Raw genomic sequence first — 56,139 nt, forward strand, 5'->3', positions numbered from 1 at the left:
ACACCACCGTTCGCCGTCGCGGCTGCGCGCCGGCTCGGAGTCACGGACTCGCGTCTGAGGCGGAAAGACCTGTCTCGCCCCTTCCATGGGGTGCGCTCGGTCGATCTCGGCATCCGGCTCGCGACACAGGAGGCGATCGTGCGGCGCGCGATCGAGTACGCACAGCGGATGCGGGGCGACGAGTTCTTCAGTCACGCAACCGCGGCGGTGCTGTGGGGATTGCCGCTGCCGAGGTCCCGATTGCTCGCGAGTGACCGTCTCGACGAGGATGCCCTGCGGCCGCTCGATGTCGCTGTGGCGCTGCCGGCCCGTGCGGGGCGTGCGCGCGGGATCCGTGGGCGTTCGACCGCGCCGCACCTCGCGGAGGTGCGCGTCCACCCGGCCACCGGCGTGCGCGTGTCGACGCCCGCGTCGGTGTGGGCTGAACTGGCCTGTGAACTCACGCTGGAGGACCTCGTCGCCGTCGGCGATGCGGTGGTGCGCGAGCCGATGTGGGAGACGGATGCGGCAGCCCTCGCATCCGTTGCCGACCTGGACCGTGCGGTCCAGGCGGGGCGCCGGCGGGGCATCGAGACGCTGCGCACGGCGAGGCTGTTGGTTCGCACGCGATCGAGATCACGTCCGGAGACCCACTTCAGGCTGGCGTTCCGGGATGCGGGGCTGCCGGAGCCCGAGTGCAATTGGCCCGTCCTCGAGGGGGAACGGGCGCTGGCCTTGCTCGATCTTGCGTACCCCGAGCGGCGGGTCTGCTTCGAGTACGAGGGCGAGCATCATCTGCGCGACGAGGAACAGTGGGCCCGCGACATCCGGCGACACGAGATGCTCGTCGAGCGCGGCTGGCGCATCGTGCGGGTGACGAAGGACGACCTCTACCGTCGCCGCCGAGAGCTCTTCGCGCGCATCCGTCTCGCCATCGCCGCCCGCGCGTGATGCCGGAGACGTGTGGGCCCGCCCCGTTGCGCGGGCGAGGGCACTGCTCGATTGCCGCAACACGCCGCGCGGAACCCGGGAGCCGCGCGCTTTGCGGCAACCGAACGGCGCCGGCCCGCCACCCGCGTAGTCGCGGCGGCTCACTTGCCACAACATGCCGTGTCGACGCCAGCACGCGCGTATTTCGAGGCAAACGAGCGCAGGGCCGCCGGTCGCGCACGGCACAGATCGTCGCGTCAGCCGGTCGCGTCCGCGCGGACGAGGAGGTCACCGACCTCGCAATCGAGCGCCTCGCAGATCGCGGACAGCGTCGAGTAACGGATGGCGCGCGCGCGGTCGTTCTTGAGGATCGAGAGGTTCACGATCGAGACGCCGACCAGTTCGGAGAGCCGCGTCAGGGTCATCCCCCGCTCCGCGAGCAGCTCGTCAAGGCGGCAGTGGATGCCGCTCGGCCCGTCGTCGTCCGACTCGGCCGGGCTCACACGAGCCCCTCAGTGTCGCGCTGCATCCGATCGCCGACCATGAACACGGTCGTGCCCAGTGCGCCGAGGAAGGCGATTCCGAAGAGCTGCGTGAGGTTGGCTGACAGGATCACGTTGTCGAAGTCGCCTGCGGAGATCACCGCGAACGCTCCGTTCGCGCCCATGTTGCCGAAGAACGGTGCGAGCGCCACTCCTACAAACCCGGCCGTCGCCGCAGTGCCGATGAGAGTTGTATTGCGGCGGCCGAAGACCCGGCCGCGCAGGATGCTCCACATCACCAGCAGGAGAGTCGTCACGACCGTTGCCGCAGCGGCAACGACCACCACCTGTTCCAGGACCAACGCCACCACGGATGCGATCGGGAGCCGGTCGGCAAGGAGGAATGCGGAATCGAGCTCGACTGTCACGCTTGCGCCATCCGGTCCGATGGGAGCCTGAGCGGGGGTCCCGGCGAACTCCGCGAACACCCGCGTGGCGGAGCCTGTGAAGAGCCCGATGATGTTCGAGACTGCGCTGATCGCGCTGGCCACGACGAAAACGGCACCGGCGACGAAGAACACTGACATCGCGATGGTGTCCCCTCGCGAGAGGACGCGATAGGGGGTGGCTGTGGATGCCATTCGACCCTCCATGCATATCGATAAACGTTGTTATTGATAAACGATATGGCGGCGGCGAGAGCTCGTCAACTGCGATGCCGGCGCACGTGCGCGGGATTCGATTGCCCCAATCCGTTCTCGGCGGCCCGAGGCCGCGGCGTGTTGCGGCAACCGAGCGCGGGCGACGCGGGCGGTGCGGCAGCACAGCGGGCGGGAACGCGGGTAGCGCGCGAGCCGGGATCGGGCGCGGGTCGGAGCGCAAAGCGGGGCGCGGGATGCCGCGGAAGCGGATGCGGTATGCCGCCAGCGAACAGCGGCATACCGCATCCGTCCGGTCGTTACTCTCGATGTACGAAGCCAGCAGTGGGGCGCATCCCCGACCCGCGCACCGGCCGAAGGAGTAAGCAGATGTTCGAGAGATTCACCGACCGTGCCCGTCGCGTGGTTGTGCTCGCCCAAGAAGAGGCGAAGATGCTCAACCACAACTACATCGGCACCGAGCACATCCTCCTGGGTCTGATCCACGAGGGTGAGGGCGTCGCTGCCAAGGCGCTCGAGTCGCTCGGCATCTCGCTGGATGCCGTGCGCGAGCAGGTGCAAGACATCATCGGCCAGGGACAGCAGCAGCCGACGGGGCACATCCCGTTCACGCCGCGCGCCAAGAAGGTGCTCGAGCTGTCGCTGCGCGAGGCGCTGCAGCTGGGCCACAACTACATCGGCACCGAGCACATCCTGCTCGGCCTCATCCGCGAGGGTGAGGGCGTTGCAGCCCAGGTGCTGGTCAAGCTCGGCGCCGACCTCAACAAGGTGCGCCAGCAAGTCATCCAGCTGCTGTCGGGCTACCAGGGCAAGGAGCCCGCGGGTGTCGCATCGGGCGCTGGGGAGCAGTCGCAGGGCACGGCGCAGGGCGGCTCCCAGGTGCTCGACCAGTTCGGGCGCAACCTGACCCAGGCGGCCCGCGACAACAAGCTCGACCCTGTCATCGGGCGCGAGAAGGAGATCGAGCGGGTCATGCAGATCCTCTCGCGTCGCTCCAAGAACAACCCCGTGCTGATCGGCGAGCCCGGCGTCGGCAAGACCGCCGTCGTCGAGGGGCTCGCGCAGGCGATCGTGAAGGGCGATGTTCCCGAGACGCTCAAGGACAAGCAGCTCTACTCGCTCGACCTCGGCTCCCTCATCGCCGGGTCCCGCTACCGCGGTGACTTCGAAGAGCGCCTCAAGAAGGTCACGAAAGAGATCCGCACGCGCGGCGACATCATCGTGTTCATCGACGAGATCCACACCCTCGTCGGCGCCGGTGCGGCCGAGGGCGCGATCGACGCGGCATCCATCCTCAAGCCGCTCCTCGCCCGCGGAGAGCTGCAGACGATCGGTGCGACCACCCTCGACGAGTACCGCAAGCACTTCGAGAAGGATGCCGCGCTCGAGCGCCGCTTCCAGCCGATCCAGGTTGCGGAGCCGTCGCTGCCCCACGCGATCAACATCCTCAAGGGTCTGCGCGACCGGTACGAGGCGCACCACAAGGTGCAGATCACGGATGGCGCGATCGTCGCCGCCGCGAACCTCGCCGACCGCTACATCAGCGACCGCTTCCTGCCCGACAAGGCGATCGACCTGATCGACGAGGCCGGCGCCCGCCTGCGCCTGTCGATCCTGTCGTCGCCCCCCGAGCTGCGGGAGTTCGACGAGAAGATCGCGAAGGTGCGCGAGCAGAAGGAAGCCGCCTCCGAGGAGCAGGACTTCGAGAAGGCCGCGTCGCTGCGCGACGAGGAGAAGAGCCTGCTGGCCGAGCGGCTGCGCCTCGAGAAGCAGTGGCGTTCGGGCGAGGTGTCTTCTCCCGCCGTCGTCGACGAGGGTCTGATCGCCGAGGTCCTCGCCCAGGCGACCGGCATCCCGGTCTTCAAGCTCACGGAAGAGGAGTCGAGCCGCCTCGTCTTCATGGAGAAGGCGCTGCACCAGCGCGTCATCGGTCAGGAAGAGGCGATCGCCGCGCTTTCGAAGACGATCCGTCGTCAGCGCGCGGGCCTGAAGGACCCCAAGCGCCCCTCGGGGTCGTTCATCTTCGCCGGCCCCACGGGTGTCGGAAAGACGGAGCTTGCCAAGGCGCTCGCGGAGTTCCTCTTCGACGACGAGGGCGCGCTGATCTCGCTCGACATGAGCGAGTTCGGCGAGAAGCACACCGTCTCGCGGCTGTTCGGTGCCCCTCCCGGATTCGTCGGCTTCGAAGAGGGCGGCCAGCTCACCGAGAAGGTGCGCCGCAAGCCGTTCTCGGTCGTGCTGTTCGATGAGATCGAGAAGGCCCACCCCGACATCTTCAACTCGCTCCTGCAGATCCTCGAAGAGGGTCGTCTGACCGACGGTCAGGGGCGCGTGGTCGACTTCAAGAACACGGTCATCATCATGACGACGAACCTCGGTTCGCAGGCGATCGCCGGCGGCCCCGTCGGGTTCCAGGTCGAAGGTGACACCGCGACGTCGTACGACCGGATGAAGGGCAAGGTCAACGAAGAGCTCAAGCGGCACTTCAAGCCCGAGTTCCTCAACCGCGTCGACGACATCATCGTGTTCCCCCAGCTGGACAAGGACGAGCTGCGTCAGATCGTGGACCTGTTCACGAAGCGCCTCGGCGAGCGCCTGCTCGACCGCGACATGACGATCGAGCTGTCACTGGCCGCGAAGGACCGACTCATCGAGGTCGGCTTCGACCCGGCCCTCGGCGCCCGGCCGCTGCGTCGCGCGATGCAGCACGAGATCGAGGACCAGCTGTCCGAGAAGATCCTGCACGGTCAACTCAACCCCGGCGACCACGTCAAGGTGGATGCTCAGAACGGCGAGTTCCTGTTCGAGCACGGGCCGCGCGGCGAGAAGGTCGCGGTGGGTGTGATCTCCGGTGGCGACATCACCGTCACGCCGGATCTGGCGATCACGTCGGACTGATCCGCGTCGGTGTGAGAGGGGACGGATGCTTCGGCATCCGTCCCCTCCTCGTTTCTGGCTCAGGCCGCCTCGCCGGCACCGGACAGCGCAGCAACCGCGACGTCGAGCACGATCGACTGCCGCACCTCGACCGCGTGGTCGTAGCGGCTTCCGGCAAGCGCCACGTAGACGCCTCCGACGATGTCGACGTAACCCACGACGCGGTCTCCCCTGCGGACCTCGTAGGTGGTCGGCCCGAGGAGCGCGACGGACTCCGTCGGTGGCGGTGCGGGAGGCGCGGCGGCGCGGTTCGATGACCGAGTTGTAGCGCGCGAAGGGGTTGACGTCGTGGGGACCATAGTGGCGCCTCCCGTGAGAGGGGATCTGCTCCTGAAGGGTCCACCCCCGCCGTCGTTTGCGGTGGGGGCTTGACATCGCCGCGCGATCGGTGATGCTACGACGATCATCCGCCGCGGCGGCGACTGAGGGAAGGGGCCGTGCCTGGAAGAGTCCTCGGAGTGTTCGCGCTCTAGGCTGGGTGGATGACCGAATTCACCGTCCGCCCTGCCCGCACGGCGGACGTGCGGGGCATCCAGGCCCTCCTCGAGCCGTGGGTGCAGCGGCGGGTGCTCCTCGGCAAGGATCTGGTGGTCCTGTTCGAGTCGGTGCAGCAGTTCACGGTCGCAGAGGACGCGGATGGTCAGCTGATCGGATGCGGCGCTCTCCACGTGATGTGGGACGACCTCGGTGAGATCCGTACGCTTATCGTCGCCGATGACTGGTTGCACCGAGGCGTCGGGCGCGCGATCGTCGACCGGCTCGAAGAGAACGCCCGGGACCTGGGGCTGCGCCGGCTGTTCTGCCTGACGTTCGAGGTCGACTTCTTCTCGGCGCGCGGGTTCGAGGTCATCGGCGAGCAAGTCGTCGATCCGGATGTCTATTCCCAGCTCATCCGGTCACCAGACGAGGGTGTCGCGGAGTTCCTCGACCTCGCCCACGTCAAGCCCAACACGTTGGGCAACACCCGGATGCTCAAGACGTTCGACTGAGGCCCTTGCGCGCTCACCGAGTGCGTGAAAACCTCCCGTCATGGCGCGTTCATCCGAGACTGATCCCACCCGCGCAACGCGGCGCCGACTGCTGACCGCACTCGTTGCGGTGATCGTGGTCTCGTTCGCCCTCGCCGCCGCCGCCGGGATCACCGTGCTCATCATCGGACCCGAAGGCGATCTGATGAGCCGGGTGCTGGTGACGACACTGATCGTCGGCGGCTTCAGCGTCGGCGCACTGTCGTGCCTGGCGTTGTGGGGTCGCGCGGCGCACACATTCGGAGTGATCGGTGCCGCAGTCAACGCCGCGTCGGCCGTCGTCGCGCTCCTGGCCGTGTGGGTCGAGCAGGGATCCGACGATTTCTGGCGAGTTCTCAATCGCCTCCTGGTGAGCGGGCTGATCGTCTCTGCCGCGTGGGCACTGGCATCCCTGCTGCTCCTGCTTTCGCGGCGACGGCGGTCGGTGATACGCGTCGGTCTGATCGCGACCCTCGTGGCCTTGGGCATCACGGTGGCGCTCGCGGTGGCCGGTGTGTGGTGGGATGACCTCGCCGATGCCGAGATCTATCCGCGGGTCCTCGGGACGTTGGGCATCCTCAGCGCCCTCGGCGTGGTGGTCGTTCCCGTGCTGGCGCTGCTTCTTCGCGATGGGCCCGCGGCGCGCGGACCGGAGGACTTCCCCGCCGACGTCGCGGAGCGGCTCATCGAGACAGCCCGGGCCAGGGGGATCACCGTCGCGGAGCTCGTCGCTCCCGTCCTCGGCGAGCAGGCCCGCCCGTCGGAGATCACCGGGCGCGCCGATCACGGCTCACCGGACGCCCCGCCTACCCTGGAGGCATGAGCACCCCGCCCCCGCGCCGCCGCCCGTCACCGGGTGTCTATCGGCGCCGCCGCCTGGTCGCGCTCCTGGTGCTCATCGCCGTCATCGCTGCGATCGTCTGGTTGTTCGTCGCGCAGCCCTGGGCGAGTGCTGCGCAGACGGATGCTGAGCCGACGCCGACTCGTTCGGGATCTGTGGGAGCGAGTCCGAGCCCGAGCGCGTCGACGCCCGTGCCCACGGACTCTCCGGCGCCTGAGGCGGCCGCGACGGAGCCGGGGCCGCTGGAGACTGCGCCTCCCACCTGCACTCGGGGCGAGGTGACGGTGGACGCCCTCACCGACCAAGACGAGTACGGATCGGGTCAGAACCCGCAGCTGTCGATTCGACTCACCAACAGGTCCGACTCGGCGTGCACCATCAACGTGGGAACGGCAACTCAGTCGTTCACGATCACGAGCGGCAACGACACCTGGTGGCGCTCGACGGACTGCCAGACGGAGCCGAGCGACATGATCGTCACGCTCGAGGCGGGCCAGACCGTGGAGAGCGCGACCCCACTGACCTGGGACCGGACGCGCTCATCAGTGAGCACGTGCGACTCGGAATCGCGCCCTGTCGCGGGCGCGGGCGGCGCGTCGTATCACCTCGCCGTCGAGATCGGCGGCATCGCCTCGAACCAGACCAAGCAGTTCTTCCTCTACTGATCCGCGTCTGAGCGGCAGGAGGGCTCAGTCGCCGTCTCGCATCGCGCGTGCAATGATCTCGCCGACCAGGACAGCGGATGCTGCGGGCCCCCGCGACGGTACGGTGGGAAGGATCGAGGTGTCGGCGACGCGAAGGCCCGCGACGCCATGCACGCGACCGACCCCATCGACGACGGGACCGATCGGCGCAGTGCCGCACATGTGGATCGCGGTGCCGAGGTGAGCCCGCATCCAGGCATCCAATGCCGTGTCATCGTCGAGGTCCGACGCTCCGATCTCCGTCGCGCGTCCCCCCATGTGTTCGACGAGGGCGACAGCTTCACGGATGCCCACTCGCAGGCGCGACCGGTCCGATTCCTCCTCCAGGTAGCGATACTCGATCCGTGGCGCCGCCGTGGCATCGGCATCGCGAAGACTCAGGGTGCCGCGGCCCGCCGGGGACTGCAGGCCGACGATCAGCGGCAGATCGTCGCGGTGAGCCAGCTGAGCGGCCGCCCGGCGGCCCGAGATCCCCGCGACGGCGCGGATGCTCCGCAGCGGGTGACGGAGCCCGGCGGCGAGTCCGTCGCGCAGGCGCAGCGACCCGGTGAGGAGATAGCCGAGCGGCTTCACCGATAAGAGGAGTTCCAGGTCCCCGTCTGGATACCCGCCGGAGTCCATGTTCAGGGCCTCGGGAAAGGCGAAGCCTTCGTCCGCGTCGAACAGCGGCCGTTCGGGCTGCCACGACAGCGAGATGTCGGGATGATCCGAGAAGGCCGCGCCGACGGGGAGCGCCGAGCGCACGCGGATGCCGAGCCGCTCGAGGTCTTCGGGGATCCCGATCCCGGAGGCCAAGAGGATGCGTGCGGAGCCGATCGCTCCCGCCGCCAGCACGATCTCGTCCGCGCGGATCACGCCACGGGAGCTCTCCACACCTACTGCCCGTTCGCCCTCGAACACGACGCGTCCCACCGTCGTGTCCGAGTGCAGCTGGAGCCGGGCTGGCCGCCGTGGCCCCGGAAGATAGGCCGACCCCATGTTCACGCGCTCGCCGTCGATGATGTTCGAGGGCACCGGTCCGAACCCGGGCGCCTGTTCGCCGTTCTTGTCCGGCTCCTCGGGGTGGCCGCGATCGGAAGCCGCGGCCCGGAATGCGCGCGCGAGGTGGCCCGGCGCCGGGCGGCGCACCGGGACCGGGCCCGAGACCCCGTGGAGCTCGGAGGCGGGGAAGTCCCGGTCGGATTCGATCGCTCGCCACACCGGTAGGGCGCTCGCATAGCTCCAACGCGGGCCGCCGACCTCCGCCCAGCGCGCGTGATCGGTGCGGCGCGCGCGGATGAAGTAGCCGCCGTTGATCGTGCTCGAACCCCCGAGGACCCGCCCCCGCACGACGGTATACGCCAGTTCGGGGGTCAGGTGTCCAAGGAAGGACCAGTTCGCCGGATGCCCCGGCATCGCGCCCCGGATGCTCGAGGCATCGCGAAGCGCGGCGGGAACATCCGTCGTCCCCGCTTCGATGAGGACGACGTCGCGGTCGGGGTCCTCGGCCAGCCGCGCGGCGAGTGCGCAGCCCGACGTGCCTGCTCCGACGATGACGGTCGTCACGGCGGACTGCCCCAGGTGTCGCCCATCTTCCGGAACGCTTCGTCGATGAGTGCGAGCAGGTCCGCGCCCTCGTGGCTCAGCCACTGCTCGTAGGAGGCGAGCGAAAGGCCAAGGCACGCCCAGGCAACCGCCTGGGGCTCGAGAGCATCGGGCGACTCGCGAAGCCGCTTGGCGACGAACTCCGCGATGACTTGGCGCCATTCCGTGTACCGGAGCGTGGAGTGTGCCATCAGTGTGGGCACATTCAGCAGCAGCCACATCCGCTCACGGTGGACGGGGATCTCATCGGCGGGGAATCGGTTGAACTCGATCACCGCTGAGCGCAGTGCGTCCCGAAGCGGCAGCTCGTCGGGAAGACCCGCCAGATGATCGCGCATGGATTGGAGCAGGTGGTCGAAGTCCCCCCACGGCAGGTCATTCTTGGAGCGGAAGTACCGGAAGAATGTCCGCCTGCCGATGCCGGCGGCTTCGACGATGTCGTCGACTGTCGTTTCCTCGAACCCGCGCTCGAGGAAGAGTGAGAGCGCGATGTGGCTGAGTTCGCCGTGCGTCGTGGCCGGCGCGCGACCGATACGAGGCCGCTCACTTGCCTGTGTGTTGCTCATCGACTCTTCCATTCGGCACTGAGTGTCATTAGTATCGGCCACGACGAAGGTTTCGCCAAGGACGTGACGAAACCGCCAGGAGGAGCATCCCATGGAGCCCACGAAGGTCGCATCCGAAGTCACCGCCCCTGAGCCGGAGATCATCGAGTCGGACTCGCTTGTCGAAGAGGTCTCGATCGACGGCATGTGTGGGGTGTACTGATCAGGACCCGCGCGACGAGATCATGAAGCGCGACTCGCCCTGGCGGCTCAGCCCCCAGGTGTCCGTGCGTCCCGAACCCTTCGGGGCGCTGCTCTATCACTTCGGCACGCGCAAGCTCTCGTTCCTGAAGGACCGGACGCTGCTGGCGATCGTCGAGAGCCTCGATCGAGTCGACAGTCTCGATGAGGCCTGCGAGGCCGCCGGCGTCGATCCCCGTGACCGCGAGCGGTACTTCGGTGCGCTCGAGACTCTCGCCGGCTCGGCGATGATCGAACAGAGGACGACATGACGCTCGTTTCCGATGCCCCTCCGGCCGCCCCGCTTCGACTGGTCGATCACTTCGAGCGAGGACTGGACGCACCGATCTGCCTGACCTGGGAGCTCACCTACGCCTGCAATCTCTCGTGCGTGCACTGCCTGTCAAGCTCGGGCCGCCGGGACCCGCGCGAACTCACGACCGAGGAGTGCCGCGCCGTCATCGACGAACTCGAACGGATGCAGGTCTTCTACGTCAACATCGGCGGCGGTGAGCCCACGGTCCGCAGCGACTTCTGGGAACTCGTCGACTACGCGACGGCGCACCACGTCGGGGTGAAGTTCTCGACGAACGGCGTCAAGATCACCCCCGAGATCGCGGCGCGGCTCGCTGCCAACGACTACGTCGACGTGCAGATCTCGCTCGACGGCGCGACGGCGGAGGTCAATGACGCCATCCGTGGCCCGCGCTCCTACGAGACGGCGATGCGCGCGATGCAGAACCTCGCGGATGCCGGGATGCGGGGGTTCAAGCTCTCGGTGGTGTGCACGCGAACGAACATCGGGCAGCTCGACGAGTTCAAGGCCATCGCCGACCGGTACGGCGCCCAGCTGCGGCTCACGCGCCTTCGGCCGTCCGGTCGTGGGGCGGACGTCTGGGACGAGCTGCACCCGACGCGGGAGCAGCAACGGGAACTGTACGACTGGCTCGTGCGCCACGGAGACCAGGTCCTCACCGGCGACTCGTTCTTCCACCTCTCGGCATACGGGTCCTCGCTTCCGGGCCTGAACCTTTGTGGCGCGGGACGAGTGGTCTGTCTCATCGATCCGATCGGGGATGTCTATGCCTGTCCCTTCGCCATCCATGACGAGTTCCTCGCGGGCAATGTGCGGGAGGCGGGGTTCGCGGCGGTATGGCGGCAGTCCGAACTGTTCACCCGCCTTCGGGAACCGCAATCCGGCGGCGCCTGCTCGTCGTGCCAGTTCTTCGACTCCTGCAAGGGCGGGTGCATGGCAGCGAAGTTCTTCACCGGACTTCCGCTGGACGGCCCCGACCCCGAGTGCGTCCGCGGCTTCGGCGAGGAAGCTCTCAAGAACAAGAGCGGCGCTCTTCCCCAGCCGTCTCAGGACCACTCCCACCGCACCTCGCCGCCGCGCCCGCGGCCCGTCCGCGTGACGATCCGGCGGCGCGACCAGATCGATGCGCCGCCCGTGAGCGTCTGCGCTGAGAGCCCCCTCGCGGGGTTCGTTCCGACGTCGACCGACGCCCACGAGGGCGCCGATTCTCCGGGAGGCATCCGCTCCCACATCGCCTGAGACCACTGTCCTCGACGACCGCGCCGCGGTCGCGGTGGTTTCGTGCGCCCTACGAAAGGTACATCGATGGCTGGAAGAGTCGAAGGCAAAGTCGCGCTCATCACCGGAGCAGCACGCGGTCAGGGTCGAAGCCACGCGCTGCGGCTGGCGGAGGAGGGGGCCGACATCATCGCGGTGGACCTCTGCGGACCCGTGCCGAACCTGCAGTACCCGCCGGCGACCGAGGAGGACCTGGCCGAGACCGTGCGCCAGGTCGAAGCGCTCGACCGCCGGATCGTCGCCACCAAGGCCGATGTCCGCGACCGCGACGCCTTCAAGGCCGCGATCGACGAAGGCGTCGCCGCGCTCGGCAAGCTCGACATCGTGGTGGCCAACGCGGGCATCTGCATCATCGCCGCCTGGGACGAGGTGACGCCCGAGATTTGGAACGACGTCGTCTCGATCAACCTCACGGGCGTCTTCAACACCGTGCAACTGGCAGCCCCGCACGTCATCGCGGCAGGCGGCGGGTCGATCATCCTGACAAGTTCCGCAGCCGGCCTCAAGGGGCTCCCGTTCCTCATGCCCTACGTGGCCTCGAAGTTCGGTGTCACCGGCATGGGCAAGGCGTTCGCCGCAGAACTCGCGCAGCACAACATCCGCGTGAACACGCTCCACCCCACGGGCGTGGACACCGCGATGGGTGAGATGGGCGGCGCCTTCCCGCCTCTCCTCGAGAAGAACCCGGCCGTCGGCGGGATGCTGGCCAACATGCTGCCGATCCAGGTCACCGAGCCGCGTGACCAGTCCAACGCCGTCCTGTTCCTCGCCAGCGACGAGGCACGCTACGTCACCGCCCTGTCGATGACCGTCGACGCGGGCACCACCGAATACTGAGAAGAAAGGAACCCGCCATGGGAATGCTCGAGGGCAAAGTCGCTCTCATCACCGGTGGATCGCGCGGTCAAGGCCGCGCCCACGCCGTCACCTGCGCCCGCGAGGGAGCAGACGTCATCATCATCGACACGCTCGACCAGATCGAGAGTGTCGTGTATCCGATGGCCCAGCAGGCCGACATCGACGAGACCGTCCGGCAGGTCGAGGCACTCGATCGGCGCATCGTCGCCGTCGTCGGCGACGTCCGCACGCAGGCCGACCTCGACCGCGCCGTCTCGGAAGGGATCGCCGCGCTCGGCAAGATCGACATCCTCATCGCGAATGCCGGCATCTTCTCCCTCGCTCCCGCGCATGAGCTGACCGAGGAGGCGTGGGACGACATGATCGCCGTGAACCTCACCGGCGTCTGGAAGTCCGCGAAGGCCGTTCTGCCGCACATGATGGAACAGGGCGGCGGGTCGATCGTCATGACCTCGTCGATCAACGGGCTCGAACCCGGCGCGAACTACGTGCACTACTGTGCGGCGAAGTTCGGCGTCGTGGGCATCATGAAGACCCTTGCCCTGGAGTACGCGTCGCACGGCATCAGAGTCAACTCCGTGCATCCGGGTGCCATCCTCACGCCCATGACGAGCTGGCAGGGCGCGTGGGACATGATGAGCGGAAAGCCCGCCGGAGAGGGCACCGAGGCCGACATGCTCGAGGCGGGCTACCACTTCCACGCGCTCAAGGGCAACGGCTTCCTCGACCCGCAGCGCATCGCGGATGCGGCGCTCTGGCTCAACTCCGACCTCGCCTCGTCGGTCACCGGCATCACGGTTCCCGTCGATGCAGGCCACCTTCTCATCCCCGGCGTCAACGCCAACCCCGTCAAGTAACCGAACACCGCCGAACAATCGAACACCGTCACAACAGAAAACCGTCACAACCGAACACCGTCACAACCGAATACCGACGAACAATCGAACACCACACGATCAGTCGAAGGAGCAAACATGGGAGTCCTCGAAGGCAAAGTCGCCTTCATCACCGGAGCCGCGCGCGGGCAGGGACGCTCGCACGCCGTCCGTCTGGCCCAAGAAGGCGCAGACATCATCGCGGTCGACATCGCCGCGCAGATCGACTCGGTCCCCTATCCGCTGGCCACGCCGGAGGAGCTTGCCGAGACCGTCTCGCAGGTCGAGGCGCTCGACCGACGCATCCACGCCGTGCAGGCCGACGTGCGCGACCGCGCAGCGCTGCAGGCGGCGTTCGACGACGGAGTCGCCCTCCTCGGCGGCGTCGACATCGTGCTCGCCAACGCCGGCATCGCGCCGATGTCGATGCATCCGTCCGCGCAGGAGTGGTACGACGTCATCGATGTGAACCTGACCGGTGTCTACAACACGGTCGAGGTCGCCAAGGACGGGCTCATCGCCCGCGGCGGCGGGGCGATCGTGCTGACCAGCTCCACGGCCGGCATCGCCGGCATCGGCGGGGACTCGCCCGGCGGGCTCGGCTACACCGCCGCCAAGCACGGCGTCGTGGGACTCATGCGCTCATATGCGAACCAGCTGGCTCAGTACAGCATCCGGGTCAACACGATCCACCCGACCGGTGTGAACACCCCGATGGTGGTCAACGACGCGATGCAGGAGTTCTTGCAGAGCGACCCGCAGCTGAGCAACGCGATGGCCAACGCGCTTCCGGTTCCGATGATCGAAGCGGTCGACCTGTCCAACGCGATCCTGTTCCTCGTCTCGGATGCCGGGCGCTACGTCACGGGGGTCACCTTGCCCGTGGACGCCGGGTTCCTCAACAAGCGCTGACGAAGGGAGCAGATCATGGGAAGAGTAGAGGGCAAGGTCGCCTTCATCACCGGAGCAGCCCGCGGACAGGGCCGCTCTCACGCCGTGCGTCTCGCGCAGGAGGGCGCCGACATCATCGCCATCGACGTGTGCGAGCCGATCAACGCGGTTCCGTACGACCCGGCCACCGAGGAGGACCTGGCCGAGACGGTGCGCCAGGTCGAGGCGCTCGACCGCCGCATCGTCGCGACGAAGGCCGACGTGCGCGACATGGAGCAGGTCCAGAAGGCCGTCGACGACGGCGTCGCGCAGTTGGGACGGCTGGACATCGTCTCGGCGAACGCGGGGATCTCGGGCCGCCCGAACCGGTCGGAGGACATCCCCGACGACGAGTGGACGGACATGCTCGACATCAACCTCTCCGGGGTGTGGCGGTCGATCCGCGCCTCGATCCCCCACCTGCGGGCGGGGGGACGAGGCGGCTCGGTCATCATCACGAGCTCGGATGCCGGTCTGTTCGCGTACGAGAACATCTCGCACTACGTCTCGGCCAAGCACGGCGTCATCGGACTCATGCGCACGCTCGCGCTCGAGCTCGCGCGCGACATGATCCGTGTCAACGCGATCTGCCCCACCACGGTCGACACCGACATGGTGCAGAACGATGCGATCTACCGGCTGTTCCGTCCGGACCTCGAGAACCCGGGAAAGCAGGACTTCGCCGATGCGGCGGTGCAGATGAACGCTTTGCCGATCCCCTGGGTGGAAGCGGTGGACATCTCCAACGCGCTGCTGTTCCTCGCATCCGACGAGGCGCGCTACATCACCGGTGTGGCGCTTCCCGTCGACGCCGGCGCCGCGGTGAAGTGACGCGTGACGGAGCGGGAAGGACGTGATGACATGACGATGCACGCGCTGTCCACGCCGGAGGACGCGAAAGCCCTCCGCGAGAACCGTGCGCGCATCGCCGGGCGTCTGGTCGGCCGCGAGCGGGAGCTGGAACTCACGCTCGCGGCCGTCGCGGCAGGTCGCGACATCGTGCTGGAAGGACCTCCCGGCACGAGCAAGACCACGATCCTGCGCGCGATCACCGAGGAATGGGGCATCCCGCTGCTGTTCGTCGAGGGCAACGCCGACCTGACACCGGCGAAGCTCGTGGGTCACCACAATCCCGCGCGGGTCCTGCGCGAGGACTACTCGCCCGAGAACTTCGTGCCCGGCCCGCTCCTGGAGGCCATGCAGCAGGGCGGCTTCCTCTACATCGAGGAGTTCAACCGCGCGCCCGAGGACACCCTCAACACGTTGCTGACGGCGATGGCCGACCGCTCCATCACGGTGCCGCGGGTCGGCAGGATCGAGGCGCAGCCGACGTTCCGGGTGATCGCGTCGATGAACCCGTACGACAACGTCGGTACGACACGGCTGTCCACGAGCGTGCACGACCGCCTCAACCGCCTCGCCGTCGACTATCAGTCGACGGCGGACGAGGAGCGCATCGTAGCGCTGCGCTCCGGGGCCTCGGGGGCTCTGGGCGAGCGGATGATCGGCGACGCCGTCGCCGTCACTCGCGCCACCCGCTCGCACCCCGACGTCTGCCAGGGATCGAGCGTGCGCGGGGCTATCGACACTGTCCTCGTCGCCGGTCGCCTCGCGGAGCTGCGCGGGGTCGACGCTCCCGACGCAGAGGGCTATCCCGAACTTTTCTATGACGCCATGATCGTGGCGCTGTCGGGACGCATCCACCTGGACGAGGCCGCAGAGACGACGGCGGAGGCCGTCCTGCGCGAGATCTGGGAGGACCGCTTCGTCCTGGAGCCGCACAAGGCGGCGCCGGGATGAAGGGATGTCGCCGCCGACACGCCGCTCGAGAGCGGGCGGCGTCGCACGTCCACCGTGAAAGGCGCCCCGCTGCGGCGGGTGCCGAAGCAGCTCGACGAGAAGCCGACGGTGTTCGACGCGACGGGATCCGGTGCGGGAATGCTCCTTCGTTCCTCTGGCGGTGCGCGGCGCTCTCCGGGCTCGGCGCGCGGCGCGACGGCGCCGGGTCAGACCGACGAGACTGCCGAGCTGGTCTCGGCTGCGCCCGAGGCGACGGCGGTCGATCCGGCGGTGCGCACCGTCGCTCGGCAGATCGCCTCCCGGCTGTCCCTGCGCCCGGCGCGTCAGGATGCGACCAGGCGACGCGGCGTCGGCGATCTCGTGAGCCTGCCCTACCGGGGCGGCTCGGACGAAATCGACCTGGATCGCACGATCGAGGTGCTCGCGGAGCATCCGGTTCCCGAGGACGACGACATCGTCGTACGGGAGCGGGTGCGCACGACCCGGTCGGTCGTGCTGCTGGTCGATGTCTCGGGGTCGATGCGGGGCGAACGCATCACGACGGCGGCGGCGACGGTGGGGGCGGTCTCGTCGGAGCTCGTCACCGACGCCCTCGCGGTCATCGCGTTCTGGTCGGATGCGGCGATCCTGCTGCGACTGGGAGACACCGTCACACCGATGGAGCTGCTCGACGAGATCCTGCGCATTCGGGCGCAGGGGCTCACGAACGTGGCCTTCCCCCTGGAGCTCGCGCAGCAGCAGCTCGCCCGGGTACCGGCGCGGGACGCGCGCGTGCTGCTGCTCTCGGACTGCGTGCACAACGCGGGCCCCGACCCGCGGCCGCTGGCCGCGCGCCTGCCGCGTCTGGACGTGCTCCTGGACGCGACAGGGGAGAAGGACATCGACCTGGGCCGCGAACTCGCGGCGAAAGGGCGCGGCCTGTGCCGCGTGATCCACGGATACCGGGACGTCGCGCCGGCCGTGGGTGAGATCTTCGCGGGTCGATGACCCGCGAGAGGAAGAGGAGAACAGATGAGTTGGTGGCCCTGGCGGCAGAACCCGTGGTTCGAGACGGTGTTGGAGGCGCAACGTCGCGCGAAGAAGCGCCTTCCCCCCTCCGTCTACGCGGCCCTCGTCGCGGGTTCCGAACGCGGTACGACACCAAGAGACAACACCGACGCGTTCGCTGAGCTGGAGTTCGCCCCCCACGTGGCGGGTCATCAGGCGCAGCGAGACCTGTCGACGACCGTCCTCGGCATCCCGATCTCGCTCCCGGTGCTCATCTCGCCGACGGGTGTGCAGGCGGTCGATCCGGAGGGCGAGGTGGCGGTCGCCCGTGCTGCGGCGGCCCGCGGCACGATCATGGGGCTGAGCTCGTTCGCGAGCAAGCCCGTCGAGCAGGTGGTCGAGGCCAACCCGAACACGTTCTATCAGCTGTACTGGACGGGCTCGAAGGAGCAGATGGTCCAGCGCATGGATCGCGCGCGCGCTGCCGGCGCGAAGGCCCTCATTGCGACCCTGGACTGGTCGTTCTCGGTCGGGCGGGACTGGGGTAGCCCGTCGATTCCCGAAAAGCTGGATCTGAAGGCGATGATCGCGATGGCCCCCGAGGCCGTGCGCCGGCCCGGCTGGACGCTCGACTTCCTGCGCAGCGGCCTTCCCGACCTCACCGCCCCCAACCTGCAGCCGCCGGATGGGCCCGCCCCCACGTTCTTCGGGGCCTACTACGAGTGGATGCAGACTCCGCCGCCCTCGTGGGAAGACGTGGAGTGGCTGCGCAAAGAGTGGGGTGGACCTTTCCTCCTCAAAGGGATCACACGGGTCGATGACGCCAAGCGGGCCGTCGACATCGGCGCCGACGCGATCTCGGTCTCCAACCACGGGGGGAACAACCTCGACACGACACCGGCGACGATCCGCTGCCTGGGGCCGATCGCGGACGCGGTCGGGAGCGAGCTGGAGGTCCTGCTCGATGGCGGTATCCGTCGCGGCGGCGATGTCGCGAAGGCCCTCGCCCTCGGCGCGCGCGCGGTGATGATCGGCCGGGCCTATCTGTGGGGGCTGGCGGCGAACGGACAGACCGGCGTGGAGAACGTCCTCGACCTGCTGCGCATGGGGCTGGACTCGGCGGTGCTCGGTCTCGGGCACTCGTCGATCGCCGAGCTCTCGCCGGCCGACCTGTGGATCCCGCCGGGCTTTTCGCGGGTGCTCGGCGAGGCATCCGCCGAACCCGCTCCCGTACCGCGCCGGCGTGCGAAGGCCTCCGACAAGGACGGGGCCCCGGCGGCGACGGCATGATGGCAAGATGGACTCCCCTCGTTCCGGCAGCACGGAGCGCACGATAGGCGGCGCTCCCCGGCTGACATCGCGCACCTGGCAGGAGGCCGGCGGAATCCTGGTCGTTCCGCTCGGCTCGACCGAGCAGCACGGGCCGCACTTGCCGCTGGACGTCGACACCCGTGTCGCGCTCGCCGTCGCCGACGAGCTGGTGCGGCGGTGGCGAGCTTCCGGCCGCGACGCGAGCGTTGGGCCGGCGATTGCTGTGGGCGCGAGCGGTGAGCACCAGGGGTTTGCGGGGACCGTCTCGATCGGCACGGATGCCCTGCGTACCGTGATCGTCGAGATCGGGCGATCGGCGAGCGTGTGGGCGGAGCGCCTCGTGTTCGTCAACGGACACGGCGGCAACGTGGATGCCGTGAGCAGCGCGGTCGGCATCCTGCGCGGGGAGGGGCGCGCAGCAATGTGGGTTCCGTGCGAGATCCCTGGCTCGGACGCCCACGCCGGCCGGACGGAGACCTCCTTGATGCTGCATCTGGATGCCGGGGCGGTGCGTGTAGAACGGGCCGAGCGCGGTGAGGTCCGTCCGCTGGCAGCGATCCTGCCGGCGCTGCGGGAGTCCGGCGTCGCGGCGGTGTCACCCAATGGGGTGCTCGGCGATCCCGCGGGCGCGAACGCGGGGGAGGGTGCGGCGCTGTTGGAGTCGATGTGCGACCTCGCCTGGCAACGGGCGACCGCGGAGGCACGATGACGCTTCCCGACGGGTTCGCGGTGCGGATCGGACGCCACACCCGCGTCGTGGACGACGGGGCGGCACTCATCGGTGGGGCACCGGCGAGAGTGGCTCAGCTGACGCCCGCGGCGCGACCTCTCGTCGCTGACGGTGTCGTCGTGGCCTCGGACCCCGCATCCCGATCGCTCGCCGACTACCTCCTCGACAACGGTCTGGCCGATCCGATCGTGGATCGGCTGGCGCCGGCTGATCTCTCGCAGCTCTCGGTCGTGATCCCGACGAAGGACCGGGTTCGGCTGCTCGCGCGACTGCTGCAGAGCCTGCCGGTCGGCATCGCCGAGGTCATCGTCGTCGATGACGGCTCCGACGACCCGGCCTCCGTCGCCGCGGCGACGGAGGCCGCCGGTGCACGACTGATCGTCCACGCGGCGAACCTCGGTCCCGCGGCGGCGCGCAACACGGGAGCCCGTGCGGTCGGGACGGAGTTCGTGGCGTTCGTCGACACCGACGTGGTGCTCGACCCCGAGTGTCTCCCGCTCCTGCTTCGGCACTTCGCCGACCCGCGCCTGGCTCTGGCCGCCCCGCGCATCGTGGGGATGAGCGCATCGGAGCCGACGTGGATCACCCGCTACGAGGACGCGCGCTCATCCCTCGACCTGGGCGCCGACACCGCGCCGGTCAAGCCGCACACGCGGGTCTCATGGGTGCCCACGACGTGCGTCGTCGTTCGCGTGTCGATGCTGGGCGACGGCTTCGACCCCGACCTGCGTGCCGGGGAGGATGTCGACCTCGTGTGGCGACTCACCGAGGCGGGCCACCGTGTCCGCTTCGAGCCTGCGGCAGTCGCCTATCACGAGCACCGTGCGAGGCTGAGTCGATGGCTGGCGCGGAAGTTCTTCTACGGAACGGGGGCCCAGCCGCTGGCCGCGCGGCATCCCCGGAACGTCGCTCCCGTCGTGTTCGCGCCGTGGAGCGCCGTCGTGCTCGTGGCGGCAGTCGCGCAGCGGCGCTGGTCTCTGCCCGTGATGGCGGTGACCCTCGGGGTCGTGGTCGTGAGGATCGCGGGCCGCATCGAGCACCTGCGGCATCCGTGGCGGGAATCCGCACGCCTTGTCGGCAACGGTCTGCTCTCGGCCGTCGCGCAGGGCATCGCTCTGTTCGTGCGGCACTGGTGGCCCGCGGCGGTGGCCGGCTCGCTCGTGTCTCGACGCATCCGTCGTGCCACGATGCTGGCGGCCGTCGCGGACACGGCATGGGAGTACGCGCGGCTGCTCCCCCGTCTGGACCCCTTCCGATTCGGGCTCGCGCGGAGGCTTGATGATCTGGCGTACGGTGCCGGGGTGTGGTGGTCGTCGCTACGGGCGCGCTCCATCCGTGCACTCTTGCCGGCGATCGTGCGAACCGGTCGGGGGCGGCCGACCGCGAAGCGGGAGTGAGGTAGTCGGCAACTACCCTGGAGAGATGGCTGGGAAGAAGGGTGCAAAGCCGCTGGAGTTCCGCAACACGGCGCTCAGCGATGCGCTGCAGACACAGGACATGGCGGCGGTCGCGTTCGCGCTGCGGCACGGTCCGACCGTCGTACCGCTTATGAAGCCGGGCCAGCGGGACAATCCTCTGGATGTCGGCGAGGTGTGGACCTTCCGCGACCCGAATACGGGGCAGGTCGCCCTGCTGCTGTTCAGCGATGCGGCGAACAAGCCCGCCACGCTCCCGCCGGCCGTCGCGCTCATGCCGCCGGCAAGCCTTCGAGCATTTCTCGAGGCGCATGGGGAGGAGATCACGACGGTCTTCTTCGACCTGGCTGGCCCGCATCCTATGCAAGCGAGCCCCGCGGATGTCCTCGCAGCACTTGACGTGCGGGTTGAGGACTGAGGCGGCCTTCCGCTAGAACCTCGGTACGTCGTCGGGGGACGATGCCGTCCCGGGTCGCCGGCCCGCCCGCACGGCGTGCAGGCTGAGGTCGCCGAGAGCCCCCCGGAGGTTCTTGGAGGCGGCATCCACGACCGTGCGGTAGCCGAGCCGCTCGGCCTCTGCGCGACGCTGGGCCGCCTGCATGACGGGCCTGATCTCTCCGGCCAGGCTCAACTCGCCGATTGCCGCCGTACCGCGGGCGAGGGCCGTCTCGCTCACCGCGTTCGCGACCGCCACCGCGATCGCAAGATCGGCGGCGGGTTCGACCAGACGCACGCCGCCGACGGTCGACACGTAGACGTCATGATCGCTGACGACCACACCGCCGCGGCGTTCGAGCACAGCCAGCACCATCGCGACCCGCGATGCGTCGACGCCGTTGACGATGCGGCGCGGGTTGGGTGCGGAGGTCTTGATCGTGAGCGCCTGAACCTCCACGGGCAGGGCTCGGCGTCCCTCCATGGCGATCGTCACGCACGTGCCGGGGACCGGTTCGCCGTGGCCGAGGAACAGCGCACTGGGATCGGCGACCTCCTGGATGCCGTCACCGGTCATGTCGAAGCATCCGACCTCATCGGTGGGACCGAACCTGTTCTTCAGCGCGCGCACGAATCGCAGCGAGCTTTGACGGTCGCCCTCGAAGTGGCAGACGACGTCGACGAGGTGCTCGAGGATGCGGGGACCGGCGATTGAGCCGTCCTTCGTGACGTGGCCGACGATGATGACCGGCAGGCCGCGCTCTTTCGCGACGCGGATGAGTGTCGACGCGACTTCGCGTACTTGCGACGGGTGGCCGGCAGCTCCCTCATGCGTCGCGGAGGAGACGGTCTGCACCGAGTCGACGATCAGGAGGCTCGGCTGCACCTCGTCGACGTTGCCCATGATCGTCGCGAGGTCGGTTTCGCTCGCCAGGTACAGCTCGTCGTGGAGTGCTCCCGTGCGTGACGCGCGAAGGCGCACCTGCGCGACCGACTCTTCGGCGCTCGCATACAGGACGCGATGACCAGATGCCGCCGAATGCGCCGCAACGTCCAGCAGGAGCGTCGACTTGCCGACACCGGGCTCGCCGGACAGGAGGATCGCGGCGCCGGGAACGAGCCCGCCGCCCAGGACCCGGTCGAACTCTCCGATCCCCGTCGTGCGGCGGGGCGCATCGGATGCGGAGACCCGTGTGATCGGCTGCGCGGCCCGGTCGGCGCTGGGCGGCACCGGAGTGAGCGAACGCACGATTCCCGTCTGCTCCGCGGCTTCGACGACGGTTCCCCACTGCTGGCACTCCCCGCAGCGGCCGACCCACTTGACGGTCGTCCAGCCGCACTCGGTGCACCGGTACGGCGCGGTGGTTGCGGGACGACGAGCCATGCGATCAGGCTAGTCCTGGCACCCGACACCGCGGCATCCGACACCGCGGCACCCGACACCGCGGCATCCGACACCGCGGCATCCGACACCGGGCGCTACCGCCCGGGCGCGGGCGCGCGGACGCGTCGGGGCACAGACTCAGCGCGCCCGACCCAACCGGCGAGGTCAACTCCCGGCGAGCACCGCCTCGCCGACGACCTGCTGGGTCAGCGGCACCGAGTAGGCCATGAGGGCACCGGCCTGGGCGTCGCGGAAGATCCGCTGGATCGGCGAGCTCAGCAAGAAACTGCCGCCGCCGCCGACGCGGAGCGCCTCGGCCGCAGCCTGCTTCGCGACCTCGTTGGCGAGCATCTTCGACTCGGCGGCAGCCGGCATGGCCTCTTCGGAGCGCTCGTCGGCAAGCCACGCGACACGCTCCGCGAACAGGCGTGCTGCCTGCAGCTGGGTCCACAGCATCCCGGTCTCCATCTGCACCCACTGGTTCTCGGACTGTGCGGGCGCGCCGCCCTTGCTCTTTCGAGCGGCGGCGGCGTAGGCATCCATCGCCGACTCGGCGATACCGATCGAGAGCATGGCGAAGCCGACCGTGATGAGGTTCGCGTAGTCGGCAGGCGGGAAGCCGCAGCGACGGGATGCCAGCAGCGGCGTGTTCTCGAACAGCACCGTGCGACTGCGGGTGGCGCGCATGCCGACCGTCTCGTCGATAGGCGGGAAGCTGACGGTGTCATCGACGGTCACGCCGAAGAAGGCCGGCACCCCGTCGATGCTCGTGTTGACCAGCATGTGGTCGGCAGCTTCCGAGCCCGACACGAACACCTTGCGGCCGGTGAGCGTCCAGTTCTCGCCGGCAGGGGTCGCGTTCTGCTGCGGCGCGAGGAAGAACCGGCCGCCCGCGGGTTCGGAGAGGGCGTTGACGAATCGCTTGCCCGCGCGCAGCTCGGCGGCGAAGAACGCCGCTTCGTCGGGGGCGGACATCGTCACGAGCGCGTGGGCTGCGCCGATGTGCATGAGCCACACCGTGGCGACGGCGGGGTGATGGGCGGCAAGGATCCGCACCGTGTGCGCCAGCGTCACGTAGGACAGGCCCTGGCCGCCATGCTCCGGAGGGAGGAAGGCGGCATCGAGCCCGGAGTCCGACAGGGCGCGCAGGTGCTCGATCGGCAGGCGCGCGTCACGGTCGTCGTCGGCGACCGTGGCCGCGAACTCCTGAGCGAGTGTCGTAGCGGTGTCGATCCAGTTCTGCTCGGCGGCGGGGACGGCGAACGGGGAGCGTCGGGTGAGCATGGTGTTCCCTTCGATCGGAAGAGGTCAGGCGGGGACGGTGCGCCCCCGGTCGCGGGACGGGGTTCGGCGCACGTGCCGGTTCAGGTGGCGCCGCAGCGCGGCTCGGGAGGTCAGCACGAGAACGAGCAGCGTGATGGCATACGGGAAGGTCTGGTACAGCTCACTGGGGAGCTGGATCGCCGTCGACTGGGCCAGCAACGAGAAGCTCTGGAGGAACCCGAACAACAGCGCGCCGATTGCGATGCCGACGGGGGTCATCCGTCCCATGATCACGATCGCGAGGACGATGTAGCCGCGCCCGGCGGTGATGTCGGGGCTGAAAGCGCCGATCGAGCCGAGCGTGATGACGCTGCCCGCCAGTCCCGCGAGAGCGCCGCCGATCAGCAAGGTCTGGGCGCCGATCTGCCTCGGGCGTACGCCGCGGAGCGCTGCGGAGACCGGGTCGGAGCCGACAGCACGCACCTGCAGGCCGAACCGCGTGAACCGGAAGACGGCCCACGCCCCGACGGCGAGCACCACGGCGCCGTAGACGAGGGGACTCTGCCCGAACACGGCAGGGCCGATGAGCGGGATGTCGGTGAGGGGCCCGAGATCGAGCTTGGGGGCGGTGGGTACCGACACGTTGGTCTGGCCGGCCGGGACCCAGAGCTGGTACAGGTACGTCGAGAGCCCGAGACCGAGCATCGTGATCGCGAGACCCACGACGATCTCGTTCGCGCCGAGCCGATACACGATGAGGTTCATGAGCGCGGCGAGCAGGAGTCCGGTCACCACCGCCGCGGCGAGACCGGCGACCAGTCCCGCAAAGCTCGCGACGAACACCGCGACGAACGCGCCGAGGATCATCATCCCCTCGATGCCGAGGTTTAGGCGCCCGGCCCGCTCGACGAACCCTTCGCCTAGTCCGGCGATGACCAGGGGCGTAGCCAGCACGATCGCGCCGGCCAAGATCGAGGCCCACAGCTCGATACTCATGATCGTTCCTCCCCCGTCGGTGGTGGGGCCGGTTCGCCATCGGGTGTGACCGCTGCGACATCCGTCAAGGGAGGCGCCGCGGCGGGCCGGGCCGCACCCGAGCGTGCCGTGACACCGGCGACCGCGGCGACCCCGAGCAACAGCACGCCCTTGATCACGTCGGCGATCGAGGACGGCACGGTTCCGGTCGCCGATTGGATGCCGAGGGCGCCCGCGGTCAGGGCGGAGAAAAACAGGGCGGCCAGCAGGATGCCGCCCGGGAGGAGCGCGCCCAGGAGCGCGACGGCAAGCCCCGAGAACCCCACGCCGCCGGACACGGAGTTGAAGAGGCGCTCGTTGACGCCGGCGACCTGCAGCCATCCGACGACGCCCGCTCCGGCGCCCGAGACGAGCATCGTGCCGTACAGGGTGCGCGCGCGGGTCGTGCCCAAGCGCAGGGCCAAGCGCGGGCGCTCGGCGAACACACCGATGCGGGTGGCGTGCGAGGTGCGGCGCCACCATTCGAACAGCACCGCTATCACGACGATCAGCAGCACGCCGATGTGCGCGCGCGTGCCGGGAATCAGGTCGGGCAGGGCGGATGCTTCGGGGAGCTGTTCGCTCTGCGGGGTGGCGGTGTTCTCACCGCTTGCGAGCCACGTGCGCAGCGTCCAGCCGAGGAAGCCTGCGGCGATGTAGTTGAGCAGCAGGGTCGACAGGATGATGTTCACGTGCCACCGCTCGGCGAGCCAGGCCGGCAGCAACGCGAACGCGGCCCCGCCCAGCGCTCCCGAGACCATGCCGATCACCCAGTACACCGGACCGGGAACCGCCTCGCCGAACATGTTGGCGGTGCCGAGGGTTGCCGCGGTGGCGACAATCGCCCCGAGGATGACCTGACCTTCGGCGCCGACGGAGAAGACGCCGGCGCGCAGCGCAGGGATGAGTGTGAGAGCCACGATCGCGATCGGTACCGCCCCCACCAGCAACTCGCCGACGCGATAGGGAGAGCTCGATACGCCGGCCACGAGGCCCTGCAGGCCGGTCAGCGGATCGGCACCCGCCAGCAGGATGAGCGTCGTGGCGACCGCGAGGACCGCGACCACGACGCCGCCCGCGAGCATCCACCCGCGCCACCGGCCGCTCACGGGTGCGCCCCATCGTGCGGTGGGTGCGTGTGACCGCAGGCGCCGGCGGGGCCGGGAAGGAGCACATCGACGAATGACTGCGTCGCGGCGTCGATCAGACCGCGCTCTGTCAGCCCGAGGTCGGGCACGACGTACAGGCCGACGAACGACAAGATGATGTAGGGCGACGGGATGCGGCATCCGAGGGCCGCCGTGGCGGCGTGGCCGGCCGCAAGAGCTTCCGCGGTCTGCTGCCACGGCGCTGCGCTCATCATGCCGCCGACCGGCAGCGGCACGCGCCCGACGACCTCGCCGTCTGCGACAGTGACGAACCCGCCGCCCATGCGTGCGAGCTCTTCGACCGCGAGGCGCATCGAGGCGTCATCTGCGCCGACCACCGCGACGTTCATGTTGGGGCAGTTCATGGTGATCGCGACGGCGCCTCGGGTCAGGCCGAATCCGCGCACGAATCCGATGCCGGTCTCGGCAGTTCCGTGGTGGCGGTCGACGACGGCGATCTTCAAGACATCCGTGTCGGTGTCGGAGCGCACCTGTCCGTCCACGACGTCGAGGTTCGCCTCGAACTCTCGCTTGAAGTAGCCGTTGTACATCTCCATCGCGCGCACCCGCACGTGCTGCGCGCCCTCGGGGGCGGTCACCGCGAAGATGTCCGTCGGAAGCTCGGCGGGAAGATGGACCGTGTCCAGGGTCCACGCGGGAAGCTCGTCGGTGTTGCTGAACAGCGGGGCGCCTGCCTGAGCCTGGACCTCCCCCGCGACGATGACGTGGGAGGGACGGACCTCGGCGAGATCCGGGATGATCTGGAGGTCTGCCAGCCGCGAGGGAGCGAGGATGCCGAGCACCTGGTCGAGCCGGTAGTAGTGGGCCGGCTGCGTCGTCGCCATCCGGTACGCCAGCTGCGGGTCCACGCCGAAGCGGATGGCTTGACGGATGTGGTGGTCGATGTGGCCCTCGGCCGACAGGTCGAGCGCGTGCTTGTCGTCGGCGCAGAAGCACATACTCCGAAGCGCGGGCGCGATCGCCTCGAGGTCGGCGAACAGCGGCAGCGTGTTGTCCGTGAGCGACGAGGCCATGATCGTGATCATCGCCCCGAGCCGCGTGCGTTCGAGCACCTCATCGACGGTGGATGCGTTGTGGTCGTCGCTGATCCCGGCGGCAAGGTAACCCCAGAGCGACTCATGCGTCTGCGCGGCGGTGTGCCCCGTCATCCGGCGGCGCGCGGCCAGGGCCTCCCGGAACCGTCCCGTCGAGCGCTCGCTGTCGTCGAACGGGTTCGTCTCACCGAGCGTGGCCGTGACGTCATCCCACAGGCGGGCGCGGACCGTCTCCTCGGGGATGACGGCACCGCCGAGCTCGAGGTGCGGTGCGCCCGGAGTGGTCGGCGAGACCTGCTGAAAGATGTGCAGCGGCGTGCGGGTGGACAGCATGAAGTCCATCCCGTCGGCGCCCCAGACGTTCGCGGCGCCGTTGGGGTCGACCAGGACCGTCGTCGTGCCCCGGGGGACCGAAAGGCGTGCGAGTTCTCCGGGGGTGAGGTTCGTGTACTCGATGTGCAGATGCGCGTCGATGAAGCCCGGAACCACGTAGCTGCCGGATGCGTCGATCTCGCGCCGCGCTTCGCGCATGTGACCCCACGGCGTGAGGGTGGCGATGTGTCTCCCGCTGATGACGACATCCCGTTCGAGCCACTCCTCGGTGCCGGGCGATTGCACGAGCCCGCCGCGCACGATCAGGTCGGGGATCTCATTCCCCGACGCGACGGCGCGCACACGCACCAGTTCCTCGGTCGTGGGGACCAGACTGCTCAGCTCGGTCACGACGGTTCCTTCTCAGTGGGGACGGACGGGGTCTCGGCGGATGCGGCATCCGGGGAATCTGCGGGACTCAGGCCCGCCATGGCCGCACCGACCTTGTCGGTGGTGACCTCGCTGATCGGCCATTCGGCGGCGATCCGTCCCGAGAACATCACCACGATGCGGTCCGCCAGATGAAGCAGCTCCTCGAGATCGTGGGACGCCACGAGCACCGCCGCGCCAGCTTCGGCTGCTCCGACAATCCGCTCGCGGATGGACTGGGCGGCCCGCAGGTCCAGTCCCTGGGTCGGCCCGTAGGCGAGGACGACGCGCGGTGATCCGGTGCCGAGTTCCCGGGAAACGAGAAGCTTCTGCTGGTTTCCACCCGAGAGTCCGCCGGCGGCGAGGGAGGGGGTGGCGGGGCGCACATCGAACGCTCGCAGCGTCGTCGCAGCGTCGGGGTTCGCGGTCGTGCCGCGCGACCGCGGGCGTGACGCTCTCGGGATGGCGGCGCTGTCGTACAGCGAGAGGGTGTCACCGAGGCTCAGGGTCGGAACCAGGCCGTCGCTGCGTTCCTCGGGAATCCAGGCGACCCCGCGCGAGAGCAGGTCCACGGCGCGCGGCGCCTCGAGATCGTCGACCCGGAATGCTCCGGTGCGCGCAGGGGTCAGTCCCGCAAGAACGTCCATCAGCGTGTTCTGGCCGCTTCTGGCAACGCCCGCGACGCCGACGATCTCGCCGGCGCGGACGTCGAGGCTGACGGCGTCGAGGTCGGCATCCGTGTCGGAGATTGCAGTGACCTCGTGCAGCGAGATGACCGGCTCCCCCGGGAGCCGCGGCGCCCGCGCGGCGGCCGCAGGAAGCTCGCCGACCATGAGGCGTGCGACCCGCTGCGGGCTGAGATCTGCCGCAGGCCCGTGGTGCACGAGCCTGCCGTGGGAGAGGACAGAGACATCGTCAGCGACGGCTCCGACCTCGTCGAGGCGGTGGGTGATGAGCACGATCGCGGTGCCGCCTTCGCACAGGGAACGAAGGTGGTCGAACAGGCCGCCGACCTCTCGGGGGCCGAGGCTCGCGGTGGGTTCATCCAGGATGAGGGTCGTTGCCCCTTCGGCCAGGGCGACGACGATCTCACCGAGCTGTCGGTGAGCCTGCGTGAGGTTTCGCGTGGGAACTGTCAGGTCGACATCGACCTCGGCGCGTTCGAGAGTGTGAGAGAGCAGCTCGTAGGCCGCGCGGCGACGAAGGACGCGCCGCGGGCTGACGAGCAGGAAGTTGTCGAGCAGCGAGAGTTCACCGACAAGGCTCAGTTGTTGCGGAACCATATTCACGCCGCGCGCTTTGGCTTCGGCACGGTCGCGTGGTGCGTAGACGGCATCGCCGATGGTCATGGTGCCGGCATCCGGTTCCTGGATTCCCGCGAGGATCTTCGCGAGGGTGGACTTGCCGGCGCCGTTCTCGCCGACGAGGGCGTGCACAGTACCGGGGCGCACGAGAATGTCGACGCCATCGAGTGCCCGCGTGGTGCCGAAGGTCTTCGAGACCGACCGGGCCACCAGGGCCCGGCCGGTCTCGAGGGAAGAGGTGCTGGTCAAGAGATCGTGATGCTTCCGTCGTTGAGGCCGGCGATGAGCTCGTCGACCTTGGTTGCGACATCCGCGGGAATGGCGCCGTCGACGTCGTTGATCTCCTGGTAGGCGATGCCGCCGTTCTGCAGGGTCGAGACGACGCTCTTGCCGCCGAAGTCACCGGCAGCAACCTCTTCGACCCACGCCTTCACGATCGGGTACATGTCGAGGTCCACCGTCGACACGTTCACCGACAGAGCCTCTTCGCCGGCAGCCGGTGAGACGCCGACGGTGGGGACGCCCGCGTCGGCAGCGGCAGCCCCGACGCCCGCGGCGATGCCGTCACCCGTGGTGAAGACGAGCCCGGCACCCTGGCCGATGAGGCCCGTGGTAGCGGAGGCGGCGGCCTCGGCGTCATCGAAGCTTCCCGCGTAGACGACGGGCAGTAGCTCGGCGTTCGGATTGGCTGCGGTGACACCCTCCTGGAAGAAGGCGTCGGTCGCGACGACGAAGTCGAGCTCCATGCTCTCGACGCGGCCGATCGGCGAGAGCTGCGTGAGCCCCGCAATGTAGCCGGAGAGGTAGCCGACCTGGGCTGCGTCATACGTCCACGTCTCGACGTTGTCGGTGTACTTGTCGAGAATGTCCACACCGCCCGACGCGGTGAACGAGACATCCGGGAAGTCCTCGGCGACCGAGAAGATCGCGTCACCGAGCTCGATACCGTGGCCGATGATCAGGTCGACACCCTGGCTGGCGAAGTCGGCGATGACCGGTTCGCTCTCGGCGGGGTCGGCCATCTGCTCGCGCAGCTCGTAGGTGATGAGGCCTTCCTCCTCAAGCTGTGCGAGGGCGTCGGCGAGGGCCTGGTTGAAGGCGCCGTCGTTCGCGTTGCCCGGGGTGAGAGCGCCGACGGTGATGACGTCGGACGCGGGGTCTTCGGATGCCGCGGGCTCGGTCGAGCCCGAGCATCCGGCGAGCACGACCGCGGCGGTCGCGGCTGTCGCGATGAACGCGAGAGAGCGGGAGATGCGCATGCTGTGTCCTTTCGGGAGCGTCAGAGATGTGTTGGTGCAGGGGTGGTGATGTGGAATCCGTCGGCGAGGGTGGCGCCGACGAACGCGTGGGAGTCAGGGGACCACTGCCCGAGCACGGCCCCGGAGGCGATGTCGAAGCAGGGGTGGAGGGTGACAGTTGACGGGATGACGTAAAGGTCGGCGTCGTTTATGCACACGACGTCGGTGCCGTGCAGATCGCGGACGATGCCGGATGCGGGGAGCGTGCCCGCGCGCTCTGCGGCGACGACGAGCGCGGTAGTGAGAAAGCCGCGAAGAGCGGTGTCGTTCTCGCACAGGGCTTCGGTCTTGGTGCATCCCTCGACCCAGTGCACGGTGTCGGCATCCACCGTCACGGCGCTTGTCTGCGTCCCGAGGGCGGCGTTTCCTTGTGAGAGGACGTCGATCTCGAGCGTGAAGTCGTCGCCGGAGCGGGCGAACGAGATGCGCTCGGTGTAGAGCGGTTCCGACTTCGTACCGACCACCGCGAACCGGTCGGGCCAGCTCGCCACGATGGGTGCCAACGGCACGGTGTCATCGCTGGCATGCGCGCTCGCCGCCCACACCAGTGCGAGCGCCGTCGACGCGACAAGTGCCGCGGAGGCGATCGTGACCGGTGGGCGCAGCTGACTCATGATGCCGATGCCACCTCGAGTGCGTCTAGTTCGGCGAGGAGGTCGCGCTTGAGGTCGTCTGGCGCGAACGATGCCTCGATCGAGCGGCGAGCGAAGCCGGCGAGGTCAGCTTCGGTGAAACCGAACTGGGCGGCAGCTACAGCCCAATCAGCTTCGAGTGTCGTGCCGAGGGGAACCGGGTCGTCGGTGTTCAGCGTGACACGGACGCCGGCATCCAGGAGGCGCGGCAGCGGGTGCGAGGCCCAGTCGGGGTAGATGCCCAGCGACACGTTTGAGCGCGGGCACACGCCCAGGCTGATCTCGTCGCGCACGAGCCGTTCGATGAGCGCCGGATCCTCGATCGAGCGCACCCCGTGGTCGATGCGCTCCGCCCGCAGCAGATCGATCGCATCCCAGACGCCCGCGGGGCCGCTCGATTCTCCGGCGTGGACGGTGCGACGCAGACCGGCCACGGCTGCGCGGGCGAAGGCTGTCTGGAACTTCTCGCCGGTGCGACCCGTGACCTTTTCGTCGCCGTCGACGGAGAGCGCGACGACACGCTCGGGACGCTGGTAGGTCAGGGCGGCGACGATGTCTTCGGCCTCGCGAGCCGTCTGGCTGCGCAGCAGCGAGTAGGCGATGCCGGTCTCGCACAGGCCGTCCTGGGCCGCCTCATCGAACCCTTCCGACAGGGCAGCCAGCAGATCGAGTTCGCGCCCGCGCCAGGCGTTCCAGTGGGTCGGATTGACGATGACATCCGAGTAGCGGATGCCGGAGGCGGTCTGCCGGGCAGCGAAAGCGTAGGCCACCCGCGCCGCCTGTTCCGGTGTGCGGACGAGACCGCACTGCCAGTCGAGGAAGCGGAGGAAGCCGGTGAGCCCTGCGGATCCCGCTCCCGTGCCGCCGCCGGTGGTCACGCTGGGAGCGGAGAAGTCGTCGTGCGTCGAGATGTCGAAGATCGTCCGGGCCGGCCCCGGGAGTGCGACGCCGCTCTCTTTCGCGAGCACGAGCATCTCATGCAGCGAGAAGGTGCCCTCGAGGTGGATATGCACCTCGGCTTTCGGGAGCGCACGGATTGCCTGTTCGTCAATGCGTGCGGCGGTGGGGGCGGGGGTCGGCATGGGGATGCTGCGCCTTTCGGGTCGGCTCCCAGCACGCTATCCGGCGACCAGTACTTGTTGACAAGTTGACCCGTAACCTTTCGACACCTGTAACAGCGCTGTAATCGGGGCGCCAAATTACGGCTTGTTACGACGTAGACTCGGGGCGACTATTTCGACTTGTTCACAAGGGAGCCTTTCCGTGTCTGATCTGACCGACCTTGACCTCGCGCATCTTCGGGCATCCATCGACATCGCCGCCCAGACGCGCGAAGCAGGCGCCCACCCCTTCGGTGCACTCGTGGTCGATGCGTCCGGTGCGGTAGTTGCGACAGCGGGGAACAATTCACTGCCGCCGGCCGGGGACCCGACCCAGCACGCCGAACTGCGCGCTGTCGCTGCGGCCGCGCGAGAGTTGGGAATCGATGGCATGAAGGGTTCGACGCTGTACACCAGTGCCGAGCCGTGCGTCATGTGTTCGGGGGCTGCCTATTGGGCGGGCATCGACCGGGTCGTCTATGCGCTCTCGGAGTACCGGCTGCTCGGGCTCACCGGCGACCACCCCGAGAACCCGACGTTCTCGCTGCCCTGCCGCGAGGTGTTCGCCCGGGGCCAGCGGACGATCGAGGTCTCGGGACCGCACCTGGAAGACGAGGCATCCGTCGTTCACGAGGGCTTCTGGGTCTAACGGCACGGCCTGTCCGCGGCATCCGTTCGTCGAGGAGGGCCTACAGCGCACTCCACGGCGGGCGGACGGTTCGCACGAGCGAGTAGGACACGATGCCGGGGTCGTGATACTCGGTGCTGTGCAGGATGCGGCTGCCACTCGCGCCGATGCCGATGACCTCCAGCGTCATGACCGGGGTGCCCTCGGGCTTTTCGAACAGGTCGGCGAGCTCGCCCGAGAGCGTCACCACGCCGGGGGTTGTCACCTCCCACACGACCGGCTCTCCCCACACCCGTGCCGCGAAGGTGAAGACGGACTCGCTCGGGTCGAACTCCGCGGGCAGTTCGTCCGGAATCGGCACTGTGTCGTCGGCGATCATCGCGACGGCGCCATCCGCCCGCCACCGCTTGCGAACGGCCAGTCGAGTCGTGTCTGCAGGCCGTTCCATCACGGCGCCGATCTCAGCGCCCAGGGGCAGGGTGCGGGACTCGAGCACCTCCACCTCGGCGTGGTAGCCGAGTCGGTCGAGGAGCTCGGTGTGTTCGAACTGCTCCTCCAGGCGGACGCTCAACCGCAGCGCGATCGGATCCACCGTGGTCACCGTGCCCTGTCGCCGCCGCACGATCCCCTGCGCCTCGAGCTGGGCCATCGCGTTGCGCAGTTGCTGGCGACTGCACTCCAGGCGCGCCGTCAACTCCAGTTCCCCGGGCAACGGGGCCCCGAGCGCCGCCGCCTCGCGCACGTAGCGCAGGAGCCCATGCTGGACGCGCATCGTGTCCGCGTCGCCACCCGGGCGTGGCAGCGGGAGGTAGGTGGTCACGGGTTCTCCTCACACGGACGCGTTCGCAGTGGGGCTGACCACACGCTATCGGTCCGCCACGGCATCCGTCGCCAACTCAGCAGGACCGGCGCCATCGCCCCGCTCCTGCTGTGCCGAGTCGCCGAAGTTCCGCCGATCGTGAGGAGTTAGCGACGCCTGTGGGTGCGCCCGATCCAGGTCAGCGCAGCGACACCGCCACCTCGCGCAGGGCGTCGGCGGAGCGGCGCAGCAGGGCGAGTTCATTCAGAGAGAACGGTGTCTCGCGGATCGGGAACGCGCCGCGGGAGTTCACGATCGAGGGCACGGAGAGAGCGACGCCATCGATCCCGTGGAAGTCCTTCAGCACGGTGCTCACCGGCAGGACCGCGTGCTCATCGCTCAGGATCGCCTCGATGATCCGAGCCGACGACAGCCCGATCGCGTAGTTGGTCGCGCCCTTGCCCTGGATGACCTTGTAGGCGGCATCCCGAACATCGACGGTGATCGCGTCGAGCTCATCGACCGTCATGCGGGGGTGGCCCTCCGACTCCCAGTCGAGGATCGGAACCGTCCCGATCATCGCGTGGGACCACAGCGCGAACTCGGTATCCCCATGTTCGCCGATGATGTGCGCGTGAACGCTCGAGGTCGCCACCCCAGCGCGCTGAGCGAGCTTCCAGCGCAGCCGGGACGTGTCGAGCACGGTTCCCGACGCGAACAGTCGCTCCGGAGGAAGCCCGGTCTCCTCCTGTGCGAGCACCGTCAGCACATCGCACGGGTTGGTCACGATCACGTAGACCGCGTCGGGGGCGACTTCCAGCAGCTGAGGCAGCATCTTTCGCAGGATGCCGGCATTCACGCCCGCAAGCTCGATGCGGCTCTGCCCCGGGTTCTGCTTCGCGCCGGCGGTGATCACGACGACGTGCGAACCCGCGGCTACCGAGATGTCGCTGCCGCCGGTGATGTCGCTCGTGCCGGTGAACAGGGTGCCGTGAGCGAGATCGAGAACCTCGGCATCCACCTTCGCGGTATTGATGTCGTAGAGGGCGACATGGCGGGCTGAGCCGCGGATGAGGGCGGCGTAGGCGACGCTTGATCCGACGCTGCCGGCGCCGACGACGGTGACTTTCGAGTTCTCGATCACACTCATGAGGGACAGTCTTGCAGGTCGGTGTTACGCGCCGGTAGCCGGCTCCGCCCGCTTCTCGACTGGTGCGACGTCGGAGTTCCGGATGCCGAGGAACGACACGATCCCGCCAGCCACCATGAGTCCGGCGGTGACGATCGCGGCGCGGCGGAATCCGTCAAGATCGAGGCTGCCGGCGACGATCGTCGCGAGCGTCGCGATGATGAGAAGCCCGGCGATGCGCGCGATGGCGTTGTTCACGGCGGAGGCGATGCCGGAGCGGGCCGGATCCACCGCGCCGAGGATCGCCGCGGTGAGGGGCGAGACCGTGATGGCAAGCCCAAGTCCGAAGAGGATGAGCCCCGGAAGGAGTTGGAGCCAGTAGTTGACGGGGTCGGTGACCGTGAGAAGCAGCAGCGATCCGCCGGCCATCACGAGCGGTCCGACGGTCATGAAGATCCGCGGCCCGAAGCGGTCGGACAGGGACCCCATCGATGCACTCAGCAGCACCATCATGACGGTGGTCGGCAGGCTCGCAAGCCCCGCGAGAGTCGCCGAGAACCCAGCCTCCTGCTGCAGGTAGACCGTGACGACGAAGCCGTTGAGCGAGAGCGCTGCGTACACGAACAGGGTCGCGATGTTCCCGGTCCAGAAGTTGCGGATGCGGAAGAGGTCAAGCGGCAACATCGGCGCCGTCGCCGACCGCTGACCCCAGAGGAAGAGCGCGAACAGAAGGATGCCGGCCGCGAACGTCCCCCAGATCACGGGCGATCCCCATCCGAGGTTCGGTTGTTCGATCAGCGCGAAGACCGCCCCGCCGAGTCCGAAGGTGCACAGGGCGGCGCCGATCCAGTCGATGCGGGCGTCGGGGCGGCGCTCGTCGCGCTCGCCGAGGGTGTGGAGGAGCCACAGCGTGATGCCGATCGGTACGACGTTGATGACGAACGCGAACCGCCACGACAGGTAGTCGACGAAGACGCCGCCGATGAGGGGCCCGACGATCATGGCGCCGGTGGTCATGGCCGTCCAGATGCCGATCGCCCGGCCGCGCATCGCGCCGTCGAAGCGCGAGGTGATGAGCGCCAGCGAGCTGGGAACGAGGAACGCGCCCGCCGCACCCTGCACGGCGCGGGCGATGATCAGGATGACGGGGTCTGGCGCGATCGCGATCACGACGGATGCCGCGGCGAATCCGTAGAGGCCGATGCGCAGCACGAGCAGCCTGCCGAAGGCATCCGAGATCGAACCGGCGAGCAGGATGAGTGATCCGAGGGTGATGAGGTAGGCGTCCACCACCCACTGCTGGGTCGTGAGCCCGCCGCCGAGCTCGGTCTCGATCGCGGGAAGGGCGACGTTGATGAGCGTGCCGTCGAGGAACGCGACGAACGACGCCAGGATCGCGATCGTGAGGATGAGTCGCTGCGATCGACTCATGCGAGATGCCACACCGTCACGCTACGCGCTTCGCGCGGCGGTGGGGTCGCTCAGATCAGCCCGCGATCCGATCAGCCCGCGCTCGCCGAGCCCACACCTCGCGCGTCGAACCCACACCTTTTCGCGGCCGGATCCTGTGGGCTCAAGGCCGAAGGTGTGGGTTCGGCGGATGGAAGGTCGGGCTAGAGCGCGCCGCCGGCAGCGGGCGGGGCGTCGGCTTCGGTCGAGTCGCCGTTCGGCATGTCGCGAGCGACGAAGTTCTCGATGTCGAAGAGGTTCGTGGTGCGCTCCGCGATGTTGAGGAGCGTGGTCATCGACGCGACCTCCTCGACCTGCTCCTTCAGGAACCACAGCATCGCCTGCTCGCCCAGTCCGTCGCTCTCGGCGCGGGCCGCGGCGAAGAGCGCCTCGATCTGTGACGAAACGCGCTTCTCCTGCTCGAGTGCCAGGCGGATCGGCTCGGCGTGGTCGGCAAAGTCGGTGCGCACAGCCGGAACGCCGGGGATGGTCACGCCCATGTCGCGGTCGAGGCGGTACTGGATGAGCATCATCGCGTGGTTGCGCTCTTCGACGGACTGGCGGTAGAAGTGGCGCGCGAGCTGCGGCAGGTCGTGGTCGTCGTACCAAACGGCGATGGCGATGTACTGCTGGCTGGCGGCGAACTCGTGGCCGATCTGCTCTGACAGCAGCTGGTCGAACGTGGTCATGACACTCCGATCGGGTCGCGAAACTCTCCCTCCCATCCTGGCAGAGTGCGCTACTGCGAGAACAGTCCGGCGGGGTCGCCGACCGAAGCGAGGTACGCCGCGCGACGCGCGAACAGTGCGGGGACGCGGTCGCGGACCTCCGCGATGAGTTCGCCGAGATCGGCGGTGGTGAGGATGCCGTCAGCGACGACAGTGCGACCGGCGACGACCACCCGATCGACGTCGCTGCCGCGGACGGCGTGCACGAGGTTGTGGTGGATATTGGCGTGCGATCCGGCCGGCAACAGGGGAGTCATCCGTGGTGTATCGGTCCGCACCGCGATCAGATCGGCCTGCTTGCCGGGTTCGAGGGAGCCGAGCCGGTCCCCCTGACCGATGGCCCGCGCCCCGCCGATCGTGGCCATTTCGAGGACCTGCCACGAATCCATGGCTGCGGCATCCATCTTTCGCAGTTTGCCGAGCAGGGAGGCGACTTTCATCTCCTCGAACATGTCGAGGTTGTTGTTCTCTTTCTCGCCATCGGTGCCGATGGCGACGTTCACCCCGGCCTCGAGCATCTCGGCGATCGGCGCGATGCCGCTGGCGAGCTTCATGTTGCTGACGGGGTTGTGGGAGACGCCGACTCCGCGCTCAGCGACCAGCTCGATCTCGTCGGCGTCCAGCCAGACGGCGTGAGCGATCATGGCGCTGGGCGTGTCGAAGAAGCCCATGCGCTCGAGGGCATGCATCGGTCGCAGGCCGGTGCGCTCGGCGAAGATCCGCACATCCAACTCGGACTCGCTGCAGTGGGTGTAGATGCCGGCTCCATAGTCGCGGGCCATCGCGACGGCGCGGGCGCGGCCGGCGTCGTCGGCGTAGAACGGATGCTCCAGCCCGACCCAGGGCATGATGCGCCCACCGCCGGCGCCCGTCCAATCGCGCAGCATCCGCTCGTTGTCGTCGAGGGTGTCGAAGTAGTCGAAATCCGGGTGCTCGCCGACATAGTTGACGGTCACGAGCCGGTTGCCGAGTTCGACCGCGGCGCTCGCAGCCCGGTCCATGTAGCGCCACATATCCACGACCGTCGTCGTGCCCGAAAGCAGACCCTCGGCGTAGCAAAGCCACGCGGCAGCCGCGGCGTCGTCCGGCTCAAGCACCCGGTGCATCGGATCGATGTGCACGCGCAGCCACTCGTACACCGGCAGGTGCTCGGCGGTGCCGCGCAAGAGACCTGAATGGTGGTGGCCGTTGATCAGGCCCGGCATCAGCACCCGGTCGGCGAGGTGCGTGTGCGCGGCATCCGGATGCAGCTGCAGCAGTTTCTCGCGAACCCCGACGCTGACGATGGCGTCGCCGTCAATCGCCACGCCCGCATCTGTGAGGACGCTGCGAGAGGCATCCATCGGAACGAGGATGTCGGCGGTGAGGAGGTGCACGCTCATGGCTTCCGTTCTGGCGCCGCAACCGATAGCGACGCTCGCTGCCCGCGACGCTATCGCCGGTTCATGTCGGCGCGGTTTCGACGGGGTGTACCGCGTGCCGGATGCCGCCGCGACCAGGATTTCTGCGGGGCCGCGGCGTGTCGTAAGCTGGACGACGGTGACGTGTCCGAGCGGCCGAAGGTGCAACTCTCGAAAAGTTGTGTAGGGTAACCCCCTACCGTGGGTTCAAATCCCACCGTCACCGCCATGCGCAAGGCCTCGATATCCGCAGAGTCACGCGGGAATCGGGGCCTTCGCCATTCGCCAATCGGCACGGTGACGGGCGCGCCCGAGACCGTCGACAGATACGGCCGCCTCGACGTGCTGGTGAACAACGCGGCAGCGCCGCAGGGCGATGATCGGGCAGACATCGAAGAGGTGCCGGTGTCGACATTCGACCGGGTCGTTGCCATCAACCTTCGCGGGACATACCTCATGTGTCTAGCTGCGGTCCCCGTGATGCGTCGACAGCGCTATGGGCGGATCATCAACATTGAGTCGATGGCCGGCGTCGAAGGCGGGGCTCCCGCTGACTCCGCGCCGGAGACGAAGGGCGTGACCGTCAGCACGATGTGAGGATCAGGTGGACGGTGTCGGCGAGACGCCCTGCTGGTGGTTATCGCGTTCACGCTCTGGCGGCGTAGATCCCGCGCGGATGCCGACGCGGTTCCGGGCACGGTGGCGGCGGGTTTCTACGGGGTGATGGGCGGATTCACGACGATGGTCGCCAACGCCGCTGGACCCGTGATGTCGATGTACTTCCTCGCCGCTCGGCTTCCGGTTCACGTGTTTCTCGGCACTGCGGCGTGGTTTTTCGCGGCCGTGAATGTCGCGAAGGTTCCGTTCTCGATCGGCCTCGGGCTCATCACACCGCAAGGCCTGCTGATCGATCTGATCCTCGTGCCCGCGGTCGTCCTCGGTGCGCTCGTGGGCCGCCAGATCGCATCCGCCATCAGCCAACGCGTGTTCGAGTACCTGGTGATCGCCCTCACGATCATCGGAGCCGTATACCTGCTCATCTGATGCATAGTCATGGACGGGGAACATGCCGTGCCGGTGTGGCATCCGCGTCGAACACGCGTGCCAGATTGTCGATCGGTTTGTCCTGGCAGGTGACCTAACCTGACGACATGGCTGAACTCGACCTCCCGACCATCCCGCACTGGATCGACGGCGCACCGACGGCGTCTAAATCCGGGCGCACGGCACGAGTCTTCAACCCCGCCACCGGCGTGGTCGCGGCTAACGTCGCGCTGGCCGACCAGACGGAAACTGACGCTGCCATTGCATCAGCGCGACGTGGCTTCGAAGAATGGTCGACGTGGTCGGTCGCCAAGCGGCAGGGCGTGCTCTTCGCCTTCCGTGAATTGCTCAACGCGCGAAAGCCGGAGCTGGCGGCGATCATCACCGCCGAGCACGGCAAAGTGCTCTCCGACGCGATGGGCGAAATCCTTCGCGGCCAGGAAGTCGTGGAACTTGCCACCGGCTTCCCGCACCTGATCAAGGGCGCCTACTCAGAGAACGCTTCCAGCGGAATCGACGTCTACTCCCTCAAGCAGCCGCTGGGCGTCGTGGGCATCATCAGCCCCTTCAACTTCCCCGCGATGGTCCCGCTGTGGTTCGCCCCCGTCGCCATCGCAGCGGGCAACGCCGTCGTCCTCAAGCCCAGCGAGAAGGATCCGTCGGCCGCGCTCTGGCTCGCAGGGTTGTGGAAGGAAGCGGGCCTGCCCGATGGCGCGTTCACCGTCCTGCAGGGTGACAAGCTCGCTGTCGACGGGCTCCTGAACTCGCCGGTGGTCGAGTCGATCAGCTTCGTCGGCTCGACGCCGATCGCGCAGTACATCTACGAGACCGCCGCCCGCAACGGCAAGCGCGTTCAAGCGCTGGGTGGCGCCAAGAACCACATGCTCGTACTGCCGGATGCCGATCTCAACCTCGTCGCCGACCAGGCTGTCAACGCCGGCTACGGCGCCGCGGGCGAGCGGTGCATGGCCATCAGCGTGGTCCTCGCGGTAGAGCCGGTCGCCGATGAGCTCATCGCGAAGATCTCGGATCGCATCGCGAAGCTCACCGTCGGCAACGGAGCGCAGACCGGAGACGCCGAACCCGACATGGGGCCGCTCATCAGCGACCAGCACCGCCAGAAGGTGGCTGGGTACGTCGACATCGCCGAGGCTGATGGCGCGACGATCGTCGTTGACGGCCGCTCGCTGGTCGTCGACGGTCACGAGGACGGGTTCTTCTTCGGACCGACCCTCATCGATGGCCTTCCCACCACCAGCCGCGCCTACACGGAAGAGATCTTCGGTCCCGTCCTGTCGATCGTGCGGGTCGAGAGCTTCGATGAGGGAGTCGCGCTGATCAACTCGGGCGAGTTCGGAAACGGGACCGCCATCTTCACGAACGACGGTGGCGCCGCCCGGCGATTCCAGAGCGAAGTCCAGGTCGGCATGATCGGCATCAACGTGCCGATCCCCGTGCCGGTCGCGTACCACTCGTTCGGCGGATGGAAGAAGTCGCTGTTCGGTGATGCCAAGGCTTACGGCGTTCACGGGTTCGACTTCTTCACGCGCGAGAAGGCGGTCACCGCGCGCTGGCTCGACCCCGCAACACACGGTGGGATCAACCTCGGCTTCCCGCAGAACACCTGAGGACGCGTCGGCGCTCAGCGTTCGGCGGAGGAGAGTTCCATCGCCGCCCACAGTTGAGCGCGACCATCGAAGGTCGACAGATCCAGGCCGAGGAGTTCGCCCAGTTCATCGATGCGGGCGCGCAGAGTGTGTCGGTGGATGTCGAGGCTGCGGGCAGCTGGGTCCCATGCGGTGTTGGCGGCGAACCACGCGGTAGCGGCGGCCAGCAGACGTTCACGGTGCGCTGGAGCCAGCTGATCCAGCGGCGCGAGCATCCGGCGGGCGACGAGCGGACCGCCGTTGTTTCGCAGCATGCCGATCATGCCGTTCTCGGCGATCGCCGAGAACTCGATGACCCCGGGCTCGCTCGACTGTCGGGCGGCATGGGACGCCTCGGCCAGCGCGCGGCCGAGCTCGTCCCATCGATGGAGCTCGGCGAACCCTGCGGCCGTGTCGTGCTTTCGCAGCAGATCGGCCACCCCCGCGAGCCCATCGCGAGCGACCATGATCAGCAGATCCTCCTCACGTTCGGCGAAGAACAGTGCACCCGGCTCGGCCGTCGCGGCAAGCTCGAGCTCGTCGAGAAGCGACTGACTACCGGTGAAACCGATCACCTGACCGGCCAGAAGGGGCGGTGCCGGCATCCGTCCCCACAGCGCCGTCGCGGAGCGCGCAGCTTCGTCAGTGCGGCCAGCCAGGAGCAGCTCGATGACTCCGGTACGCACGCGCAGGCGCGCATCCGAGACGGCGCGCTGTTGCTCCAGCGCGATGCTTGCCAGGGCGATGACCGACTCGACGAGATCGCTGTGGGCGGAGTCCAGTGGGGTGTCAGCCCCGACGGCGAGCACGCCGCCCAGGCGCCCGCTTTGGCCAATCGTCTGCAGCGTCGCGGCGAGGGGCTCGGTGATGCGAACGCTCGCCGGCTTCGACTTGCGAAGCAGCATCCGAGACTGCTCTTGGACCGCGGAGTCCACGGATGCCGGAACCTCCGCGATTCCAGGGAGGCTGAGCGGTCTTCCTGCGGCGTCGAAGAGCGCGACCCACGTGCCGAGCCGCGATGAGAGGGTCCGCAGGATCGCCCGGAGCCCGTCTTGGCGCACAGCTGCCCTCGCCAGTGCTCGCTGCGACTCCAGCGTCCACGACAGCCTCGCGCTCCGGTCGGCGGCTTCGGCATCCGCGACGTGTCGGATGATGCCGATGAACGGCGTCGTGCCGGGCACCTCGATGAGCGGGATCTCGTGGCGCTCGCAGGCCGCCGCGAGTTCGGCGGGCACCGCCGCATGGATGACGTCAATCGCAAATCCCAAGCCCGCCACTCCGCGCTGCTGGAGCCGGAAGCAGTAAGCCTCGGGAGAGGTCGAGCCCGGTCCGGTGAATTGCCCGCCGTCGGTCAGGAGGAGCTGCCCGGGTTCGAGCCACGGAGTGGGGTCGGGCAGGTCCGAGTTGTGGACCCAGGAAATGGCGCGGTCGAGGTGATCAGCATCGAGATCACCCACGGCGCGCAGGCCGAACGCTCGAACTGCCAGAAGGGAGCGCAGCGTGGTCGGAATCGTCGTGCCAATCTGTCGATCGAAGAGTGTGCGGTACGACAATTGTGAACTATGCGAGCTGGTTCGGCGGAGCACACTAGGGGGCATGGCTCTCACTCCTGACGACACGAACGCGAGCATCAGCGAGCGCGACCGATCGAGCGTCTTCCACTCCTGGTCCGCGCAGCGCTCCCTTGCTCCTCTGCCGCTTGCCGGTGGTAGCGGGAGCGAGGTCTGGGACGTCGATGGTCGCCGCTACCTCGACTTCTCGAGCCAGCTCGTCAACGTGAACATCGGCCACCAGCATCCGCGGGTCGTCGAGGCCATCCAGAAGCAGGCAGCGCAACTCACGACAGTCGCACCGGCTCACGCGAACGCCACTCGTGCGCGCGCCGCCGAGTTGATCCTGGAGCGTGCACCGGAGGGCTTCACCAAGGTGTTCTTCACCAACGGTGGGGCCGACGCCAACGAGAACGCGATCCGCATGGCACGGCTGGTCACCGGGCGCGACAAGGTCATCTCGACATACCGCTCGTACCACGGCAACACGGGCGCGGCGATCGTGGCCACCGGCGACTGGCGTCGGATCCCCAACGAGTTCTCGCGCGGCCACGTGCACATCTTCGGGCCCTACCTCTATCGGACGGAGTTCTGGGCGACCACTCCCGAACAGGAGAGCGAGCGAGCACTACGGCACCTCGAACGAACCATCCAGGCCGAGGGCTCCGACTCCGTTGCCGCGATTCTGCTTGAGACGATCCCCGGAACCGCCGGCGTGCTCGTTCCGCCGCCCGGATACCTCGCCGGAGTCCGCGAGATCGCCGACCACTACGGCATCGTCTTCATCCTCGATGAGGTGATGGCAGGCTTCGCGCGCGCCGGCGAGTGGTTCGCGTTCGACGCTTTCGACGTGACGCCCGACCTCATCACGTTCGCGAAGGGCGTGAACTCCGGCTACGTGCCGCTGGGTGGAGTGGTCATCTCGGATGAGATCGCGCGCACGTTCGATGACCGGGTCTTCCCCGGCGGCCTCACGTATTCCGGTCATCCGCTTGCTGCCGCCTCAGCCGTCGCGACGATCGAGGCGATGGCCGACGAGAACATCGTGGAACACGCGGCCCGCATGGGCACCGACATCTTGGGCCCGCGCCTGCGCGAGATCGCCGAGCGTCATGCCGTGGTGGGCGAGGTGCGGGGGCGCGGCGTCTTCTGGGCCGTTGAACTCGTTGCCGACCGGCAGACGCGCGAACCCCTCGGGGCCGAGCGCATGGCGGCGCTCAAGAAGGACCTTCTCGACCAGGGCCTCCTCGGGTTCTTCGCCGAGAACCGCCTCCACGTCGTGCCACCGGCTGTCGTCACCGAATCGGAACTGGACCGAGGCCTCACGATCATCGACGCGGCGCTAGGTCGCCTCGGCTGAGGATGCCGCGATGACCACCCTCGAACCCTTCCAGCCGCTCGTTGTGGCGGATCTGGGCGTCGCGGGCACTCCAGTTTCCGACGATCTTCGACTCGAGGGAGAGCCCAGCACGGGCTTCGTCGATGTTGCAGGGGTCGGTGGCACCACGGTCGGGATTTGGGAGATGACTGCCGGCTCGATGCGGGACATCGAGGCTGACGAGGTGTTCGTCGTCGTTTCGGGCGAGGCGACCGTGGAACTCATCGAGGAGCACGGGCGGGTCGACCGGACGATCGAGCTGCGCGCCGGGTCTCTGTGTCGACTCGAGTCAGGAATGCGGACGCGGTGGCACGTGCCCACGGTCCTTCGAAAGGTCTACATCGTGCCAGATCTCGAACCGGAACCATGACCCGCCTCGCGACTGCGGGTGGGACCCAGACCACCAACGAAAGAGGATGCCCATGAGCGCGACCACCGCATACGGCCATGAGATCCGCACTGACCTCGGCACCATCCGCGGCGCGTTGGCGGAGGCATCCACCACCCCGTTTTGGCTCGACGATCCTGACCGTCCCGCCCCACGCGGTGCAGTCTCTGGCCGGGTGTCCACCGATCTGCTCGTGGTGGGCGGGGGGTTCGCCGGGCTCTGGACAGCACTGATCGCCAAAGAGCGTGACCCGAAGCGGCGCGTCGTCCTGGTCGAGGGAAACCGTATCGGCTGGGCCGCGAGTGGTCGAAACGGCGGCTTCTGCGAAGCGAGCCTCACTCACGGATGGGAGAACGGGGAGCTGCATTTCGCTGACGAGATGCCGGTGCTGAACCGCCTCGCTGACGAGAACTTCGCTGGGATCCGCGCAGCGATCCAGCGCTACGGGATCGACGCCGAATGGGAGGAGACCGGTGTCCTGACGGTGGCCACCGAGCCGCACCAGATCGGCTGGCTCCGGGAAGCTGCCGATCGCTCCCCGAGCGAGACGTTCCTGGAGGGCGAGAGCCTTCGTGAGAAGGGGAACTCCCCGCTCTACCGCGCGGGACTGTTCGGAACGGATGGCGTCGCCTATGTGAACCCCGCCAAGCTCGCGTGGGGGCTCGCGGCGGCTGCCGAAGATCACGGTGTCGAGATCTACGAGCGGACGCGGGTGACTCGCCTTCGCCCCGATGGCGTAGGCATGGTCGCCGAAACCGCACAGGGCGAGATTCGTGCGAACCGGGTGGCCCTTGCCACCAACGTCTTCTCGTCATTGCTGCCCGAACTGCGGCTGTTCACGGTGCCGATCTACGACTACGTGCTCATGACGGAGCCGCTGAGCGCCGACCAGCTCGCCGCGATCGGCTGGACCGAGCGTCACGGCATCACCGATTCGTCGCGGGAGTTCCACTACTACCGAAAATCGTCTGACAACCGGATTCTGTTCGGCGGGTATGACGCGGTCTACCACCGCGGCAGGCGCGTCAGAGCGGCGCAGGATCAACGCCCCGAGACCTTTGAGCGACTCGCTGATCACTTCTACGGCACGTTCCCGCAGCTGTCCGGCATCCGGTTCTCGCACAAGTGGGGTGGTGCGATCGACATGTCCACCCAGCTCGTCGCGTTCCACGGGTCGGCTCGCGGCGGGCGCGTCGCCTATAGCGCCGGGTACACGGGGCTCGGTGTCGGAGCAACGCGGTTCGGTGCAGAGGTCATGCTCGACCTGCTCGAGGGACGCGATACCGAGCGCACGAGGCTGAAGATGTCGCGCAAGCTCCCCATCCCGATTCCGCCCGAGCCGCTGGCCTACCCGCTGATCCAGATGATGCGCCGAGCCGTTGCCAAGTCGGACCGAAACGGCGGGAAAGACGGTCCGTTGCTGAAGCTTGCCGGACTGTTCGGCGTGGGCTTCGACTCCTGACGTCGGGCGGGGAGAAGCCCTCTCGGGGCGGACGGGGCGTCGCGAAAAAGTTCAACTGTTTTGTGACGGTCGTCGAAAAACTCTTGACAGACGGCACGTACCGTCGCACTATGGCTGCGACGGTACGACGCGGTGCCGCTGGCGTGAACCAGGGCCAGTACTGCACCGGTGGAACCGCTCTCACCCCTGTTCGCCAACGAGAGGCCTCCGATGAAGAAGAGTCTTGCAACACTCGGCGCGCTTGCCGCCGCAGCCCTGTTCCTTTCCGGATGCACCGACTCCGGTGCGGCCCCGGAACCGACCGAAACCATGACCGAGGGAACCGGGGAGCTGACCACGGTCCGCGTCGCCGCGCTCCCGATCGCCGAGACCTGAACGTCGCTGATCTCGAGGAGTTGGCCTCTCTTGCGGTCGGATACGGGGTCTTGGACGCTGAGCCGAACTTCGACACACTCATCCAGGAGCAGTAACGGATGGCGGAAGGGATGCCGCTCACCGGCGGCATCCCTTCCGCGTCCCCGCCCCCCTGTCTGAGCGACCCGAAGGAAAACCATGGCTACCGCCACCGCTCCGGCCCCGACCCGGAGGCGCCGTAGCGCGAACGCAGCGCGATCGGCCCGCAAGATCGGCCTCGGCCTCCTCGGCATCGTGGGAATGCTTGCCACCTGGCAACTCATCCCGACGCTGGGAATCGTCAGCCCGCAATACCTGCCCTATGCCACTGATACTCTCGCGAACCTGTTCGGCGAGATGCGCGACCTCGAGTTCTGGCGCAATGTCGGACGCACCCTGAGTCTGTGGGGTACCGGCCTTGCCATCGCCACCGTCGCCGCAATCGTGCTCGGAACGCTCGTCGGGCTCTCCCGCTTTCTTCGCAAGGCGACCCACACGACCGTGGAGTTCCTGCGCCCGATCCCATCGGTGGCGCTGATCCCGGTCGCGATCCTGATCTTCGGACTCCAGCCCCAGGCGGGGCTCGTGATCATCGTCTACGCGACGTTCTGGCAGGTCTTCGTGCAGGTGCTCTACGGCGTCGCCGACATCGACACGGTGGCCCGCGACACCGCGCGCAGCTATGGCCTGTCGAAGGTCTCGCAGTTCCGCAGCCTCATCTTTCCGACGTCGCTGCCCTACCTCATGACCGGGCTTCGACTCGGGGCGGCGGTCGCCCTCATCCTCACGATCACCGCGGAGCTGGTGATCGGCATCCCGGGTATCGGGAGCCAGATCACCAACGCGCTCACGGTCGGTGACTGGCTGACCGTCTATACCTACGTCCTGGTTGCGGGGCTTCTCGGCCTCATCGTCAACCTCGTCTTCCGGTTCATCGAGCGCCACGCGCTGTCGTGGCATCAGTCAGTGCGCGGGGAGGAAGTGCTGTGACCCTCTACACGACGACAGTCGTCACCCCGCCGCCCGCTCGCCGACGCTGGAAGGGCTTTCTGATCCAGGTCGGCTATGCCATCGGCTTTCCGATCGTCCTCATCGTCGCGTGGGCGATCTGGACGGGGATCTCGCCTCAGAAGTTCTTCCCACCGCCCCTGACGATCCTGGAAGCGTTCGTCGACACGTGGATCGGGCCGGCATTCTTCACCGACGTCATTCCGAGCCTGTATCGCCTCGCGCTCGGCATCATCCTCTCGATCGTCATCGGCATCGCCGCGGGAACACTCATCGGACTCGTCCGGTGGCTGCGGGAGCTTCTCGAGCCGACGCTCGAGTTCTTCCGCGCCATTCCCCCGCCGGTGATCATCGCGCCAGTTCTCATCATCTTCGGCATCGGGGATGACGCGCGAGTGATCATCATCGTCGCCGGCTCGATCTGGCCGATCCTGCTGAACACGATCGAGGGAGTGCGGGCCACCGATTCGGTGATGACAGAGACTGCTCAGTCGTTCGCCCTCACCCGATGGGAGCGGCTCCGGTATCTCGTCTTGCCGTCCGCGAGCCCGCGGATCATGGCTGGCGTGCGGCAGTCCCTGTCGGTGGCGCTGCTGCTGATGGTGATCTCCGAGCTGTTCAACAACGCGTCCGGGCTCGGATACAAGATCAAGTACTTCCAGACGAACTATCTGATCGCCGAGATGTGGAGCGGCGTGCTGTTGCTGGGTCTGATCGGCGTGCTGCTTGCCACTCTGTTCGGCCTGGTCGAGCGGCGGGTGCTGCGGTGGTATCACGGAATCAAGGAGGTGGAGCGTGCCTGACACGTTGCTCAAGGTCGAGAACCTGAAGAAGACGTACGAGTCATCGACCGGAATCGTCGAGGCTATCGGCGACATCAGCTTTGCGATGCACCAGGGCGAGCTGGTGTGCATCGTCGGACCGTCCGGTTGCGGGAAGACGACGCTGCTCAAGTGTGTCGCGGGTCTGCTGCGACCCACCGCCGGCGTCATCGAACTCGACGGGCAGCCAGTGACCGATCCGCCCGAGAACATGGCGCTGGTGTTCCAGGAGTATGGCCGCTCGCTGTATCCGTGGTTGACGGTGCGCGGCAACGTCGAACTCCCGCTGCGACACAAGAAGCTCTCCCGCGCCGAGCGGGATCGGCTCATCGACGATGCTTTGCACGCTGTAGGCCTCGACCATGCCGCGAAGAGCTACCCGTGGCAGCTCTCGGGCGGGATGCAGCAGCGGGTCGCGATTGCTCGCGCTGTCGCTTACCAACCCGAGGTGCTCATCATGGACGAGCCGTTCGCCGCGGTGGATGCCCAGACGCGCGCCGACCTCGAAGACCTGGTACGCACGCTTCATCGCGAGCGCGGGATGTCGATCCTGTTCGTGACGCACGACATCGACGAGTCGGTCTCCCTCGGCGAGCGGGTCGTCGTCCTGTCGAAGTCGCCCACCTGGGTGCAAGAGGATCTGCACATCGATCTTCCCGAGGACCGCGACCAGATCACCACCCGCGCGATGCCGCGCTTCACCGAGCTGCGCACACACGTGTACGAACAGATCCAGCGCGCGAAGCGCGGCGAGGCCGTGCGGGCGCAGGGATGAGTACCGCCGCTTCGCCGCTTCTCGGCAGTCGATCTCCTCGGGAGCTCGCGCTGGCACTGCTGGGCGAGTACGTGCTCGACGATCCGGACACCTGGGTGCGGGCTGGCCTGTTCATCGACGTGCTCGGGGGGGCCGGCATCCAGCCCCCGGCGACCCGCGCGGCGCTGGACCGTCTGGAGCAGAACGGCATCCTGCGTCGAGAGCGGCACGGGCGTGAAGTGTCGTTCGTCCTGACCACCGAGGGTGCGGCGATGCTCACCGAGGCAGGCGAGCGTGTGCGCAACCCGCAGCCGCTGCATGCTGATGGCGACGGTTGGACTCTCGCGACGTTCAGCGTTCCCGAGGGGCAACGGACGCTGCGCCATCGGCTGCGCTCCACGCTGACCTGGGAGGGATTCGCCCCGCTCCGCGACGGGCTGTGGATCGCACCGGGAGTGGTCGACCTGCAGCGAGTCCTTGCGAGTCTGCTCCCTGAACTTGGCACCGGCCTGGTCGCGTTTCACGCGCGCGAACTCGACGGCTTCCCGATCGCGGATGCCGTGAGAACAGCGTGGGACATCGACGCTATCCACGCCGCGCACGTGGGCTTCATCGATGCCTGGTCGGACTCCGCCGTCGCAGATGCGTCAACTGCACTCTCGATGCGGGTAATGCTCGTCGCGGACTGGCTCGCCCTCGTCCGCACCGACCCGGGGCTCCCGCGAAACCTGCTCGAGCCGGAATGGCCTGCTGATCGCTCGCTCAGGCTGTACCTGCGCCTCCGAGATGAGACCGCCGCTCCTGCTGCGCGGGAATTCGCCCGCCAGGCCCCGGCCGCAGGCGGGCTGGCCGAACCCGCTATCCGCTGACCCCGCAGCCAGGAGGCGCGCCAGATCAGGCGGAACCGCCCCGTGCGGGGGGCTCATGACGCAACAGAGGGGGATCGATCCGAGATCCTTATACGCCTATCCGTCGTTCTTATGTAGAAAATATGCCTAAGGGGGTAGCGTAGGGCTGAGACGAATCCCTCAGCGACCCACCCCCCTCCAACCTGCTGACCGGGTGGCTGGCAAGTCGCACGGGTCGCTACCGCATCTTCCCCATTATCGGGACGATCCTCGGAGCCGTGGGGCTGGCGACAATGGCCGCGCTTCCGGTCGGGTTGCCCCTGTGGGTACCCATGGTCGTCATGGGAATCGTGGGGCTTGGAACCGGATCGTTCCAAAGTCTTGTCATCGCCATCGTCCAGGCCGAAGCTCCCGTCCGTGACACCGGCGCGGTGACAGCAACAGTGAACCTGGTCCGCCAGGTCGGTGCGACAGTTGCCACCGCGATCATCGGCGGGGTGATCGGTGTGGGAGTCGCCAGCCGACTGCCCGCCGAACTGGATCCCGCAAGTCTCACGCCGGCTCTCGTCCACGAGGCTCCGGCCGAGGTGCAGGCCACCGTCGCGGCGATCTATACCGATGTGCTGGCGCCGGTGTTCCTCGGACTTGCCGCTGTGTACGCTCTCGGGATCGTCGCAGCCATGCTTCTTCCACCCGGAACTCTGTCTGCTGCCCCCGTAGCCCCAGCAAACGAATCCGCGCCCGACGCGTCCCGAAGCTCGAAGGAGAGCGCATGAACAGCCCCACCGTCGCCATCGTCGGCTCCGGCCCGATCGGATGCGCGTATGCACGCATCATCGTCGAAGGGTTGCCCGACGCGCGAGTCGTCATGTTCGAGGCCGGCCCCCAGGTGACAGAACCTGCAGGAAGCAGCGTGCGCAACATCGCCGATCCGGCTGCGAAGGCGCGAGCTCGAGAGATGTCGCAAGGTCCGCAGGCCGGTTCGTTCCGCGAGTCTCTGGGCATCCCCGACGGCGTCGCCGTGGAGGGGATGTTCACCGCGCGGCAGGGAACCTTCCTTCTCGACTTCGGCGGCGAGGGGTCAGCCCATGCCGAGCAGTTCCCCGCCGCTGCAGCCTCCAACAACGTCGGCGGACAGGGCGCCCACTGGACCTGCGCGATACCGCGTCCGAGCTTCAGCGAGAAGCTCGACTTCATCGCCGACGACGAATGGGAAGATCTGATCTCCACAGCGGAGGGCCTGCTGCACCACCACGGCGACGCCTTCTCGGACTCGGCGATCGGTCGGGCGATCCGCATGATCCTCTCTGACGAGTTCGGTGGCGAACTGCCCGAAGGCTATGGCCCGAGCACCCTCCCTATCTCCGGCGACCCCCAGCCGGACGGATCGATGGTCTGGGGCGGTTCCGACATGGTGCTCGGTCCCCTGATCCAGGACGGCACGCCGGAGTCCGAGCGATTCGAGCTGCGTGATCTCAACCTCGTGCGCCGAATCGAGTACGACGGGGCGCGCGCTACGGGCGTCACCGTTGAGGACCTGCGCACGCGGGAGACCTCGTTCGTGCCCGCGGATGTCGTGGTGGTTGCCGCCGACGCGTTCCGCTCGCCGCAGTTGCTGTGGGCATCCGGCATCCGTCCCGCGGCGCTGGGCAGATACCTCACTGAACACCACGCCGTCATCTGCACCGTTGCGCTGGACGCGGAACGGATGGGAGGCCTGGTGTCGGAGGAAGAGTTCGAGGCGGAACTGGCCCGACGTGCCGTCAACGCCGCCGACCCGGTAGCAGCGGTCAACCGTATCCCCTTCTCCGAGCCCGAGCATCCGTATTCTCTTCAGGTCATGTATGCGGAGAACCCGCCTTTCGTTCTCGATCCCGACCACCCTGCGGCCGGGAACCGCTGGGGGTACGTGAACATGGGCTTCGGCGTGCGCAAGCACCCTCGTCCTCAGGATCGTGTCTTCTTCGACGACAGTGAGCTCGACTACCGCGGATTCCCGAACATGACGATTGAGTACGAACTCACTGAGCGGGAGAACGCGGAGATCGCTATCGTCACAGAGCGGCTCGGCCGGCTCGCCAACGCGATGGGAACCTTGGTCGCCGGTCCTCGGCTGCTGCCCAACGGCTCGAGCCTGCACTTCATGGGCACGATGCGCGCCGGTGTGGAAGATGACGGGACCAGCGTCGCCGATCCCTGGTCTCGGGTCTGGGGCTTCGAGAATCTCGTCGTCGGCGGCAACGCACTGATCCCCACGGCCAACACGATGAACCCGACGCTCACAAGCGTCGCGATCGCGGTCCGGGGAGCGCGGAAGATCGTCGACGAGCTCAGCGGCTGATTGTCGCTGACGCGCTCGCGCTATGGCCGCTCGAGCGCGTCAGCGATGAGTTTCGCTCCCCCGCTCGAGGTGAAAGCGCCATCCACGGTGATCTCGGTTCCCGAAACGTAGGACGCGGCATCCGAGAGCAGAAAGGCGACTGCCCCGGCAACCTCGTCTGGCGCGCCGACGCGCTCGAGCGGGGTCAGCGCGAGGTGCGCATCACGCATCGCGCTTGGGGCCGATGCTGTCATGGGGGTCTCGATGTAGCCGGGGTGCACGATGTTGACCCGGATGCCGCGGGGCCCGAGCTCAGTGGCTGCCACATGGGTGAGCCCGCGAAGTCCCCACTTGGAGACCGAATACGCGGCCGGGTAATGGCCCGTGAGCGCCGCCGCGGATCCGATGTTCACGATCGACGCCCCGGCAGCCATCAACGGCGCAAGGGCTTGGATGCCGAGCATCGCTCCGGTGAGGTTGACCGCCAGAACCCGGCCCCAGTCGGTGGGGTCGATGTTCCCGAGCCGGCTTCGATGGGTTACTCCGGCGTTGTTCACCAGACCGGCTACCGGTACGCCATCCGCGGCGAGCTCAGCTGCGAGACGTTCCCAGTGGTCAGCCCGCGACACATCGAGGTGTCGGTAGGTCACTGTCGGGGCCAGGTCTGCGGGCTGGTCCGCCGTGATATCCGTTCCGATCACCCGGATGCCGCCCGTGGCGAGCCGTGCCGCAATCGCGGACCCGAGCCCACTCGCCGCCCCGGTGACGATGACAGGACCGCCTGCCCCGGCTCGTTGTGCTTGCATGCTCCGACGCTAGTGCGGTCGGCGAGCGGCGCACCCCGGAATGAGTTATGCGCTGCATCACCGCGATCAGGTGCGCGGTGCCCAGCGCAGAGCCGACCACACGAGGTGTCCGTCGTATCCACCGGTGCGGACCAGTCGGATCCACAGCAGCGCGAGGTGTTCGAGGTCAAGTGCTGCCGCGAGCGGGCCGACGTCGAGCGGCTCCCACCCCAGGTCTTTCAGAACATGCGCAACGGCGTCCTTCGCTTCACCGTCGTCCCCGGCCAGCGGCATAAGGGGCTCGGCGGTGCCATTGGCCGGCACGCCCCCGAGGTTCTCTGCGCCGTAGAGGTTGAAGCACTTCACGACGCGTGCGCCGGGCGCACCGTCCGCGATCACCTGAGCGCCCGAGCGTGTTCCTACCGCGTGGCTGGAGGCTGGGCCGACCGGGTTCGTTGCATCGATGACCATGCGCCCGTCCAGCGTCGCTGCGTGATTCGCGACGAAGGCAGCGGCCACGGAGTAGGGCAGTGCCAGGATGACGAGGTCGGATGTCCGGATCGCGTCATCGGCGAAAGCGACAGACGCGCGCGCGAGTCGCGGATCGCTTTCTCGCGCCGCCGACGCGGAAGCGGGATCCTCGTCCTTCGCGACGAAGGTCACGTCGTGCCCCGCGGACAGGAGCGCCCCGGCAAGGGCGCAACCGACGTTGCCATATCCGACGATCGCGACTCTCACGGCATCCTCTCTGGCTCGCGGACTCGGAGGTCACGCTAGACCGATCGAAGCGCTATTGCAATACGTTACAGGCACGTAATAGTTTAGCGATGTGAACAGCAGCTCCATCGCACCCGGGCGCCCTCGCGACAGCACGATCGACGATGACGTGTTGGATGCCGCCCTCGTGGAGCTGGCGAAAAAGGGATACGGTGCCTTCTCGTTGACTGCGGTCGCCCAGGCGGCTGGCACCACGCGACCGGCGATCTATCGGCGATGGAAAGACAAGCCCTCGTTGATCGTGGATGCCGTCGCCCGGCTCGCTCAGGTGGATCCGCCAGCCGTGACTGAGGACCCGTACTCAGACCTCGTTGCTGAGCTGGAGCACTTCGCGCATTGCATCAGCGCCGCTGGGGCGCTGCCCCTGGCCGGCTTGATGCTCAGCGATGGGCTCGATCCGCACGTTCGCGCTTCCTACCTGGAGCTCATCGTTGGCCCCCGCAGAGAGCGCCTTCGTCGGATCTTCGCCGCGGGACGAGCGGCGGGTGACCTGACCGCTGACGCCGACGTCGAGATCGCCGCGAGCTTCTTGACGGGGTCCTGGTACTCGTTCCACGTCGCCGGACGCGCGATCCCCGCGGACTGGGCGCGCCGGGTCGCTGACCTGGTGTGGCGGTCATGCGCCGTCGGCAGTCTCACGGGATGACGAAAGGTTGTTCATGAGTGGTTCTCCCTCACCATCGCACTCCGAGCCGCGGAGCCGCGGACTGCGTGTCGCAGTTCGGTCTGCGGGAGGCGATGCAGGTCGGGTCACGACGTTCGAGTTGTTCTTCGACTTGGTCTATGTCTTCGCGTTCACGCAGGTCTCGGCCTTCATGGTCGAGGGCCACAACGCCCAGGCGCTCCTGCAGGGACTGGTCGTCCTCGGGCTGCTCTGGTGGACGTGGGTGGGGTTCGCGTGGGTGGCCAATCGCGCACCCGCGGATCAGACTGTGATGATCGTCGGGATGTCGGTGGCGATGGCCGCGGTGTTCGTGATCGCTCTGGCGATCCCCGAGTCCTTCGCCGCGACGGAGGGTTCACCGACGGCGGCGCTCGTGCTTGCGCTGGCCTACACCCTGGTGCGTCTCGTGCACGTCGCGCTCTATGCGCTGAGCGCCGGCGAAGACGCGGCGCTGCGGCGACAGATCATCGTGTTCCTCGGGGGTGCGATGATTCCGTCGGTTGTGGCCCTCGTGATCGGAGCGGTGATCGGAGGGCAGGCTCAACTGTGGATCTGGCTCGGTGCCCTCGTCTACGACCTGCTGGTCACTCGACTCTCTTCGCGCTCGGGCGGCGGGTGGGGACTGCACAGCCCGTCGCATTGGGCTGAACGGCACGGCCTGGTCGTCATCCTCGCGCTTGGTGAGTCCATCGTTGCGATCGGCGTCGCGGTCGCGCGTGAGCCGATCTCGGCATCCGTGGTCATCGGTTCTGTTCTTGCGCTGCTGTTGTCGATACTGCTCTGGTGGACCTACTTCACGCGATTTGCGCCATGGGGTGAGAGTGAACTCGAGCGCAGATCCGAGGGGCGCCAGGTGGTCATGGCGCGGGACGTTTACTCGTACGGGCATGCGGCGATCGTTGCTGGTGTGATCATCACAGCCCTGGGGGTCGAAGAGGCGATGGCGCACGTCGCGGACAGCGAACCGTTCGGGTGGTTTGGCGCGATCGCGCTGATGGCCGGGACCGCCTGTGTCGTGGCCACCGTCGCGCTCTCCGCATGGGTCAGCGCCGCCCCGCACGCGGGAGCCGTCGCTATTCCGGCGGTTGTGTTCGTCGCCTTGATCCCGGTCGTGCAGGCAGTGGCTCCGCTTCCCGCACTGGCTATCGCCGCCAGTGCGCTCGCCGTGACGTCCGCCGTTGTCGCCCTCGCGCGGCGGCCTCAGGCGTCTCGGCACAGGGACTGACATGCCGCACCCACCAGTCTGACGTCAGGGGTTGCAGGTATCGCACCGCCCGGGGTCGGCGGTGCGCGCTGGGAGTGTGACCTCTTGCCGCCGGGGGCATGACGCGCAGCCCCACACATCGGCGCGGATGGCGTGGGTCGGCGCACCGCAGGCGGCGCAGGGCAGCCCTCGCTCGCGCTCGACGATGCCGTAGCCAGGGGTACCGCAGGCCGGGCAGAGGCAGAGCAGTCGCGCAGCCAGATGCCAGGCGAGGCGCCGGATGACCCGCTGCCGTGTCGGATTCATGTGTGCGCGCAGGTCGGCCTCGATCGTGACCTGGCCCGCTGACAGCATTCGCGACACGGGTTCGAAGGTCTGCACGCCCTTGACGACCTCGCCGCGAGAGCCGCGGATAACCGCGCCGTGGGACGGGTAGCCGAGGGCGCTGAGCAGTACCCGGGCTTCGGCGGGGGTTGCAGCGGTCCGCGGTGGGGGCACGTGGGAGAACCGCCGATGCGTCTCGGTGATGTGGATGCCTCGAGCGCGATCGACGAAGACGACGATCTCTTCGTGCACTGGCGGGCCGAATCCGAGCACGCTCGCGAACGATGCCTCGGTTCCGATCCCCAGTGAGGCCCCGAGCTCATCCGCAGCAGCCTCAGCCTTCAGTCGTGCCGCCTCCGCGGGAGCCACCCGCCGCGGCCTCTCGCCCGTGAAGGTTCCCCATTGGTCGGTGTTCACCTCCCGGGTGGCTACGACGAGCACGCCGTGCCACCGCCGCAGCGCGGGCTCGAGTTGCCTCTCCTTGCCGTGGAGTGTGCCGACCGCGGCGGTCATCCCGTCGTAGGGCGAGCCGGTTCGCGCGCTCCCGCCGTCCGGGCCGATTGTGGTCACGTCAGGGGGTCAGACGAAGTACTCGGCCCGGCTTACTGCCGTCTCCGAAACGAACATGACACCCGACATCCGCGTGAGCACCGGATGCATCGCCGAGGCGATCGCGTCGGCGCGATCTTCAGGCACAACCGTGATGAGCATCGTCAGCGCGTCGTGGTCGTTGAACAGCATCCGCCCCCCACGCTCGCCGTGGTGGCCGAAGCCGGCGACTCCCGACACGGCGGTGTAGCCGCGCGCGCCGAGGCTGCGGATGAGGTCGGTGACCTCGGGTGCGTGACGCGCGGGGAT

Annotated in this window: 57 protein-coding genes, 1 tRNA gene and 1 pseudogene (1 of these 59 only partly in view); 35 read left to right on the forward strand and 24 right to left on the reverse strand. The window is 68.0% G+C overall.

The window, feature by feature from the left end; translation table 11 throughout:
• Positions 1-930 (forward strand): endonuclease domain-containing protein (locus ACSGC5_RS12240; RefSeq protein ID WP_434970901.1); only part of this gene is annotated, 930 nt, incomplete at its 5' end.
• A gap of 236 nt (positions 931-1,166) precedes the next feature.
• Here ACSGC5_RS12240 and ACSGC5_RS12245 read toward each other — a convergent pair.
• Positions 1,167-1,412: a helix-turn-helix domain-containing protein gene (locus ACSGC5_RS12245; RefSeq protein ID WP_434970902.1), complete on the reverse strand. Its 246-nt coding sequence runs from the start codon at positions 1,410-1,412 to the stop codon at positions 1,167-1,169.
• Entirely contained in the window at positions 1,409-2,032 is a 624-nt protein-coding gene (locus tag ACSGC5_RS12250) for a hypothetical protein (protein ID WP_434970903.1), read from the reverse strand. Before ACSGC5_RS12250 ends, ACSGC5_RS12245 begins: the two co-directional genes overlap by 4 nt.
• A 387-nt stretch (positions 2,033-2,419) precedes the next feature.
• Between ACSGC5_RS12250 and ACSGC5_RS12255 the strand changes: the two genes are divergently transcribed.
• On the forward strand, positions 2,420-4,948 hold the full coding sequence (locus ACSGC5_RS12255; protein ID WP_434970904.1) for an ATP-dependent Clp protease ATP-binding subunit: 2,529 nt from the start codon (positions 2,420-2,422) through the stop codon (positions 4,946-4,948).
• A gap of 59 nt (positions 4,949-5,007) precedes the next feature.
• Here ACSGC5_RS12255 and ACSGC5_RS12260 read toward each other — a convergent pair whose 3' ends face one another.
• Positions 5,008-5,145, reverse strand: a complete 138-nt coding sequence (locus ACSGC5_RS12260) for a hypothetical protein (RefSeq protein ID WP_434970905.1) — start codon at positions 5,143-5,145, stop codon at positions 5,008-5,010.
• Positions 5,146-5,469: 324 nt separating this feature from the next.
• On the opposite strand from ACSGC5_RS12260, the gene ACSGC5_RS12265 reads away from it, so the two are divergent.
• The 3 genes from ACSGC5_RS12265 to ACSGC5_RS12275 are packed head-to-tail and all read left to right on the forward strand — an operon-like array spanning position 5,470 to position 7,500.
• The gene (locus tag ACSGC5_RS12265; RefSeq protein ID WP_434970906.1) at positions 5,470-5,976 is read left to right on the forward strand and encodes an amino-acid N-acetyltransferase; all 507 of its coding nucleotides are present in this window, start codon (positions 5,470-5,472) and stop codon (positions 5,974-5,976) included.
• Between the two features lie 40 nt (positions 5,977-6,016).
• Positions 6,017-6,817 carry a hypothetical protein gene (locus ACSGC5_RS12270; RefSeq protein WP_434970907.1) on the forward strand — a complete coding sequence of 267 codons (801 nt, stop codon included), beginning with the start codon at positions 6,017-6,019 and terminating at the stop codon, positions 6,815-6,817.
• Positions 6,814-7,500: a hypothetical protein gene (locus ACSGC5_RS12275; protein ID WP_434970908.1), complete on the forward strand. Its 687-nt coding sequence runs from the start codon at positions 6,814-6,816 to the stop codon at positions 7,498-7,500. Before ACSGC5_RS12270 ends, ACSGC5_RS12275 begins: the two co-directional genes overlap by 4 nt.
• A gap of 24 nt (positions 7,501-7,524) precedes the next feature.
• On the opposite strand, the gene ACSGC5_RS12280 is transcribed toward ACSGC5_RS12275, so the two are convergent.
• Both ACSGC5_RS12280 and mftR read right to left on the reverse strand, forming a co-directional pair.
• Complete coding sequence (locus ACSGC5_RS12280; RefSeq protein ID WP_434970909.1) at positions 7,525-9,084, reverse strand: GMC family oxidoreductase N-terminal domain-containing protein; 1,560 nt, start codon at positions 9,082-9,084, stop codon at positions 7,525-7,527.
• Complete coding sequence (gene mftR, locus ACSGC5_RS12285; RefSeq protein ID WP_434970910.1) at positions 9,081-9,689, reverse strand: mycofactocin system transcriptional regulator; 609 nt, start codon at positions 9,687-9,689, stop codon at positions 9,081-9,083. Before mftR ends, ACSGC5_RS12280 begins: the two co-directional genes overlap by 4 nt.
• 91 nt (positions 9,690-9,780) lie before the next feature.
• Here mftR and mftA point away from each other — a divergent pair, with 91 nt between their 5' ends.
• From mftA to ACSGC5_RS12350, 13 genes are all read left to right on the forward strand, one after another.
• A complete protein-coding gene (mftA, locus tag ACSGC5_RS12290) occupies positions 9,781-9,891 on the forward strand; it encodes a mycofactocin precursor MftA (protein ID WP_434970911.1) in 111 nt (36 codons plus the stop codon).
• A gap of 22 nt (positions 9,892-9,913) precedes the next feature.
• Complete coding sequence (gene mftB, locus ACSGC5_RS12295) at positions 9,914-10,180, forward strand: mycofactocin biosynthesis chaperone MftB (protein WP_434970912.1); 267 nt, start codon at positions 9,914-9,916, stop codon at positions 10,178-10,180.
• Positions 10,177-11,463 (forward strand): mycofactocin radical SAM maturase, encoded by a 1,287-nt coding sequence (mftC, locus tag ACSGC5_RS12300; RefSeq protein WP_434970913.1) that lies wholly within the window; start codon positions 10,177-10,179, stop codon positions 11,461-11,463. The genes mftB and mftC overlap by 4 nt, the downstream gene beginning before the upstream one ends.
• A 66-nt stretch (positions 11,464-11,529) precedes the next feature.
• The gene (locus tag ACSGC5_RS12305) at positions 11,530-12,339 is read left to right on the forward strand and encodes a mycofactocin-coupled SDR family oxidoreductase (RefSeq protein ID WP_434970914.1); all 810 of its coding nucleotides are present in this window, start codon (positions 11,530-11,532) and stop codon (positions 12,337-12,339) included.
• A 17-nt stretch (positions 12,340-12,356) separates the two neighbouring features.
• Positions 12,357-13,217 carry a mycofactocin-coupled SDR family oxidoreductase gene (locus ACSGC5_RS12310; RefSeq protein ID WP_434970915.1) on the forward strand — a complete coding sequence of 287 codons (861 nt, stop codon included), beginning with the start codon at positions 12,357-12,359 and terminating at the stop codon, positions 13,215-13,217.
• 117 nt (positions 13,218-13,334) lie between these two features.
• Positions 13,335-14,147, forward strand: a complete 813-nt coding sequence (locus tag ACSGC5_RS12315; RefSeq protein ID WP_434970916.1) for a mycofactocin-coupled SDR family oxidoreductase — start codon at positions 13,335-13,337, stop codon at positions 14,145-14,147.
• A 15-nt stretch (positions 14,148-14,162) separates the two neighbouring features.
• On the forward strand, positions 14,163-14,996 hold the full coding sequence (locus ACSGC5_RS12320; RefSeq protein ID WP_434970917.1) for a mycofactocin-coupled SDR family oxidoreductase: 834 nt from the start codon (positions 14,163-14,165) through the stop codon (positions 14,994-14,996).
• A gap of 30 nt (positions 14,997-15,026) precedes the next feature.
• A complete protein-coding gene (locus tag ACSGC5_RS12325) occupies positions 15,027-15,965 on the forward strand; it encodes an AAA family ATPase (protein ID WP_434970918.1) in 939 nt (312 codons plus the stop codon).
• Positions 15,966-16,043: 78 nt separating this feature from the next.
• Complete coding sequence (locus tag ACSGC5_RS12330; RefSeq protein ID WP_434970919.1) at positions 16,044-16,952, forward strand: vWA domain-containing protein; 909 nt, start codon at positions 16,044-16,046, stop codon at positions 16,950-16,952.
• Between the two features lie 24 nt (positions 16,953-16,976).
• On the forward strand, positions 16,977-18,242 hold the full coding sequence (mftD, locus tag ACSGC5_RS12335; RefSeq protein ID WP_434970920.1) for a pre-mycofactocin synthase MftD: 1,266 nt from the start codon (positions 16,977-16,979) through the stop codon (positions 18,240-18,242).
• Between the two features lie 7 nt (positions 18,243-18,249).
• On the forward strand, positions 18,250-18,972 hold the full coding sequence (gene mftE, locus ACSGC5_RS12340) for a mycofactocin biosynthesis peptidyl-dipeptidase MftE (RefSeq protein WP_434970921.1): 723 nt from the start codon (positions 18,250-18,252) through the stop codon (positions 18,970-18,972).
• A complete protein-coding gene (gene mftF / locus ACSGC5_RS12345) occupies positions 18,969-20,390 on the forward strand; it encodes a mycofactocin biosynthesis glycosyltransferase MftF (RefSeq protein WP_434970922.1) in 1,422 nt (473 codons plus the stop codon). The genes mftE and mftF overlap by 4 nt, the downstream gene beginning before the upstream one ends.
• A gap of 25 nt (positions 20,391-20,415) precedes the next feature.
• Complete coding sequence (locus ACSGC5_RS12350; RefSeq protein WP_434970923.1) at positions 20,416-20,826, forward strand: dehydrogenase; 411 nt, start codon at positions 20,416-20,418, stop codon at positions 20,824-20,826.
• 12 nt (positions 20,827-20,838) lie between these two features.
• On the opposite strand, the gene radA is transcribed toward ACSGC5_RS12350, so the two are convergent.
• The 9 genes from radA to add form a co-directional block, all read right to left on the reverse strand.
• On the reverse strand, positions 20,839-22,227 hold the full coding sequence (gene radA, locus ACSGC5_RS12355; RefSeq protein WP_434970924.1) for a DNA repair protein RadA: 1,389 nt from the start codon (positions 22,225-22,227) through the stop codon (positions 20,839-20,841).
• 165 nt (positions 22,228-22,392) lie between these two features.
• Positions 22,393-23,511 (reverse strand): acyl-CoA dehydrogenase family protein, encoded by a 1,119-nt coding sequence (locus ACSGC5_RS12360; RefSeq protein ID WP_434970925.1) that lies wholly within the window; start codon positions 23,509-23,511, stop codon positions 22,393-22,395.
• Positions 23,512-23,535: 24 nt separating this feature from the next.
• The gene (locus tag ACSGC5_RS12365; RefSeq protein WP_434970926.1) at positions 23,536-24,486 is read right to left on the reverse strand and encodes an ABC transporter permease; all 951 of its coding nucleotides are present in this window, start codon (positions 24,484-24,486) and stop codon (positions 23,536-23,538) included.
• The gene (locus ACSGC5_RS12370) at positions 24,483-25,613 is read right to left on the reverse strand and encodes an ABC transporter permease (RefSeq protein WP_434970927.1); all 1,131 of its coding nucleotides are present in this window, start codon (positions 25,611-25,613) and stop codon (positions 24,483-24,485) included. The genes ACSGC5_RS12365 and ACSGC5_RS12370 overlap by 4 nt, the downstream gene beginning before the upstream one ends.
• Positions 25,610-27,430, reverse strand: a complete 1,821-nt coding sequence (locus ACSGC5_RS12375; protein WP_434970928.1) for an adenine deaminase C-terminal domain-containing protein — start codon at positions 27,428-27,430, stop codon at positions 25,610-25,612. The genes ACSGC5_RS12370 and ACSGC5_RS12375 overlap by 4 nt, the downstream gene beginning before the upstream one ends.
• Positions 27,427-29,001: an ATP-binding cassette domain-containing protein gene (locus ACSGC5_RS12380; protein WP_434970929.1), complete on the reverse strand. Its 1,575-nt coding sequence runs from the start codon at positions 28,999-29,001 to the stop codon at positions 27,427-27,429. Before ACSGC5_RS12380 ends, ACSGC5_RS12375 begins: the two co-directional genes overlap by 4 nt.
• Complete coding sequence (locus tag ACSGC5_RS12385; RefSeq protein WP_292732502.1) at positions 28,998-30,011, reverse strand: BMP family lipoprotein; 1,014 nt, start codon at positions 30,009-30,011, stop codon at positions 28,998-29,000. The genes ACSGC5_RS12380 and ACSGC5_RS12385 overlap by 4 nt, the downstream gene beginning before the upstream one ends.
• 20 nt (positions 30,012-30,031) lie before the next feature.
• On the reverse strand, positions 30,032-30,664 hold the full coding sequence (locus tag ACSGC5_RS12390; RefSeq protein WP_434970930.1) for a hypothetical protein: 633 nt from the start codon (positions 30,662-30,664) through the stop codon (positions 30,032-30,034).
• The gene (gene add / locus ACSGC5_RS12395; protein ID WP_292732506.1) at positions 30,661-31,764 is read right to left on the reverse strand and encodes an adenosine deaminase; all 1,104 of its coding nucleotides are present in this window, start codon (positions 31,762-31,764) and stop codon (positions 30,661-30,663) included. The genes ACSGC5_RS12390 and add overlap by 4 nt, the downstream gene beginning before the upstream one ends.
• 181 nt (positions 31,765-31,945) lie before the next feature.
• On the opposite strand from add, the gene ACSGC5_RS12400 reads away from it, so the two are divergent.
• Positions 31,946-32,431 (forward strand): nucleoside deaminase, encoded by a 486-nt coding sequence (locus tag ACSGC5_RS12400; RefSeq protein WP_434970931.1) that lies wholly within the window; start codon positions 31,946-31,948, stop codon positions 32,429-32,431.
• 40 nt (positions 32,432-32,471) lie between these two features.
• On the opposite strand, the gene ACSGC5_RS12405 is transcribed toward ACSGC5_RS12400, so the two are convergent.
• The 5 genes from ACSGC5_RS12405 to ACSGC5_RS12425 form a co-directional block, all read right to left on the reverse strand.
• On the reverse strand, positions 32,472-33,230 hold the full coding sequence (locus tag ACSGC5_RS12405; RefSeq protein ID WP_292732510.1) for a GntR family transcriptional regulator: 759 nt from the start codon (positions 33,228-33,230) through the stop codon (positions 32,472-32,474).
• A 178-nt stretch (positions 33,231-33,408) separates the two neighbouring features.
• Entirely contained in the window at positions 33,409-34,359 is a 951-nt protein-coding gene (locus tag ACSGC5_RS12410; RefSeq protein WP_292732512.1) for an L-lactate dehydrogenase, read from the reverse strand.
• A 24-nt stretch (positions 34,360-34,383) separates the two neighbouring features.
• The gene (locus ACSGC5_RS12415) at positions 34,384-35,769 is read right to left on the reverse strand and encodes an MFS transporter (protein ID WP_434970964.1); all 1,386 of its coding nucleotides are present in this window, start codon (positions 35,767-35,769) and stop codon (positions 34,384-34,386) included.
• Positions 35,770-35,951: 182 nt separating this feature from the next.
• Positions 35,952-36,476, reverse strand: coding sequence for a ferritin (locus ACSGC5_RS12420; RefSeq protein WP_228177457.1), 525 nt, complete (start codon positions 36,474-36,476; stop codon positions 35,952-35,954).
• Between the two features lie 50 nt (positions 36,477-36,526).
• Positions 36,527-37,897, reverse strand: a complete 1,371-nt coding sequence (locus ACSGC5_RS12425; protein WP_434970932.1) for an amidohydrolase — start codon at positions 37,895-37,897, stop codon at positions 36,527-36,529.
• A 156-nt stretch (positions 37,898-38,053) separates the two neighbouring features.
• Here ACSGC5_RS12425 and ACSGC5_RS12430 point away from each other — a divergent pair.
• The 4 genes and pseudogenes from ACSGC5_RS12430 to ACSGC5_RS12445 all read left to right on the forward strand — a co-directional run bounded on the left by ACSGC5_RS12430 (position 38,054) and on the right by ACSGC5_RS12445 (position 40,587).
• Positions 38,054-38,144 (forward strand) — tRNA-Ser (locus ACSGC5_RS12430).
• Positions 38,145-38,212: 68 nt separating this feature from the next.
• Entirely contained in the window at positions 38,213-38,512 is a 300-nt protein-coding gene (locus ACSGC5_RS12435) for an SDR family NAD(P)-dependent oxidoreductase (RefSeq protein ID WP_292726873.1), read from the forward strand.
• Positions 38,513-38,542: 30 nt separating this feature from the next.
• Positions 38,543-38,959: pseudogene (locus tag ACSGC5_RS12440) on the forward strand (TSUP family transporter); the annotation flags it as partial.
• Between the two features lie 107 nt (positions 38,960-39,066).
• Positions 39,067-40,587, forward strand: a complete 1,521-nt coding sequence (locus ACSGC5_RS12445; protein WP_434970933.1) for a CoA-acylating methylmalonate-semialdehyde dehydrogenase — start codon at positions 39,067-39,069, stop codon at positions 40,585-40,587.
• A 14-nt stretch (positions 40,588-40,601) separates the two neighbouring features.
• On the opposite strand, the gene ACSGC5_RS12450 is transcribed toward ACSGC5_RS12445, so the two are convergent.
• A complete protein-coding gene (locus ACSGC5_RS12450) occupies positions 40,602-42,158 on the reverse strand; it encodes a PucR family transcriptional regulator ligand-binding domain-containing protein (protein ID WP_434970934.1) in 1,557 nt (518 codons plus the stop codon).
• A 43-nt stretch (positions 42,159-42,201) separates the two neighbouring features.
• Between ACSGC5_RS12450 and ACSGC5_RS12455 the strand changes: the two genes are divergently transcribed.
• The 10 genes from ACSGC5_RS12455 (at position 42,202) to ACSGC5_RS12500 (ending at position 51,548) form a co-directional block, all read left to right on the forward strand.
• The gene (locus tag ACSGC5_RS12455; RefSeq protein ID WP_292726870.1) at positions 42,202-43,515 is read left to right on the forward strand and encodes an aspartate aminotransferase family protein; all 1,314 of its coding nucleotides are present in this window, start codon (positions 42,202-42,204) and stop codon (positions 43,513-43,515) included.
• A gap of 10 nt (positions 43,516-43,525) precedes the next feature.
• Entirely contained in the window at positions 43,526-43,903 is a 378-nt protein-coding gene (locus ACSGC5_RS12460; RefSeq protein WP_434970935.1) for a cupin domain-containing protein, read from the forward strand.
• Between the two features lie 52 nt (positions 43,904-43,955).
• Positions 43,956-45,383, forward strand: coding sequence for an NAD(P)/FAD-dependent oxidoreductase (locus ACSGC5_RS12465; protein ID WP_292732592.1), 1,428 nt, complete (start codon positions 43,956-43,958; stop codon positions 45,381-45,383).
• Between the two features lie 210 nt (positions 45,384-45,593).
• Entirely contained in the window at positions 45,594-45,758 is a 165-nt protein-coding gene (locus tag ACSGC5_RS12470) for a hypothetical protein (RefSeq protein WP_292726867.1), read from the forward strand.
• Positions 45,759-45,935: 177 nt separating this feature from the next.
• Complete coding sequence (locus ACSGC5_RS12475; RefSeq protein WP_434970936.1) at positions 45,936-46,766, forward strand: ABC transporter permease; 831 nt, start codon at positions 45,936-45,938, stop codon at positions 46,764-46,766.
• Complete coding sequence (locus tag ACSGC5_RS12480) at positions 46,763-47,587, forward strand: ABC transporter permease (protein ID WP_292726865.1); 825 nt, start codon at positions 46,763-46,765, stop codon at positions 47,585-47,587. The genes ACSGC5_RS12475 and ACSGC5_RS12480 overlap by 4 nt, the downstream gene beginning before the upstream one ends.
• Entirely contained in the window at positions 47,580-48,380 is an 801-nt protein-coding gene (locus tag ACSGC5_RS12485) for an ABC transporter ATP-binding protein (RefSeq protein ID WP_434970937.1), read from the forward strand. The genes ACSGC5_RS12480 and ACSGC5_RS12485 overlap by 8 nt, the downstream gene beginning before the upstream one ends.
• Entirely contained in the window at positions 48,377-49,228 is an 852-nt protein-coding gene (locus tag ACSGC5_RS12490) for a PaaX family transcriptional regulator (protein ID WP_434970938.1), read from the forward strand. The genes ACSGC5_RS12485 and ACSGC5_RS12490 overlap by 4 nt, the downstream gene beginning before the upstream one ends.
• Positions 49,229-49,485: 257 nt before the next feature.
• Positions 49,486-49,983, forward strand: a complete 498-nt coding sequence (locus tag ACSGC5_RS12495; protein WP_434970939.1) for a hypothetical protein — start codon at positions 49,486-49,488, stop codon at positions 49,981-49,983.
• Positions 49,980-51,548: a GMC oxidoreductase gene (locus ACSGC5_RS12500; RefSeq protein ID WP_434970940.1), complete on the forward strand. Its 1,569-nt coding sequence runs from the start codon at positions 49,980-49,982 to the stop codon at positions 51,546-51,548. Before ACSGC5_RS12495 ends, ACSGC5_RS12500 begins: the two co-directional genes overlap by 4 nt.
• Positions 51,549-51,568: 20 nt before the next feature.
• On the opposite strand, the gene ACSGC5_RS12505 is transcribed toward ACSGC5_RS12500, so the two are convergent.
• The gene (locus ACSGC5_RS12505) at positions 51,569-52,333 is read right to left on the reverse strand and encodes an SDR family NAD(P)-dependent oxidoreductase (RefSeq protein ID WP_434970941.1); all 765 of its coding nucleotides are present in this window, start codon (positions 52,331-52,333) and stop codon (positions 51,569-51,571) included.
• A 66-nt stretch (positions 52,334-52,399) separates the two neighbouring features.
• Positions 52,400-53,050 (reverse strand): NADPH-dependent F420 reductase, encoded by a 651-nt coding sequence (locus ACSGC5_RS12510; protein ID WP_434970942.1) that lies wholly within the window; start codon positions 53,048-53,050, stop codon positions 52,400-52,402.
• Between the two features lie 91 nt (positions 53,051-53,141).
• On the opposite strand from ACSGC5_RS12510, the gene ACSGC5_RS12515 reads away from it, so the two are divergent.
• Together ACSGC5_RS12515 and ACSGC5_RS12520 are read left to right on the forward strand one after the other, a co-directional pair.
• On the forward strand, positions 53,142-53,735 hold the full coding sequence (locus ACSGC5_RS12515; protein ID WP_434970943.1) for a TetR/AcrR family transcriptional regulator: 594 nt from the start codon (positions 53,142-53,144) through the stop codon (positions 53,733-53,735).
• Positions 53,736-53,748: 13 nt separating this feature from the next.
• Complete coding sequence (locus tag ACSGC5_RS12520) at positions 53,749-54,978, forward strand: low temperature requirement protein A (RefSeq protein ID WP_434970944.1); 1,230 nt, start codon at positions 53,749-53,751, stop codon at positions 54,976-54,978.
• 24 nt (positions 54,979-55,002) lie between these two features.
• On the opposite strand, the gene ACSGC5_RS12525 is transcribed toward ACSGC5_RS12520, so the two are convergent.
• Positions 55,003-55,851, reverse strand: coding sequence for a DUF6671 family protein (locus ACSGC5_RS12525; RefSeq protein ID WP_434970945.1), 849 nt, complete (start codon positions 55,849-55,851; stop codon positions 55,003-55,005).
• 9 nt (positions 55,852-55,860) lie between these two features.
• Positions 55,861-56,139: the 3' portion of a DUF190 domain-containing protein gene (locus tag ACSGC5_RS12530; RefSeq protein ID WP_292707874.1), read on the reverse strand. Its footprint extends 45 nt past the window's final position; only the last 279 of its 324 coding nucleotides appear in the window; its start codon lies off the right edge, out of view; its stop codon occupies positions 55,861-55,863.

The sequence above is a fragment of the Microbacterium sp. bgisy207 genome (genome assembly GCF_965345035.1).
Lineage (GTDB): Bacteria > Actinomycetota > Actinomycetes > Actinomycetales > Microbacteriaceae > Microbacterium.

Bases quoted from the DNA above. Each gene is read 5' to 3' on its own strand.
- ACSGC5_RS12275 (WP_434970908.1), top strand. From the start codon at position 6,814: ATGAGCACCCCGCCCCCGCGCCGCCGCCCGTCACCGGGTGTCTATCGG.
- mftR (WP_434970910.1), bottom strand. From the start codon at position 9,689: ATGAGCAACACACAGGCAAGTGAGCGGCCTCGTATCGGTCGCGCGCCG.
- ACSGC5_RS12360 (WP_434970925.1), bottom strand. From the start codon at position 23,511: ATGCTCACCCGACGCTCCCCGTTCGCCGTCCCCGCCGCCGAGCAGAAC.
- ACSGC5_RS12270 (WP_434970907.1), top strand. From the start codon at position 6,017: ATGGCGCGTTCATCCGAGACTGATCCCACCCGCGCAACGCGGCGCCGA.
- ACSGC5_RS12460 (WP_434970935.1), top strand. From the start codon at position 43,526: ATGACCACCCTCGAACCCTTCCAGCCGCTCGTTGTGGCGGATCTGGGC.
- ACSGC5_RS12365 (WP_434970926.1), bottom strand. From the start codon at position 24,486: ATGAGTATCGAGCTGTGGGCCTCGATCTTGGCCGGCGCGATCGTGCTG.
- ACSGC5_RS12350 (WP_434970923.1), top strand. From the start codon at position 20,416: ATGGCTGGGAAGAAGGGTGCAAAGCCGCTGGAGTTCCGCAACACGGCG.
- ACSGC5_RS12520 (WP_434970944.1), top strand. From the start codon at position 53,749: ATGAGTGGTTCTCCCTCACCATCGCACTCCGAGCCGCGGAGCCGCGGA.
- ACSGC5_RS12265 (WP_434970906.1), top strand. From the start codon at position 5,470: ATGACCGAATTCACCGTCCGCCCTGCCCGCACGGCGGACGTGCGGGGC.
- ACSGC5_RS12305 (WP_434970914.1), top strand. From the start codon at position 11,530: ATGGCTGGAAGAGTCGAAGGCAAAGTCGCGCTCATCACCGGAGCAGCA.
- ACSGC5_RS12500 (WP_434970940.1), top strand. From the start codon at position 49,980: ATGAACAGCCCCACCGTCGCCATCGTCGGCTCCGGCCCGATCGGATGC.
- ACSGC5_RS12470 (WP_292726867.1), top strand. From the start codon at position 45,594: ATGAAGAAGAGTCTTGCAACACTCGGCGCGCTTGCCGCCGCAGCCCTG.
- ACSGC5_RS12385 (WP_292732502.1), bottom strand. From the start codon at position 30,011: ATGCGCATCTCCCGCTCTCTCGCGTTCATCGCGACAGCCGCGACCGCC.
- ACSGC5_RS12410 (WP_292732512.1), bottom strand. From the start codon at position 34,359: ATGAGTGTGATCGAGAACTCGAAAGTCACCGTCGTCGGCGCCGGCAGC.
- radA (WP_434970924.1), bottom strand. From the start codon at position 22,227: ATGGCTCGTCGTCCCGCAACCACCGCGCCGTACCGGTGCACCGAGTGC.
- ACSGC5_RS12320 (WP_434970917.1), top strand. From the start codon at position 14,163: ATGGGAAGAGTAGAGGGCAAGGTCGCCTTCATCACCGGAGCAGCCCGC.
- ACSGC5_RS12505 (WP_434970941.1), bottom strand. From the start codon at position 52,333: ATGCAAGCACAACGAGCCGGGGCAGGCGGTCCTGTCATCGTCACCGGG.
- ACSGC5_RS12415 (WP_434970964.1), bottom strand. From the start codon at position 35,769: ATGAGTCGATCGCAGCGACTCATCCTCACGATCGCGATCCTGGCGTCG.
- mftD (WP_434970920.1), top strand. From the start codon at position 16,977: ATGAGTTGGTGGCCCTGGCGGCAGAACCCGTGGTTCGAGACGGTGTTG.
- ACSGC5_RS12325 (WP_434970918.1), top strand. From the start codon at position 15,027: ATGACGATGCACGCGCTGTCCACGCCGGAGGACGCGAAAGCCCTCCGC.
- ACSGC5_RS12420 (WP_228177457.1), bottom strand. From the start codon at position 36,476: ATGACCACGTTCGACCAGCTGCTGTCAGAGCAGATCGGCCACGAGTTC.
- ACSGC5_RS12445 (WP_434970933.1), top strand. From the start codon at position 39,067: ATGGCTGAACTCGACCTCCCGACCATCCCGCACTGGATCGACGGCGCA.
- ACSGC5_RS12465 (WP_292732592.1), top strand. From the start codon at position 43,956: ATGAGCGCGACCACCGCATACGGCCATGAGATCCGCACTGACCTCGGC.
- ACSGC5_RS12315 (WP_434970916.1), top strand. From the start codon at position 13,335: ATGGGAGTCCTCGAAGGCAAAGTCGCCTTCATCACCGGAGCCGCGCGC.
- ACSGC5_RS12250 (WP_434970903.1), bottom strand. From the start codon at position 2,032: ATGGCATCCACAGCCACCCCCTATCGCGTCCTCTCGCGAGGGGACACC.
- mftB (WP_434970912.1), top strand. From the start codon at position 9,914: ATGAAGCGCGACTCGCCCTGGCGGCTCAGCCCCCAGGTGTCCGTGCGT.
- add (WP_292732506.1), bottom strand. From the start codon at position 31,764: ATGCCGACCCCCGCCCCCACCGCCGCACGCATTGACGAACAGGCAATC.
- ACSGC5_RS12390 (WP_434970930.1), bottom strand. From the start codon at position 30,664: ATGAGTCAGCTGCGCCCACCGGTCACGATCGCCTCCGCGGCACTTGTC.
- mftF (WP_434970922.1), top strand. From the start codon at position 18,969: ATGACGCTTCCCGACGGGTTCGCGGTGCGGATCGGACGCCACACCCGC.
- ACSGC5_RS12455 (WP_292726870.1), top strand. From the start codon at position 42,202: ATGGCTCTCACTCCTGACGACACGAACGCGAGCATCAGCGAGCGCGAC.
- mftE (WP_434970921.1), top strand. From the start codon at position 18,250: ATGGACTCCCCTCGTTCCGGCAGCACGGAGCGCACGATAGGCGGCGCT.
- ACSGC5_RS12255 (WP_434970904.1), top strand. From the start codon at position 2,420: ATGTTCGAGAGATTCACCGACCGTGCCCGTCGCGTGGTTGTGCTCGCC.
- ACSGC5_RS12425 (WP_434970932.1), bottom strand. From the start codon at position 37,897: ATGAGCGTGCACCTCCTCACCGCCGACATCCTCGTTCCGATGGATGCC.
- mftA (WP_434970911.1), top strand. From the start codon at position 9,781: ATGGAGCCCACGAAGGTCGCATCCGAAGTCACCGCCCCTGAGCCGGAG.
- ACSGC5_RS12310 (WP_434970915.1), top strand. From the start codon at position 12,357: ATGGGAATGCTCGAGGGCAAAGTCGCTCTCATCACCGGTGGATCGCGC.
- mftC (WP_434970913.1), top strand. From the start codon at position 10,177: ATGACGCTCGTTTCCGATGCCCCTCCGGCCGCCCCGCTTCGACTGGTC.
- ACSGC5_RS12490 (WP_434970938.1), top strand. From the start codon at position 48,377: ATGAGTACCGCCGCTTCGCCGCTTCTCGGCAGTCGATCTCCTCGGGAG.
- ACSGC5_RS12475 (WP_434970936.1), top strand. From the start codon at position 45,936: ATGGCTACCGCCACCGCTCCGGCCCCGACCCGGAGGCGCCGTAGCGCG.